General features: G+C 39.7%; 46 protein-coding genes (1 of these 46 running past the window's edge). 24 read left to right on the top strand and 22 right to left on the bottom strand.

Going from position 1 to position 57,671, the window contains the following annotated elements; all coding sequences use genetic code 11:
• The 10 genes from ADIARSV_RS02525 to ADIARSV_RS02480 form a co-directional block, all read right to left on the bottom strand.
• A protein-coding gene (locus ADIARSV_RS02525; RefSeq protein WP_152439746.1) for a M16 family metallopeptidase crosses the window boundary here: on the bottom strand, positions 1-1,441 show its 5' portion. Its footprint begins 1,400 nt before the window's first position; the window shows 1,441 of its 2,841 coding nt (coding positions 1-1,441); it begins with the start codon at positions 1,439-1,441; the stop codon falls past the left edge of the window.
• Between the two features lie 9 nt (positions 1,442-1,450).
• Complete coding sequence (locus ADIARSV_RS02520) at positions 1,451-3,715, bottom strand: Gldg family protein (protein ID WP_040298838.1); 2,265 nt, start codon at positions 3,713-3,715, stop codon at positions 1,451-1,453.
• A gap of 11 nt (positions 3,716-3,726) precedes the next feature.
• A complete protein-coding gene (locus ADIARSV_RS02515; RefSeq protein WP_016193783.1) occupies positions 3,727-4,662 on the bottom strand; it encodes an ABC transporter ATP-binding protein in 936 nt (311 codons plus the stop codon).
• An 11-nt stretch (positions 4,663-4,673) separates the two neighbouring features.
• A complete protein-coding gene (locus ADIARSV_RS02510; protein ID WP_016193782.1) occupies positions 4,674-6,944 on the bottom strand; it encodes a Gldg family protein in 2,271 nt (756 codons plus the stop codon).
• Positions 6,945-7,006: 62 nt separating this feature from the next.
• Entirely contained in the window at positions 7,007-8,566 is a 1,560-nt protein-coding gene (locus tag ADIARSV_RS02505; RefSeq protein WP_016193781.1) for a PKD-like family lipoprotein, read from the bottom strand.
• Between the two features lies 1 nt (position 8,567).
• On the bottom strand, positions 8,568-9,314 hold the full coding sequence (locus ADIARSV_RS02500) for a DUF4843 domain-containing protein (protein ID WP_016193780.1): 747 nt from the start codon (positions 9,312-9,314) through the stop codon (positions 8,568-8,570).
• 15 nt (positions 9,315-9,329) lie between these two features.
• Complete coding sequence (locus ADIARSV_RS02495) at positions 9,330-10,799, bottom strand: RagB/SusD family nutrient uptake outer membrane protein (protein WP_016193779.1); 1,470 nt, start codon at positions 10,797-10,799, stop codon at positions 9,330-9,332.
• A 12-nt stretch (positions 10,800-10,811) separates the two neighbouring features.
• Positions 10,812-14,201, bottom strand: coding sequence for a SusC/RagA family TonB-linked outer membrane protein (locus tag ADIARSV_RS02490; RefSeq protein ID WP_016193778.1), 3,390 nt, complete (start codon positions 14,199-14,201; stop codon positions 10,812-10,814).
• A 160-nt stretch (positions 14,202-14,361) separates the two neighbouring features.
• Positions 14,362-15,534: a FecR family protein gene (locus ADIARSV_RS02485; protein WP_016193777.1), complete on the bottom strand. Its 1,173-nt coding sequence runs from the start codon at positions 15,532-15,534 to the stop codon at positions 14,362-14,364.
• A gap of 215 nt (positions 15,535-15,749) precedes the next feature.
• On the bottom strand, positions 15,750-16,313 hold the full coding sequence (locus ADIARSV_RS02480) for an RNA polymerase sigma factor (RefSeq protein WP_160166633.1): 564 nt from the start codon (positions 16,311-16,313) through the stop codon (positions 15,750-15,752).
• A 799-nt stretch (positions 16,314-17,112) separates the two neighbouring features.
• Here ADIARSV_RS02480 and ADIARSV_RS02475 point away from each other — a divergent pair.
• Entirely contained in the window at positions 17,113-17,676 is a 564-nt protein-coding gene (locus ADIARSV_RS02475; RefSeq protein ID WP_016193773.1) for an RNA polymerase sigma factor, read from the top strand.
• Positions 17,677-17,694: 18 nt separating this feature from the next.
• Here ADIARSV_RS02475 and ADIARSV_RS02470 read toward each other — a convergent pair whose 3' ends face one another.
• The 5 genes from ADIARSV_RS02470 to ADIARSV_RS02450 all read right to left on the bottom strand — a co-directional run bounded on the left by ADIARSV_RS02470 (position 17,695) and on the right by ADIARSV_RS02450 (position 24,142).
• Positions 17,695-17,997 carry a hypothetical protein gene (locus tag ADIARSV_RS02470; RefSeq protein ID WP_016193772.1) on the bottom strand — a complete coding sequence of 101 codons (303 nt, stop codon included), beginning with the start codon at positions 17,995-17,997 and terminating at the stop codon, positions 17,695-17,697.
• Complete coding sequence (locus tag ADIARSV_RS02465; protein ID WP_016193771.1) at positions 17,994-18,530, bottom strand: hypothetical protein; 537 nt, start codon at positions 18,528-18,530, stop codon at positions 17,994-17,996. Before ADIARSV_RS02465 ends, ADIARSV_RS02470 begins: the two co-directional genes overlap by 4 nt.
• On the bottom strand, positions 18,527-19,978 hold the full coding sequence (locus ADIARSV_RS02460) for a hypothetical protein (protein WP_016193770.1): 1,452 nt from the start codon (positions 19,976-19,978) through the stop codon (positions 18,527-18,529). Before ADIARSV_RS02460 ends, ADIARSV_RS02465 begins: the two co-directional genes overlap by 4 nt.
• A 53-nt stretch (positions 19,979-20,031) precedes the next feature.
• Entirely contained in the window at positions 20,032-23,082 is a 3,051-nt protein-coding gene (locus ADIARSV_RS02455) for a TonB-dependent receptor domain-containing protein (RefSeq protein ID WP_040298834.1), read from the bottom strand.
• A gap of 73 nt (positions 23,083-23,155) precedes the next feature.
• The gene (locus ADIARSV_RS02450; RefSeq protein WP_152439744.1) at positions 23,156-24,142 is read right to left on the bottom strand and encodes a FecR family protein; all 987 of its coding nucleotides are present in this window, start codon (positions 24,140-24,142) and stop codon (positions 23,156-23,158) included.
• Positions 24,143-24,421: 279 nt separating this feature from the next.
• Here ADIARSV_RS02450 and ADIARSV_RS02445 point away from each other — a divergent pair, with 279 nt between their 5' ends.
• Positions 24,422-25,813, top strand: coding sequence for a S41 family peptidase (locus tag ADIARSV_RS02445; RefSeq protein ID WP_052016929.1), 1,392 nt, complete (start codon positions 24,422-24,424; stop codon positions 25,811-25,813).
• 118 nt (positions 25,814-25,931) lie between these two features.
• Positions 25,932-27,116, top strand: coding sequence for a hypothetical protein (locus ADIARSV_RS02440; RefSeq protein ID WP_016193766.1), 1,185 nt, complete (start codon positions 25,932-25,934; stop codon positions 27,114-27,116).
• 282 nt (positions 27,117-27,398) lie between these two features.
• Here the strand turns inward: ADIARSV_RS02440 and ADIARSV_RS02435 are convergent, their stop codons facing one another.
• Entirely contained in the window at positions 27,399-28,046 is a 648-nt protein-coding gene (locus tag ADIARSV_RS02435; protein WP_016193765.1) for a helix-turn-helix domain-containing protein, read from the bottom strand.
• A 379-nt stretch (positions 28,047-28,425) separates the two neighbouring features.
• Between ADIARSV_RS02435 and ADIARSV_RS22315 the strand changes: the two genes are divergently transcribed.
• From ADIARSV_RS22315 to ADIARSV_RS20345, 4 genes are all read left to right on the top strand, one after another.
• On the top strand, positions 28,426-28,803 hold the full coding sequence (locus tag ADIARSV_RS22315; protein ID WP_152439743.1) for a hypothetical protein: 378 nt from the start codon (positions 28,426-28,428) through the stop codon (positions 28,801-28,803).
• Positions 28,804-28,880: 77 nt separating this feature from the next.
• Positions 28,881-32,162: a SusC/RagA family TonB-linked outer membrane protein gene (locus ADIARSV_RS02425; protein ID WP_152439742.1), complete on the top strand. Its 3,282-nt coding sequence runs from the start codon at positions 28,881-28,883 to the stop codon at positions 32,160-32,162.
• A 16-nt stretch (positions 32,163-32,178) separates the two neighbouring features.
• On the top strand, positions 32,179-33,552 hold the full coding sequence (locus ADIARSV_RS02420) for a RagB/SusD family nutrient uptake outer membrane protein (protein WP_016193762.1): 1,374 nt from the start codon (positions 32,179-32,181) through the stop codon (positions 33,550-33,552).
• Positions 33,552-35,030 carry a TlpA family protein disulfide reductase gene (locus ADIARSV_RS20345; protein WP_016193761.1) on the top strand — a complete coding sequence of 493 codons (1,479 nt, stop codon included), beginning with the start codon at positions 33,552-33,554 and terminating at the stop codon, positions 35,028-35,030. Before ADIARSV_RS02420 ends, ADIARSV_RS20345 begins: the two co-directional genes overlap by 1 nt.
• A 63-nt stretch (positions 35,031-35,093) precedes the next feature.
• Here ADIARSV_RS20345 and ADIARSV_RS02410 read toward each other — a convergent pair whose 3' ends face one another.
• From ADIARSV_RS02410 to ADIARSV_RS02400, 3 genes are all read right to left on the bottom strand, one after another.
• Complete coding sequence (locus tag ADIARSV_RS02410; RefSeq protein ID WP_152439741.1) at positions 35,094-35,408, bottom strand: hypothetical protein; 315 nt, start codon at positions 35,406-35,408, stop codon at positions 35,094-35,096.
• Positions 35,409-35,484: 76 nt separating this feature from the next.
• A complete protein-coding gene (locus tag ADIARSV_RS02405; protein WP_235048347.1) occupies positions 35,485-35,961 on the bottom strand; it encodes a MauE/DoxX family redox-associated membrane protein in 477 nt (158 codons plus the stop codon).
• A gap of 187 nt (positions 35,962-36,148) precedes the next feature.
• Positions 36,149-36,733 carry a Crp/Fnr family transcriptional regulator gene (locus tag ADIARSV_RS02400; protein ID WP_016193758.1) on the bottom strand — a complete coding sequence of 195 codons (585 nt, stop codon included), beginning with the start codon at positions 36,731-36,733 and terminating at the stop codon, positions 36,149-36,151.
• Positions 36,734-37,321: 588 nt separating this feature from the next.
• On the opposite strand from ADIARSV_RS02400, the gene ADIARSV_RS02395 reads away from it, so the two are divergent.
• Positions 37,322-38,173 (top strand): RteC domain-containing protein, encoded by an 852-nt coding sequence (locus tag ADIARSV_RS02395; RefSeq protein WP_016193756.1) that lies wholly within the window; start codon positions 37,322-37,324, stop codon positions 38,171-38,173.
• Between the two features lie 66 nt (positions 38,174-38,239).
• Here ADIARSV_RS02395 and ADIARSV_RS02390 read toward each other — a convergent pair whose 3' ends face one another.
• Positions 38,240-38,788: a hypothetical protein gene (locus ADIARSV_RS02390; protein ID WP_016193755.1), complete on the bottom strand. Its 549-nt coding sequence runs from the start codon at positions 38,786-38,788 to the stop codon at positions 38,240-38,242.
• Between the two features lie 181 nt (positions 38,789-38,969).
• On the opposite strand from ADIARSV_RS02390, the gene ADIARSV_RS02385 reads away from it, so the two are divergent.
• From ADIARSV_RS02385 to ADIARSV_RS02315, 15 genes are all read left to right on the top strand, one after another.
• A complete protein-coding gene (locus ADIARSV_RS02385) occupies positions 38,970-39,566 on the top strand; it encodes a hypothetical protein (RefSeq protein ID WP_016193754.1) in 597 nt (198 codons plus the stop codon).
• Positions 39,567-39,613: 47 nt separating this feature from the next.
• A complete protein-coding gene (locus ADIARSV_RS02380) occupies positions 39,614-39,961 on the top strand; it encodes a DUF4134 domain-containing protein (protein WP_016193753.1) in 348 nt (115 codons plus the stop codon).
• Between the two features lie 60 nt (positions 39,962-40,021).
• Complete coding sequence (locus ADIARSV_RS02375; RefSeq protein WP_016193752.1) at positions 40,022-40,351, top strand: DUF4133 domain-containing protein; 330 nt, start codon at positions 40,022-40,024, stop codon at positions 40,349-40,351.
• Positions 40,338-42,857 (top strand): TraG family conjugative transposon ATPase, encoded by a 2,520-nt coding sequence (locus ADIARSV_RS02370; protein ID WP_016193751.1) that lies wholly within the window; start codon positions 40,338-40,340, stop codon positions 42,855-42,857. The genes ADIARSV_RS02375 and ADIARSV_RS02370 overlap by 14 nt, the downstream gene beginning before the upstream one ends.
• 23 nt (positions 42,858-42,880) lie before the next feature.
• On the top strand, positions 42,881-43,564 hold the full coding sequence (locus tag ADIARSV_RS02365) for a hypothetical protein (RefSeq protein ID WP_040298830.1): 684 nt from the start codon (positions 42,881-42,883) through the stop codon (positions 43,562-43,564).
• Positions 43,565-43,572: 8 nt separating this feature from the next.
• Entirely contained in the window at positions 43,573-44,235 is a 663-nt protein-coding gene (locus ADIARSV_RS20340; RefSeq protein ID WP_016193749.1) for a hypothetical protein, read from the top strand.
• Positions 44,222-44,872: a hypothetical protein gene (locus ADIARSV_RS02355; protein ID WP_040298853.1), complete on the top strand. Its 651-nt coding sequence runs from the start codon at positions 44,222-44,224 to the stop codon at positions 44,870-44,872. Before ADIARSV_RS20340 ends, ADIARSV_RS02355 begins: the two co-directional genes overlap by 14 nt.
• Before the next feature lie 9 nt (positions 44,873-44,881).
• The gene (gene traJ / locus ADIARSV_RS02350; RefSeq protein ID WP_040298827.1) at positions 44,882-46,075 is read left to right on the top strand and encodes a conjugative transposon protein TraJ; all 1,194 of its coding nucleotides are present in this window, start codon (positions 44,882-44,884) and stop codon (positions 46,073-46,075) included.
• Positions 46,076-46,103: 28 nt separating this feature from the next.
• The gene (gene traK, locus ADIARSV_RS02345; protein ID WP_040298826.1) at positions 46,104-46,721 is read left to right on the top strand and encodes a conjugative transposon protein TraK; all 618 of its coding nucleotides are present in this window, start codon (positions 46,104-46,106) and stop codon (positions 46,719-46,721) included.
• A 3-nt stretch (positions 46,722-46,724) separates the two neighbouring features.
• The gene (locus ADIARSV_RS02340; protein WP_016193744.1) at positions 46,725-46,949 is read left to right on the top strand and encodes a hypothetical protein; all 225 of its coding nucleotides are present in this window, start codon (positions 46,725-46,727) and stop codon (positions 46,947-46,949) included.
• A gap of 15 nt (positions 46,950-46,964) precedes the next feature.
• Complete coding sequence (traM, locus tag ADIARSV_RS02335; protein WP_016193743.1) at positions 46,965-48,242, top strand: conjugative transposon protein TraM; 1,278 nt, start codon at positions 46,965-46,967, stop codon at positions 48,240-48,242.
• Positions 48,243-48,286: 44 nt separating this feature from the next.
• Positions 48,287-49,102, top strand: coding sequence for a conjugative transposon protein TraN (gene traN, locus ADIARSV_RS02330; RefSeq protein WP_040298824.1), 816 nt, complete (start codon positions 48,287-48,289; stop codon positions 49,100-49,102).
• A 19-nt stretch (positions 49,103-49,121) separates the two neighbouring features.
• Complete coding sequence (locus tag ADIARSV_RS02325; RefSeq protein WP_016193741.1) at positions 49,122-50,195, top strand: hypothetical protein; 1,074 nt, start codon at positions 49,122-49,124, stop codon at positions 50,193-50,195.
• A 301-nt stretch (positions 50,196-50,496) separates the two neighbouring features.
• Entirely contained in the window at positions 50,497-50,967 is a 471-nt protein-coding gene (locus ADIARSV_RS02320; protein WP_016193740.1) for a JAB domain-containing protein, read from the top strand.
• Positions 50,968-51,870: 903 nt separating this feature from the next.
• The gene (locus ADIARSV_RS02315) at positions 51,871-52,785 is read left to right on the top strand and encodes a hypothetical protein (RefSeq protein WP_200864699.1); all 915 of its coding nucleotides are present in this window, start codon (positions 51,871-51,873) and stop codon (positions 52,783-52,785) included.
• Positions 52,786-53,484: 699 nt separating this feature from the next.
• On the opposite strand, the gene ADIARSV_RS02310 is transcribed toward ADIARSV_RS02315, so the two are convergent.
• Entirely contained in the window at positions 53,485-54,525 is a 1,041-nt protein-coding gene (locus ADIARSV_RS02310; RefSeq protein ID WP_016193738.1) for an HNH endonuclease domain-containing protein, read from the bottom strand.
• Positions 54,526-54,547: 22 nt separating this feature from the next.
• Positions 54,548-55,669, bottom strand: coding sequence for a S1/P1 nuclease (locus tag ADIARSV_RS02305; RefSeq protein ID WP_016193737.1), 1,122 nt, complete (start codon positions 55,667-55,669; stop codon positions 54,548-54,550).
• 318 nt (positions 55,670-55,987) lie between these two features.
• On the opposite strand from ADIARSV_RS02305, the gene ADIARSV_RS02300 reads away from it, so the two are divergent.
• The coding region (locus ADIARSV_RS02300; RefSeq protein WP_052016927.1) for a tetratricopeptide repeat protein at positions 55,988-57,671 on the top strand (1,684 nt) is incomplete at its 3' end.

Here is a 57,671-nt window from a genome sequence, read left to right as displayed (position 1 = left end):
TTTCTGGAGCCATGACAAGGATATCCCTGTTCGATTCTGTGAAGTACTTGTTTGCAAGTGCATTTACCTCTTCCAGCATGATTCCAGGCAGAACATTCTTATAAAAATTATATTCGTATTCTTTACCCGGACTCGCGTTTCCCTTTAAAAAAAGTGCTAAATATTCGTTTACATAGTTATTGGAATGTGTCTTTTCCCTTTCTTTGAAGGAAGACTCCTGATAAACTAAGACCGTATTTTTCATTCTGTCTAACTCAGTTTGAGTAAAACCAAACTTTTTTATTCGTTCAGTTTCTGTCCAAACAGCCTTAAATCCGCGCTCTAGCTGTCCTGGCTTAACAGAAGCTACAACGGACGCAACTTCAAGGCCTGCCATGAAATCGCCAATGCTGCTTCCTCCCTGTAAAAAAGGGGGATCTGCTTGTTTTCTTATTTCACTTATTCTTGACGACATCAGGTTATTAAAAAGGACCTTTTTAAGTGATTCCCTAAAATCAATAGTTGTCTTAAAATCAGGAGCGTCATGTTTCATTAGTACCTGTATTACAGTTGATGTGTTTTCTTTATCAGTTACCGAAATAAATTGATTGCTTCCATTCAAAGGAATCGAATATTCCTTCCTTTCCGGTGCATCTTTTGGATTTTTTAAGTCGGAGAACTTAGCGATGATTAACTTTTCTATTTCTTCTACATCGATATCGCCAACAACAATTAAGGCTTGCAGATCCGGGCGGTACCATTTAGAATAAAATTGGCGGATAGTTTCAGGTTTGAAGCTCAATAATATGTTTTCCTTCCCAATAGGTAGCCGTTCAGCATACCGGGAATGATTGAACAATACCGGTAAATATTTGCTTTGCATCCGCTCTCCCGCGCCTTTTCCTAAACGCTTTTCTTCCATAATTACCCCTCGCTCTTTATTGATCTCCTCAGTTGCCAACAGGATATTCTGGCTCCAATCCCTCAATATCTGTATTCCATTTTTGACTATTTCAGGGTTATCTGTAGGGATTGGAAGCTGATATACAGTTTCGTCAAAACTAGTGTAGGCATTTAAATCAGCACCGAAACGAACGCCATTCGTCTGCAGATAATTGATTAATTCATTCTTAGGATAGTTCTTCGTTCCATTGAAGGCCATATGTTCTAAAAAATGAGCCAAACCCAATTCTTCTTCATTCTCTAAGATGGACCCGGCTTTCATGGCTAGATAAAAGGTAGCGCGTTTTTGAGGCTCTATATTTTTGCGAATAAAATAACGAAATCCATTTTCAAGGGTTCCTGTCTTAACAGCAGGATCCAAGGGAAGCAATTCCGCCTGATCTGGAGTGATTTTAAGCTGGAGGGATTGGGTAGAAGGCTTGATTTCCTGTGCAACCAAGGTCGACCTGAAAAATAATCCAGCAATTAGGCTATATAATAATACGTTTCTTATGAGCATTTTTTTTATTTATTTTCCTTTTCTAATGATTAATGTAACAGCACCAAAAACACCGATTAGCCCTGGGATAATAGCAAAGAAGATTACCTTTAGCCAATTAATTTCAGCTCTGGACACCACTATTTTTTTATCAATTGCCGGCTCTTTATTTATACTGACTGGATATTCTCCGTTGCTAAACCATTTGAACATCCGGATAACAAAAGATGAGTTTACTGTATTGAGATTAAAGCGGTTCAACTCCACATTACTCATAAAGTCTGCATCCGAGGTGATCAGGATTTTCTGTTCTTTGTTTTTCAATTTTCTGCTTAAAGCCACAGCTACTGGAACATTTTCCTTTTTCTCCATTTTCGGATTAAAGGCAACTTTTTGTGTAGACAGATCAAAATCTCCATTTTTAATCCATGTTTTATTGTTACCGGCTATTAAAAGAGGTCTCATTTTGAAATTGCTTTTTTCACTTAAGCTTAAACCCGTAGCACCTGGAAAAGTAACAACAGCTTTATCATAGAAACTTAGACCTAATTGTTTTGCGCCTTCGGTAAAAGAAGCCTGGATCAGATCGAGATCAAAATTGTCACTTTCCTGTAATAGGGTTCCGTTTATAAACGAAATACCCAGGGGTTGAATGATGGGATTTAGAATTCCCTGTCTTCCCGGCTCACCAGCAATAATCAGGTTTCCTCCGGAGTCTACGTATTTTTGAATTTTCTGAATTTCATCAGGGCTATATTCACTTTTGGGATCTGCTATAATCAGTACAACAAGATCTGTTGGAATATCATTCGTGTTTTGCAGCGACACATCAAGAATTTCAAATCCATTATTGGTTAAAGAACCTCTTGTTCCTAAACCTTTGGTTATCGCTTTATAAGACTTATCATCATTCTTGTCTGTACTCCGTTCATTATTGCCTTTTAAAACGCCAACTAGGCCTGGGCCATCCAGCAGACGTTTTAATGCAGCAATAATCTCTGCTTCTTTTGGATAAACGAACATATCATCATACATTCTTAGCGGTGTTTGCTTTCCATTGTAACTGAGCATTCTGACCAGATGATTCTCCTCGGGAATTAAATTAATCTTTCTTTTTATCTGAGCCGGATCTAATACCTTTTGAAAATTGAAACCATTCGCTTCAGCCTTATTTTTTGCCTTTTCAATCAGTGTCTTAGTGGTATCGTCACGATACATAAGGGTGTCATAATAATAAACGTAATCCATTTTCAACTCAGGAAGAAAGCGTTGAAAATTTTCAAACTGACTAATGTCTGCAATCCGGTTTTTTGGTGCTCCATATAGAGCTCTATAATCAATTACATTTACATAGGTTGTAATGCTGACCGGCTTATTTATTCTTTTTAATACCTCCTGGCTATTTGTTGAAAAGGTTTGGTCTTTAATACGCGTGGTATCGTAATAGCCCATAAATGCCGGTAATGAGCTAACATAACCTATAACTATAATAGCAAAAGCCAAAACGAAATACCGAAGAGATTTTGCTGCCGAACTTCGGTGCTCCCTGCCGTTATTCAACTTCATAACCGTTAATAAAAGGAACAGTACTATGATCAATATAAAATAGATAATATCCCTGCTTGTTATTAATCCGTTGATTATAGTCTCTGTTCTGCCGGAGATGGAAATCCAATACGTGATATCGCGGATAATGTCGTAGCCCTGGCCAACTTCTCCGATGAAATTAAGTGCTGCTAACACAGCAAGTGTACTGATCGCCGCTACTACCTGGTAAGATGTCAGGCTTGACATGAACAGCCCAATAGCAGAATAAGCACACACCAGTAAATACAACCCCAAGATTCCACCCAGTACAAATTTTACATCTAAGTTCTCTACCGATATATAGGCTGCAATCAAATAGCAAAATAAGATTGCGACCAGGAGCAGGGAATAGATCATCATGGCAAAGAATTTCCCAAATACAATTTGGCGCAGTCTGACGGGGGAGGATAGCAATAGCTTTATCGAGCCACTACTGGTTTCCCGGCTCATTAATCCCATCGTCAGCAAAGGGATATACAGATACAGCGAATCTTGCACTGCTTTGAACATTCCTGTATCTCCGGAAAAAAGAACCCTTGTTAAAACATTCAATGGGCGTTCCAACTGCTGGGATGTTTCCTGACTGTACAACATATCAGTGAATGTAAACCCGCTTTGAATGGTGAATATAATAAGAACCAACCAGGCGATTGGCGAATAAAACAACAAACTCAATTCTAACCGAGCTATCCTAAATACTTTTTGCATGTGTTTTTTTATTACAGGGTAGGGGTTTGTTTTTTTGACAACTGTGCGAATATTCCATCCAAGGAACTTTTTTCAAGATATATTTCTGTCAGCGGCCATGCCTTCTCCACACATATTTGTATTATAGATTTCGTGATTTCAGGACCACTATTGAAGTGTATCCTGATTTTTGTATCAGAAAGGAAATCAACCCTGGTCACTCCTTCTATTTGGTTCAGATCTTCAAGTGGTGGTTTAGCTTCAAGTTCAATGATCAGGGTATTTGGTTCAATATAATTGTCGAAAGCATGCATGGTATCTGCAAAAACAATATGACCGTGTTCGATCATAATGATGTCATGGCAGGTTGCCTGCACTTCTGATAAAATGTGTGTAGAAAGGATTACGGAACGGTCTTCAGCAATCTCCTTAATCAACTTTCTAACTTCAATGATCTGATTCGGATCGAGGCCATTTGTCGGTTCATCCAAAACAACTAGTTTGGGATTATGAATAATCGCCTGTGCTAAGCCTACGCGTTGCTGGTACCCTCCGGATAAATTACTCAATACCCTTTTGCTGAAATGACTGATACCACATTTTTCCTTGGCACGTGTTAAGGCTTCTTTGATTTTATCTTTTGGAATGGATCGCATATAAGCACAATGCGTTAAATATTCGTCAACCGTAAGTTCTAAATGCAAAGGAGCTTTCTGAGGCAGGAAACCAATTAGCTTTTTCGCTTCGACCGGGTTTTTCCGGACATTGATGCCATCAATAAATACCTCTCCTTCTGTCTGATTAATTACCCCGCAAAGGATATTCATAGTTGTTGACTTTCCAGCCCCATTTGAACCTAAAAGACCTAAAATTCCTTTTTCAGTGATATCAAAACTTATATTTTTTACAGCCCAGTCTTTAGTATAGCGGTGTGATAGATTCTGAATCTGTGCGATGATCTGCTTCATTGTTGTGTTTTTTATTTTCTTTTTCTTCTGATTAAAGTAATGCTGCCTGTGATTCCAATTGTAATGGGAAAGACCCAGAGCAGAAGTATTTTTAACCAATTAATACCTTGTCTTGAGATAGTTATTTTATTGTCAATTGCATCGGGACGTGTAGTGTTAATGGGGTATTCTCCATTACTGAACCATTTAAACAATTGCACAACAAAATCAAAGTTGGCATTGCGGATATTGAATCTTGAGAGTTCAGCGTTACTCATGAAGTCAGCATCTCCGGCAATCAACACTTTTTGTTCTTTTTTAGGAAACTTTTTAGTGAGTGCAACTGCAACAACAAATGCAGCTTTTTTCTCTGTTTTTGGATCAAAAGCAACTTTTTGTGTTTCTAAATTGAATGAACCGATTTTATTCCAGGAATCAGGTTTATTGGCGAGCAGAATAGGATTTGCTTTATAGCCATTGTTGTTTCCGTAATTGATCGCCACAGCACCCGGCAAAGTGATAATCCACTTTTCAGGAAGTATAAAGCCATTATTAGTAGCTTTTTCTGCTGCATGTGACTGGATTAGATCTAGTTCTAGTTTTTCACTTTTCTGAAGCAATGTCCCATCATTAAACGAAACGTCAAACTGTTTTACAAGTGGATTTAGCAACGACTGCTTACCTGGTTCCCCAGCAATTAGAATATTTCCTCCCGATGCGATATAGGTATCTATTTTTTTTATTTGCTCAGGTGAAAAGGTGCTTTTAGGGTCAGCAATTACCAATACGGATAAGCTGTCAGGGATCTTTTGACAGGTATCAATTGCGATATCAAGTATATCAAAACCATGATTCATCAAGGCAGACCTTGAGCTGATTGATGTGGTTATATTCTGATAGGCTTTATCTCCTGTTTTTACGATGCTTCGTTCATCGTTTCCGGATAAAATACCGATAATAGCAGGCTTGTTAATCAGGCGTTTTAATGCCGCCGTAATTTCAGCCTCATGTGGATAAACATACGTATCTGCAAACATGCGTAAGGGTGTGGTTTTTCCTTTATATTCAACCATTCGCACAAAGCGGTTCTCTTCCGGTATGAGGTTAATTTGTTTCTTAATCTCGGCAGGGCTTAATATAGTTTCAAACTCATAACCATAAGCAGTTGCTGAACGTTTTGCCCGATCCTCAAGTGTTTTTCCTGGATCGTTTAGGTTTATGTTCATGGTTGAATCATAGTAAGTAATATAATTGATTTTTAAATCGGGCAAGTATCTAAGATATTGATCAAATTGCCTAAGCTCGAAGTTTCTGAATTTTGGAGAACCAAGGTGCGCATATTGATTCAGGATATTGACGTAACTTGTAAGGGTAACCGGAGCATCCAGTTTCTTTATAATGTTTTGGCTTTCAGTGGTTAGTGTTCTGTCTTTAAAGCGCGTTGTATCATAGTAGTCAGTGAAAACCGGCACTGAGCTCATGTAACCTGCCAGTAAAACCATGACGACCAATAGGCAATAACGAAGTGCTTTTTCTGCCGTTGTACTGATCTTTCTGCCTGAGTTCAATCGCATGATTGTCAGCATTAAAAATAAACCAATCACTAAAATAAAATAGATTACATCTTTACTACTGATTAGACCATTTATAAAATTATCAGCTCTTCCGTCAATGGATATCCAGTAGGTAACGTCGCGGACATATGCGATGCTTTGCCCAATGTTTCCAACAAATTTCAATCCTGCAAAAACTGCAAGAGTGCTTATTGCAGCTACGACTTGGTAAGATGTCAGGCTAGACATAAATAAACCAATTGCTGAATAGGCACATATCAGTAAGTAGAGCCCCAAAACCCCGCCTAAAACAAATCCAAAATCAATATGGTCAATGGATATCGAACCGGCAAGGATAACGCCTAGAAGTACCGAGGCTAAAAGAAGTCCGTAAGCCATCATTGCTGTAAATTTGCCCAAGATGATCTGAGTAATAGTAATGGGAGATGATAATAATAACTTGATGGAGCCACTACTGAATTCCCGACTCATCAAACCCATTGTCAACAAGGGAATATAGAGGAAAAGTTTTTCCTGAACGGCTGCAAAAAAACCTTTGTTACCACCAAAAATGTCGATGGTTAAGCTTTCTAATGTAGCTCCCAGCTGTTGGTTTGTTTCCCTCGAGTATAACAGATCCGTAAAAGTTACACCGCATTGGATAATATAAATAACAAGGATGAGCCAGGCAATTGGGGAATAAAACAACAAGCTTAATTCAAGTTTGGCTATTTTGATTATTTTCTTCATTAGAATAATATAAAGAGTTGCCTCACTCTTTGTAAAGCAGGCAACTCTTATTGTTTATAAGGTTAAAGTTGAGGAGCTATTGCAGTTATTTTCTTAAAGCCACCGTAGGTTGTGATTTTTGAAATATCAATATTACCTACGCCAGGATTTGTCATCGGTAATAAATACACTTTTCCTTCGGTTCCCGAGAAAGTAGACATAATTAATTGTTTATTATTCGTAGATAAATAGGGTGGATCAAAATCAACGCTTCGGAAAGGATAATCAGCTTGCTGATAAATTTGAAGGGTTGTAATCTCCTCTGCGTTCGCTGCCGTATATCGCAACCCAAAAGAAGGTGTTGATGCTCCATATAACATGGCATAAATTTTCGTTTTGGTAGCATAATACATTACTTTTTGATCATCCAACAAAACAAAGTGGATAGCTTCATTGATATCCGGCGCATTCGATAAATCATAAATTGCTTTTGCATAAGGAGGTATGAGGTTATAATCTTCATCATTCCGGCCCGCGTTAATAATGTAAAGACCTACTTTGCCCGTGCTTTTATCTTTCAGCAGATGCATATAATCACCATCTGTAGTCACTCCAGCCGCCAGATTTACTTGATTTGGAAGGCTACCCGGGTTAAACGGTTCTCCGCTTTTGGATGGTACAGGATACATATTTCTATCTCCAAAAGAGGTTATTGAGGGTTGATAAATAAAGCGGCCATTCACCTCATCATAGAAGCTTAGCATTACGGCAGGATAGTTATTACCTCGGTCAAGAGCAATATGGCCTGGCACTGCATACGGGGAAGCAAATGGAAGTCCAAACTTTGAGGATATGGCCAGCCAAACTCCATGCATCTGGTTATTTCCAACATAAACATCTACCTGTGACACACCGGTAAGGGTTTGCGGCTTAATCGCATCCGGAACAGTAAAAAACATATCCTCATTCTTTGGTCCAGGCGTGTAATCTAACGTTTTGATCGTTACCAGGGAATTACCAGTTATACCCATCATGATCTCACCATTGGCTTTTAAATTTGTATAGCGCATTTGCTTTATGATTCCTGGAATTGTTGCATTGTTTATAGAAGAATATACATTATGCTTTACACTGACCTGATTATAATCAGGGGTTACAAGGGAAGACATGATGTGGCTTATATCTGTATTGATCCCATCAGCGGTTTCGGCAATTACCAAACCTTCTGAAATACTATTTCTAACCGCTAATGGCCATGCCATTATATATTGCAATCCGGTTTTGTTATCAGTAATCGTATAAAGGATCTGATGATAGTCATTCGCTTCAGTTGGTTTTAAGCGAACTTCGTAATCCAGATCGCGGGTTGTCCCAATTACCTCGTACTCTAAGCTTCCTGGTGAAATATTAATTTTCCATTCGTAACTTAAATCGGTTAATTGCAAGCCATCTGCATTTATTTTAGGAGTTATGACCAGATGTTCGAACTGAAAGATGTTGAGATTGCTCTGTCCTGCTGTATCAATAGTCACTCCTGGAATCTTATTTATGTCCAAGGTACTCAAGTCGTCCTTACATGAGGATAGTGCTATAAGTAAGGCTAAAAAAGCATATATGCTATATGTGATTTTATGATATTTCATATTAGTCAAATTTAGAATGTGTATAATAAATGGCTACTATTGGTTCTCCCGCGTTAGGCCCGTCATCATGTCTTAAAATATTATCAGGATGATCTTGGTTCCACTGCATGATGTAGTCTCCGTATTTCGTACCTAAAGCTTCAACACCTGCTGCACCAAGATTTCTATACTCAGTTGCTCCAAACTGCGTCAAACCTGAGATTTGCAAAAACAAGCGGAAGGCAAGTGTGCTCCTTTTGGGAGTGATGAAGGTCCTTAAATAGACATTCCACGTTGGAACAATTATTCGGTTTGTCCAGCTAACAATAAATTCTCTTGATTCCAGATTTCCTTTGTTAAAGTCTTTGGAATCAACAATCTTCAATTTTAATGTGACGATAGAATCGTTTAATAATTCGGAATTCAACAGTTTAACAGACAACGTTCCATTAAATTGACCAGCCTTGACTGTTCCACCAATAATTCCGTAAAGTTCAGGAGGAGCTGTAGTCACCGAATCGTTTACAACTTCAACATTGAAACTGCGATCATAATCGGTACTATCACCTAGTATACTTACAGGAATTATTTGGATGTATTCGCCCGAAGGATTCGTTAAAAACGAATAGGTAATCGAATACAGATTACTTACTTGTGTGAAATTTACTGCACTTAATGCCTTAAATTCTTGTATAGTGTCTTTCTGACAGCCTCCAAAAATGACTGTAATTAAGACCAAAGTAGTTAAGAAAAATTTTATCTTTTTCATATTATTTGCTTTTAATTATTGAACCCTGTTTCCAAACTCCACTTCACTATTTGGATAGGGAATCATGTAGATATTATCTCCTGCAGTTTCTGCAGATAAACCTGGGATATGCTGCCTGCCTATCCTCTTATAAAAGAAGAATAACTGCCCCTCACTCACATATTCTTTTCGGTATTCATTAAATAACTCTTCCTCAACTTTAGCAACATCTGCATCAGCAGGAATATTTTCGACAATTCCGCGGCTTTCCCTAACCTTGTTGATATAATTAATTGCCTGTTCAAGGTTTGTACTCAGGTAACTTTCAGCAGCTATATAATACATTTCCGGAAGTTTCATCAGCGGCATGATGTTGTTAAATGTTGTATTCTGTGCAGGCTGAAGTAATTTAATGGACACCATGCCTCTGGCTTGTGATGACAATAAAGTTGTGTAGCGCACATCAGCCAGGCCGATATTCGGATTGCCTGCTTCATACATTTCCTGGGCTGAACTGTTTGGAATAAATAGGGCATCATAATTCGTGGTCAATTCTGCATTCAGGAACGGATTTACAATGTCTGCAAAGCCGTTCACATCTAAGCTGAAAAGATGCTCCTTTGATAGAATTCGGTCCGTGCTAACATTGTCTCCCGGTGTAATTAGTTTGGCAGGTGAACCAGCGATGACTTCTTCCGCAGCAATCGCCGCTGCTGCAGTCTTTGCACCTCCTTGCCAGGATAAAACACGGGCTTGAAGAGCTTTGACTGCATAATAATTCATTCGAAAGCTGCGATCATTGTAAAATCCATTACGATTCACCTCAGCATAATAATCTGCCGGACGCTGAGGATTGTTATAAATGGGATCTTCTTTTAAAAGATCTAGTGCTTCCTGAATATCCTTTTCCATCAATGCGAACGTTTCTTCATAAGATAGTTGAGGGGTTAAATCTTTTGAAAATTTAAGAATATAAGGAATCGTTAATTTACTTTTAAGTTCCGGCCTTTTAGCGTAGTCGCTGTGGCCGTAAAGTCGAATTAAATCAAAGTGTAAAAAGGCCCTTAATCCAAGTAATTCACCCTTTATAATGGCATGATCAATAGTGTTCAGTACACCTTCACTCTTATCAAGATGCTCTAAAGCTGCATTTGTGCTGGCAATTACATTATATTCTCTATTCCATAGTGCATCGACTTTGTCAACTGCTTCAATGGAGCGATAATTAAATTGCTGTACCTGGTCATAACGAGCTAAACCCGTTAAAGGATTGTATTGCTGTGATAAAAGATCAACCATGTTCCAGGTCATGTCTCTTGAATACAATTCCGGGTTTGTCATTCCAATATAAACGCCCATTAATGCATCTCTGAATCCCGAAGTTTGTTTGAACTGGTCCTCTGCTTTGATCTGGTTGCTTGCAGTAACATCAAGCCATCCTTTTTTACAAGAGGATGTTACCAGGATCAGGAGTAAGCTAACTAGTAAATATTTTAATTCTTTCATGATGTTCATTAGTTAAAATGTAGCTGATAGGGAAAAGGAAACTGTCCTTGAAAAGGGATAAGAAAGCCCTCTTTCGATCTGAATAGTTGAGAACTGCGCTACTTCATTCATATTTGCACTCAAGCGCAAACGTTGAAAATCAAGCTTGGTAAGTACTCTGGGGCCAAAATCATAATAAACATTTATCGCTCCTATATTGATTTCTTTCCTATTCTGAACAAACCGTGTTGTTGCACGGGTTTTCTCATCTACTGATTCCGTAGAGTTGGTGCCGTCAATCGGTCTGGAAAACTGACCTAAACGTTTAAACTGAGACTGATCTCCTGGCTTTTGCCAGCGTCCGGTAAGCACTCTTTTATCCACGTTATAGTTCATGTCAACATTTTCGACCCGGTCTACTAATGTTTGATTGTATAATTGACCACCACCCAGGTAACGACCCGTAGCGCTAATCCCGATACGATTATATTCAGCATTGAAGCCGAATACTCCCTGATAGGAAGGCATTGAATTACCTGCTACAATCATGTCATTTGCATTCCACTCATAGGTTGTATTTCCATCCCGGTCAACGTAGATCTCATTTCCTGTTGCTGGGTCGATACCCAAGGATGGAACTGCCCAAATTGCATTCATGGACATGCCATCTTCATACTTTTTAACCGGATGGTTATTCGATTGATCAGCCGCCAGTTCATCCATGCGGTTATTAAAGGTTTTCATGGCATTTGAAAGCTCTACAATTTTATTTTTGTTGGTTTCCAATCCGAAATTCAGATTAACAAAGTTTCTGCCTTTAGACCAAACAGGGTAGGAGGCAAATAGCTCAATGCCTTTATTCTGAACTCTGCCCAGGTTATCTTTCACGACATCGAAGCCTGTGGAGTTTGGCAGTGTAACATCTGTCAGCAGGTTTTCCGTATAGCCTATGTAATAATCAAAGCGAAGATTTAAATTCTTGATTTTTGCATCCAAGCCCGCATTGTATTCAAATTTTGATTCCCACTGCAAGCCCTCATTTGACATATTAACCAGATGAGAACCTGGATAGCCCTGATAAAGTGACTCCAGATAGTATTCGTAAGTGGCAATAGAGGCATTTGAATTGAAGTTTTGGTTTCCGGTTGAACCTACCGAGCCTCTGATCTTGAATTTATCAAAGACACCTGTGTTCTTCAGGAAGTCTTCATTGTGCAGATTCCACCCAAGTCCCAAACTCCAAAATTTAGCCCATCTTTTATCTGCGCCAAATTGGGATGATGCATTGGTGCGAAGTGTAAGGTCTGAAATAAACCTTTCATCCCACATGTAAGAACCTACAGCAAGAAAACCAATATCCCTGGTAATTCCGTTTATACCTGAAGGTCTGGAATTTAACGCATAAGCACGTCCAAACGTGATATCATCCATTTGGTCGCTTGCAAAGCCTTCAACACGATGAATAAGTTCGCTGTAATCACGTTGGCTCACATTAAACCCGACGTTTGCAAAATAGAAGTTCTTGTTTACCTGTTTTGAATAATTAACATTTAGATCTCCCGATAAATTGGTGCTTTTTCCATTGTTGACCTGATACGATCCTTTACGTATTAAATCATCTCCGGTATATGTGTCAAACATGGTATGGTCTGATGGGAAAAACTCATCAGCATCAGTATTCCTTAAATCTATGCCAACACGGGTGGTTGCTTTCAAACCCGGTAACATGGTCCACTCCAGGTAAAAATTGTTAACAAAATTTAAATAACCCGATGTGTTTTTTGAGTTCACCGTTGAGTTATATAAGGGATTGGTATAACGTTCTCCATTAGGTCCTATTTCTGCATAAAAAGGAATAGACCCGTCTTCGTTAACTGCCCTCCAATACGGGTTCATCTTCACATAGTCACTAAAGGAACCATAAGGGGATTCTGTAGTACTGTTGCTTATTAAGCTGGCAATGTTTCTGAATAAAAAATTATTTAAGCGGTAAGATGTGCTAATGCTACCACTTAAATTCTTACGGGATGAACCTATCATTGCTCCGGTTACGTCCCTGTAAGATACATCACCGATAACCTTCAATGCATCAGCGCCAAGTTCAATAGATAAACCATGTTTTTGTCCGATTCCGTTTTGCAGTGGTTTAGCCATCCAGTACGTGTCTAAGCCTTCAAGGGCCAGTTTCCTCCTGAAGTTATACAGTTGTTGTAATTCTGCATTAGATGAGGGGGGATCGTAGGTAACCGGATTGGCGATATACATACCATCAATTCGCTCGGCCTCTAATTTTTCCATCGAATTGGTCAGGTTGTAACTTGAAAGATCAGGCAATTCGATATCCAAACTGGAATTATAAGTGATCAAGGGTTTGTTAGAGGAAATTTTAGTAGTTTCAATCACGATCACCCCGTTAGCAGCTTTAGATCCATAAAGGGCTTTGGAGGCAGCATCTTTAAGGATCGTTACGCTTTCAATACGGTTTATATCCAGATCCAGTACCCGTTCTATGTTTGTTTCAAACCCATCCAGAATAAATAAAGGTTCGTTTGGATTTTTAAGGAAGTTTCCCTTTAAACTGGAATTCAAAGTTGATTCCTGAGAAGGAAAAGTGGATGTGCCCCGAATTTGAATATTGGGCAATGCATTGGGGTTTGACCCTTGATCAAAATTATCCAATACCATAGAGGGCGAAATATTTTTTAAGGTCTGAAATAAATTGGCATTTCCGTTTCTCTTAAGCTCCTCCCTGGAAATGGTAACGGCAGCACCCGTAAAGCTGCTTGCTTTTCGCTCAAAAATTCCAGTGATAATAATGTCATCCAGGACAGAGGCTTCAGCTCTCAGGATAATAGTAATGTTCATTCGGTTGTTGATACTGATTTCCTGAGTTCTAAAACCAATCATTGAAACAGAAAATACGCCATCGCCTGGAACATCTGCCAGTACGAAAATTCCATTTTCATTTGTTCTTGCAAACTTTAACGGGTTCTTTAAAGAAATCGAAACACCTGGTAAGGTGTTTCCCAGAGAATCGGTTACCTTACCGGTCACTGTTATTAGAGGTGCATTTTTTTTTAGTTGAATTTGAATTGATTGCTTCAAATAAATTAAATTTTCTGAAATTTCAAAGGTAAAGGGCTGACCAGATGAAATTTTCTGCATGGCATTTTCAATCGAAGAATTCACCAATGTTACAGTAACCGGTTTAGCTTTTTTCAGATAGCCTTCTTCATAGATAAAGCTGTAGCCATTTTGTTTTCTGATTTGTTTAAATACGTCTTCTATCGATGCGTTTTTGACTGTAATATTAATCGGCTGTGAAAAGACTTTGGCGCTAACCTGTATGCAGGTAAATAAGATTAAAGTTGTGATTCTTAAAGCCAAAAGAGGTGCCCGCCATTTAGGTATTATTAAATTCATACATTTGAAAAATAAAGGGATTGTTAAATTCTATTTGTTTAAATTACATCCTTATCAAGGTTCAGAAAGTGTTCAGCTTTTCTGGCCTGTACCCCGATATTTGCACTATCGGGGTTTTTGTTGACTTGTAATTTTCTTAATTTTCTATCAGTGTAATATCCTATTCGATAGATACTCTCCTTCCTGCTCCATTGGGTTTTTTTTCAATTTTTAATCGGAGATCACTTGTTTTTTCTATGGCATGCAGCACGACCGAAAGATTTACATCACGTGAGATTATTCCGTTTAATTTTCTTTCAGGAATTCCGGATGGATCAATATCCACATCATACCAACGAGCCAATTGCCTCAGTACGCCTTTCAGGTCGGTGTTGTTAAAATAAATATTCCCGTCCTTCCAGCCTGAGGCTGCTTCTGTATCTGCCTTGTTTAAAGTGATATGATCTGTTCCTGGTACGACAACGCTTTGTTGTCCTGGAATAAGTATGGAAAAGCGATTAGATGGCAGGGTAATCTTTACGCTACCTTCTATTAAGGTTGTTCTGATTACTTCTTCATCTTTGTAGGCATTCACATTAAAATGGGTGCCCAGAACTTGGATGTCCTGACCTTCCGTTGACACAATAAAAGGCTTTGACTTATTTGGCATTACTTCAAAATATACTTCACCATTTATTTTAACTCTTCTCTCATTCGTATTAAAAGCGGTTGGGTATTCGATTGACGAAGCGGCATTTAACCAGGCCCTGCTGCCATCCGGAAGTGTGATTTTATATTGCCCTCCGCGTGGAGTTGATAATGTATTATAAGTCGGGGTAGAGTTGAGTTTATCAATAGTTTGATAAACCAGTTCGCCACTTCCCTTTTTTACAATGGCAGCATTTCCCTGAACGCCAAGCTTTCCGCTTCGTTCCTCATTAAGCTTAATGGTGGATCCGTCTGCCAATGTTAGAGTTGCTACATTGCCTCCTGGAGTTACCACTATGGCCACTTCCTTTTTGATCTTTACAGAAGAGCTTTCTTTATTATAAATTAGTAAAGAAGCCCCAAGTGTAAACAGAATGAGGGCTGCTGCAGAATACTTAACCCAGTTAAGCATTCTGCCTTTACGGATTTTATTGAAAATACGGGTTTCAAGTCTGTCTTTATTATGGGAATCTATCGCCTTAATATTTTCTGTGACTATAAATTTATTCGCATCTTCCTCAATGGCGGTATCCCATTCTTTCAAAAATTCACCCTTTTCCAAATAATTAAATACCTGAATCAATTCTTCGGAACTGCAACTATCGTTAATGAACCTCTCAAAAAGGCTGATGATTTCCTTATTCACAATTGTATCTGTTTTTCAACCTAATACAATTAACAAAGAGATGTCATATACTCAATGTTAAAATAAAGTGTATTTATTGTCAATAATTGGATTTTAAAAATGATAAATCGAGAATAAAGCGGGAATTCCTATCTGAAACGGAGATTATATTTGAAAAAATAGGACCTTTTAAAGAATTATCTATTAATAATGGAACTTTAAATAAAGAAGAAGGCTTATAAAGAGTTTAAAAGAATAATGATGAGCAATTCACGTAAGGAAAAAAATCTTTTGATCGATTTCGTGGCCTTAACGATTTGACTATTTACAGTTCCTTCGCTAATCCCTAATTCCTCAGCTACCTCCTTATAAGAAAACCCATCAATTTTACAGCGGACAAAGACCTCCCTAGACCGGGGCGCGAGTTGATTAATAGCTTCATCGAGTAAACCTCTGCATTCAGAATATTCAGTCTGAAGATCTGTTACGTTTTCAGAAAAAATGGTATGTCTTTTTATTTCTTCAACAATTACAGACTCATGGCTTGCTCGTTTTAAAACATTTAATAAATGTCTTCGGGCAACCGTATATAAAAACGGTTTGAAGGGTTTAGTCGGATCAATCAAAGAACGATATTCCCAAATTTTGACAAAGGTATCTTGAACTACATCATCAGTTAAGTTTGGCGATTTGGCAGTTTTTAAAATAAAAAAATACAATTGATCAACATATGTCTTATAAATTTCACTAAAAGCTGATATGTTGCCACTTTTTAGCAAAACTAATCTCTTTTCTTCCATGTCGTCCAAGTTCACTTCCATGTTAATAACAAATCTAGGAATAAGTCTGCTGGTTTTATGGGTTTATCAAAATTATATGGGCAAAATAAAGCAATTGTGTTAAGGAATTGTCTGAACTTAGATAAATATTATATTTAAGTATGCAGGTATCTCCCTCCAACTAAAGAAAAAGGTTTAAAATTGTTTACTCAGGGCTTACCAGGAGTGGCTGACTTCTTCAGCTTTGAAGATCGTGTTTTTTTCAAATTAATAAATTTTTTCTTGTCGTTCCTGTAAGTCTCTTCCTTGGGGAATCGAGAATTTACCTGCGAATTGTATATACCGGTATTTCAGAATGACCTGGTTATAGCGGCGGAGTTATGATTACTTTTCTGCTCTAACTGCTGGTTTCATGAAATTGTATATTTCTGTAATTGGTTAATAATATTTTAGAAAATGGGGAAGAAATTTCACATAAACATCAACCCGGTTGCTGAATCAGGTGCTGCTTTTCTGAAGCAAGTCAATTTATTTTTAGTGAAAACTTTTTGGTAACAATAAATTGTCTTCCAAAATTTACGACTATTGATTTTAAAATGTATGTATTTTGACAAATTCTCTATGCTTTTGATATCAGGTATTATTATTCAGCTAAAATTTGACCCCAATGAAAGCAAACATATGACTAACTGGAGAATTATATTGGAATGAGACAAAATTGGTGTTCATTTCATGTTAACTATTTGTAATTTAGATCAAAAAGACAGTTTTTTTGGGGTAAAACAGGATAGATTTTTTATATTGGTGTATTATTAATGTCATGGATACAGCTGAAAATGAAAATAGAGCGCAAAGGTTTAGAAGGATATATGAGGTAACCTTTGACAAATTATACCGGATATTTCTTCAGTCGTTGAAGAGTGAAGAATTGACACGGGATATTCTTCAGGAAGCCTATCTCAAACTATGGTACAGAATGGATGAGCTGGATGGGAGACAGGATCATTTTCCATTTCTTTATTTTCATGCCCGCAATCATGCCCGTAAAGAAATTAACCGTAAAATGAAACAGGATCTGGCAGGGCAGACGTTAATGATGAAAGAGGACGATACAGACCTGTCAGCTGAATTCGATAAAAAGGAATTTCAGTCTGTCTTGAAAGAAATCATTGACAAATTGCCAGCAAAGCGCAAGCTGGTTTACCAGATGTTTAAGGAAGAAGGATTAAGTTATAAAACTATTGCTAAGATTTTGAATATTTCCATTAAAACGGTAGATAATCATCTGAACGACGCCAATAAGACAATTAAAAAACAACTGAAATCCAATTATGGATCTACCAGATGGCTGTTTATTTTGCTAAGCCACTTTACAATTATTTGATAATAATTATTTTGTTTGTTATTGAACCTTTCTTTGGAATAACAACTGAGGATTCCTGATGGTTGTGCTGCTATCGGTTGGCGGCGGACCAATACCAAAAGATATAATATTACCCGGTACCCAGGAATAGCTGAAATCCCCTGAATAATCAATGAAACTGACAGAGGAATTTTCGATACTCATCACCTTTTTATATTCATGTCCGGGAGTTGCATCATATGCTTCAATTACATAATAAAAAGAACTGTAATCAGGACTAATAGTAGTGGGATCAGGCAACTGAATATAATTGCTTAACCGGTCTTTACGAACGCCTTTCATTTCTTTTTTAATGCTATATACGTACCAGCGAAGTCCGACAAGGACAGGTTGATATCTATCATATCGGGTAATTGCTGATCAGTTGTAACAAAACGTATTAAAAGACTATCCCGATCAGGTTTTAATTCAGGGTTTAGATCATCAAAGAGTACTGCATAACCTGTATATAAACCGACAAGATTAACAGGATTTAGAACCTTTATATTAATAGCTGTATCCAGTAAGGAAACATGATGCTGATCGGTAATAGAAAGTATCCTTTTTCCCGTCTCAAGGAAAAGATTCAAAGTTTGTCCTTTTATCGTATCCTGCACTACACCGTCCACTTCGATCAAAAGCGATTGGGTAGGTCCAGGAAGCGTAATTTGTATGGATAATTGCCCAAAAGAAGGACTTAATATTTCCCTGCCTTCCTTTTGACAGGAAAATAACAGGGCCGAAAAAATAAAAAATAAAAAATAACAGGCCGGTATGTTTCTGCTCTTATTATGGCTAGACCGGAATGCATATACCCAGGTATCAGTTGAGCTCATAAGTATGGATTTTGCTGCGGTGTATAGGTCGCCCAATTATCATCCCATCTGGCTGTTGCTGTGCTCCCAAAAGCTCCCTTGTATACGGGTGTAGTATCAAAAGTAGCTAGGGATCCTCCTGGATGGGTGACAGTGATGGCCGAAAAGTCGGCACCACTTGCAGCGGGTGAAGCGATAGGAACGATTTGATAACGAAAATCGGGGATTGGCTTCGTTGTACTGCAAATAGTTGTATTAAAAGGATTGGCCAGTCGTATAAATGAATTCACATTACTAGCGGTGCTTGTCGTAACAGAAGTAAAAGGGCTTCCCGAGGTTGCGGCAGTAAAACCATGTATTAAGCTGTTTCCAACGAAACTACTAGTTGTTGTTGCTCCGGAAATGTCAATGCCTACATTTAGTCCGGCCAGGATAGAATTACTGATTCGGTAACCTGAATAGACACGGAACCATCCGGCAAAACTGTTGCTATATAAAGTGGTTTGTGTGTTTTGCCCACCCAGCACGGTAAAGTTAGACAGAACAGGCAGCGTAATCCGGTTGGCATCAACCGGGGTACTAGGCGCAGAAATATTGTCACTTTCTATCCCATTTGAATTAATAGATTCACCTAAACAAGGAACTTTTACCGCCAGGCAAAACTGTAGCGATCCCTGATAACCCTGATCGAAATCAAAATCATCATCATTGTTACCGAATGATATCAGGTATTTTCCATTTACAGCTCCCCCAAACATAGCAAAAGCATCATCTGCTCCATATGAAACCTGAATATGATCCAGTATGGTTCCTGAACCTACTCCGGCTAAGGTAAGACTATTGAGTTCATCTCCATCCTCAACGACATCACCAGCGAATTCAATACGCACGTATTGCAGTGAACCCGAATTGTCGGCCTCGTTGTATCCCCCATAACGAAGCACACTTTCGGGTAAACCAAGATCTAACGTGTACCTCAGTTGCATCCCTTCAACAATCGAAGTAATCGTTACGTTCGTTCGGCCATTTCCCAATAACACCAATCCACCCCAATCGGAGGCTGCACGCTGTCCTGCTACCTGATCGCTGGTAAAGACAATCGGACTGCTTTCCGTTCCGCTAGCTATAATTTTAGCGCCCCGGGTAATGACCAGAAAAGATGGTTTGCTACTAAACAATACCTTTTTCTTTCCTTTAATATAAGTGCCCGGTTCAATAGTCAGGATGGCATTATCAAGAACAAAGGTAGGACCATCTAAAATCCACACCCGGTCATTGGTCAATGTGGTAGAGGTATTTATGATGTTGGGCAGGACTTGGGTGATATCCGGAATATTGCGGTTGTCTTCCAGGGAGGCCGAAGTTGAGCGGTTAAAGTTTCCGGTGCTGGCGCCATTCGTGCGATCTTTTTTACATGCTGAAGCAAATATTAAAATGGATAGAAAGGTTAGAAGGATGTTTTTTTTCATGTGTAAATTATGTTAGGTGTTGTAATTTTGCTGCAAGTAGATGCCTGTTTTTATTAAAGCCGGTAACTTAAATGAATACTACAGGTAGTGCCTGATCTTTTTCTCCCGGTAACCACATCATAGGCACTGTTATAGTTACTTCCTTTAGGATCCGCCTGTCCCTCTGTTAACTGATAGCTCACTCCCGGAGCATCCTGGATAGAGGGTGATCTCTCTGTATAAGCTGATTGGGCCGGGCCATACTGGTTTTTGTAGGTAAACAGGGTTTGATTAAGTAGATTGATGACATTTACTTTCAATTCGGCTCGTTTTTGTTTAAATAATTTGCAACTGAATTGAAGATCCGCCATATCTCTTGGACTTTCGTATTCATTCTCAGACATACTGGAAGCGGCGTATATAATCCGTTTCCCGTAACGATTATAAAAAAGATTGAGCCCGAATTTCTTTCCTGTATACTCCAGGCCTGAGTTGATGATGTAAGGCGACTGGCCATATAAAGGCCGGTCTCTTTTATGATTTGTCCCTGTTGAATCCATTGACTGGTCTAACTGGACTCTGCCTTTTAGCCAGGTGAGGCTACCTGAAAAGTACAGTTGTTTAAAAAAAATATAATTTGAGGCAACAAAGGTCGCCGATTTTCTGAATTCTATTTCCAGGCCGACATCTTCCGCCTCTTTAAGATTCAGATACCGGTAAGCAGGTTTTCCTGTCGAAGCCAGCAGCTGAAGTTCAATTGGATTTTGGAATTTCTTATAGAATAAGGAGGCAGATAGTATTTCACCAGCACCAGGATAGTATTCATATCGGAGATCGTAGTTGTACACGGCTGTCCCTTTAAGATGACTTCCTGAAATACTTCTCATCAGCAGCGGATCAAAATAATCAAAGTAAGATAGTTCTCTTAGGTCTGGCCTTGCAACCGTTTTATACCATGCACCACGAATATTCACCTTACTATTCAAGGCGTATACTAGGTTCATGGAAGGTAGCCAATCCCATTTATTAAGCCGGGTCATGGCATCTGTTTTCATGGCAGGATTGTAGCTGGAGACCTGCTGGTTGTTTAATTCTGACCTCATCCCGGAGTTTAAGCGAAACCCATTTGGAAACTGTAAATCAATCATGCCATACCAGGTGTTCAGCTGTTGAAATCCGCTATATCCTAATCCGGACAGATTACCTGACACATCTTTTCCGCTGCCGGAAATGGGGTACAGGTAAAGCATACTATTAGCAAAATTTGTCTGATTATATACCTCATTATAGGCAAATCCCGAAAAATTAACCAAATTGCCTGAGGCTTGTGGCAAGGTTTTGATTCTATAAAGATTGGCATCAAATACAGCCTTACGGTAGGTACCCAGGTAACCTGCCTTAATTTTCTGTTGCATATTAAAAAGCCGCAACGGGACTTGCAGACTGGCCGACCAGCTATATAACCTTTCTTTCAGATCAGAATAATATAGCGAACCAAGACTGGCCTGACGGTCATTAAAGTAATAATCATAATATTCCTCCGGCTGATTAGGGTTTCCTGTCTTTCTTCGGTCCATTATCTTAAAGGGTTGCTCGCGATCGAGATGGGAAAGGCTGCCCTGCCACTTGAATTCTAATCCATTCAGGCCAAAGGTGTGTTCTCCCGAAAGAGTGGACTGATACAATTGACTAATGATAACTGTATTGGTGTAATTATTAACTTCAGCATTATTCAGTATATCTCTTCCATTAAAGCCATAAAGGAGGTCATTAAATGACCTCTTATAGGTGTTTTTAAAACTTACTTTGTTCTGGCTAGCTACATAAGCCAGGTTCAATGAAGAGCCCCAGGTACTGGTGAAAGAATAATCTGTTCCTTTGTAATCCTGAATGGTGGGATAATACTGGTCGTGCTGATCTGCGTCCTGCTCATTCCGGTAGTTGACAGAAGCGATCAGGCCCATCCGCTTTGTTCCCAAAGGAATAGTCCTGCCAAACTGGAGCTGGTAGTTTCTTATAGGTTCAGCAATGTAACGGTGCATCATCCAATTATTGGGGATTGTAGAAAGAAATGAGGCTGCTTGTTGTCGCTGCTTTATGTTTTGGGGATTATCTAATTGAGGCTGGAGTATATCGTATTCACTGAAGCTCATCCCATACGGTTTTTCAACCCGGGTGTCTCCGAAACCTAAATAATTCTTAGCGCTTCTACCCAGACTGATAAAGGACTTACCTGTCGTACGGCTGTTCATACCCGTTTCTATGCCAAGGCTAGTGAAATTCTCACCTGGTATATCCTTAGTCATAATTTGTACCAGACCCCCAGTAAATTCGCTTGTTTGATCAGCTTGCCCTGTTTTGATGACGATAATATAATCGATCAGAAAACTTGGAATCAGGTCAAAGGAAAAATTTCTTTGATTAGGCTCACTGCTGGGCAAAGTTGCCCCATTTAACTCAAAGTTATTATAGCGATCACCCAGGCCCCTGATGATTGCAAATTTGTTATTAAGGAGCTGCAATCCACTTATTCTCTTTAATAAAAGCGCCGCATCATGATATGGAGATCCCTGAGTTTGGGCTGCGGATATTCCATTGCTCATGGCTGTTCGTAATTTCTGATTTTTATAGAATCCCTCAATTGAACCATTTAAAACAGTTGAATGAATGGATACTTCATCTAAGGTTGAAGAACGGTTTCCTGAATTAAGATCCTTCACTTTTTCTTTAGTTTTACCCAGTAGTTCTTGTTTAATGGATGCAATTTCAGGGTGTTCTATTTGTACCGTTACCTCATGCTGCTGAAGCTGGAAAGCAATAGGGTAATTATCTTTAAGATAGTCCAATATCTCATTTAATGTAATATTGGCTAATTTTAGTTGCTCTATCCTAAACTTTTTCGCTGCTTTTCTATCATAAAAAAAGCGGTAATCAGTACGTTTCTGGAGGGTTTCAAGAACAGTAAAAAGAGAGGTGTTTTTTAAGTTGATACTGAATTTTTCCGATTGCTGCTGCACTATTTGCGCGCTTAAAAAATAAGGAGAGAGTAGTAATCCGGCGGAAATTAGGGGAAGATGGAGTCGTATAGAAAGTAAATAAGTATACTTTTTTTTAATAAGGAGCATAGATAATGATAGGGTTAAACTGTATGTTCGCATGAGCTACTGAAGTGGCATTTCAGTGGAGCTGAAACTCGGTTTAATCATAAACCAGGTAAGTATTATTGCCTTTTTTGTGATATTTTAAACCATGGATAAATAGAATTCTTTTTAACGTTTCTTCTGCATTCTTCCGCTCATAGGATCCCGTTATGGTTTTATCCATCAGCATGCGTTTGCTCGAACAAATAATTTTAATGTTAAAAGCAATCTCCATCCTGTCCATCACATCCTTTAGCGGAACGTCTACGAATGTAATTTTGCCAGTGGTAAACAGGGCTTCTTTTTTTGTTACATCTATGGGACTGATAAAAGAATGCTTTTTGCTTTGATCAAAAAGTAACATCTGGCCAGCAGTAAGTTTGCTATTTGTGTTTCCGGCCTGTATTTCTACATTCCCGCGGACCAGGATAATTCGCATGGTATTTTCCCTTTGATAAGCCTCTACATTAAATGCGGTTCCCCGAACAGTCGTCGTAAGATTGCCAGTATGAACTCTAAAGGGCTTGGCGCTGTCATGAGCAACATCAAAAAAAGCTTCCCCGGAAAGTTGAACTTCTCTTGATGTATCAGCATAATTCGTTTTATTATACGTTATTGTCGTTCCGGGATTTAGCCATACAAAAGTCCCGTCACTTAATGTCATTTTTCTCATTACGCTGCTGTTGTTGTAAAAAGCTTTAAGCAAAAATTGCTTTTGCGCATTGTTTGGGGCCCTAGCGCCAAGCCAGATTAGACTTCCGATACCGGAAATTAGTAAAACACTTGCCGCCAGTTTTAAAATTGGGGTTATTCTCGTGATGACTTGTTTGGAAGGCGCTTTTTTCGGGATAAGCCTTCGAATCTTTTGATAAAATTCCTCTTTATATTCGGGATCTATAGGAAAAATAGAAGGATCAGATTCCTGGTCATTGATATATTCATCAAAAAGGGTCATATCCTCTCCCTTAAAATACTGGTATACCTGCTGCTTTTCAGTTAAACTGGCTTTTCCTTCAAAATACTTTTTTAACAGATCCTTATTCATTTTCTGAAATCGCTTTTTGACCTCTTGTTTAATATGCTCCTGTATAGGGTTAATCAATATTCACGTCAAACTCCCTATTGCAATATGAATTTTATTTTTTTACTGATAACCTCAAAAGCTTTAGCAAAACCGGTTAATAAAGTTTCAAGAAAAATTGGGCCATTAAAAGTTTGTTTTTTATACCTAAAATGCCCCTGCCAGTACTTAAATCATAAAAATATAAGGGTCAATAGGGAATCCTGCCTGTTTAAGGATTTATAATAGGAGGGACAAAACAGGATGAAGCCGAGCTGGAGAATTAAATTATATTTCGCATATACATTAACAGGTATACTATTTACATTCAGTGCGTGTAAGAAAGAATCCGAAAACTCAGGAATACTTACCGAAGAACAGCAGTGGATACTGGATAGTATGAAGGTGTATTATTACTATGCAAATCAGATACCAACCAGTCCGGATGTCAATGTTAACGGGAATACTTTTTTTAAATCACTTTTGTATGCATCGGACCGCTTTTCCTATATGGAAAATCCGAATGAAGTGAAATCAGAATATTCTTCCTTCGCATGGTATGGCTTCGAGTACGCATTATTACTGACGGATGTCAGGGGTTGGGTTGGTGTAGTCACACTTGTGGCTCCTGGTGGCCCTTCGGATAAACAGGGACTTAAGAGGGGAGATGTTTTCACAACTGTAAACGGAATACAAATCAATGCTTCTACGGAAAGTTCGGTAAAACTTGTCCTTAAACAGGGTAAGGGAGTGCAGCTTCAGACTGTCAAGCTTGAAAATAGTCTTTTCAAAGAAGGAGCTGTGGTTACTATCGCTTTTTCAAGGTTCAATGAAATGCCGGTTTATATGACCCGTGTATTCAACAATGGCTCAAAAAAAGTAGGCTACATCTTTTACAATAAATTTGACGGAGGACAGGATTATGCCGTTTTAGATTCGCTGGCCAAGCTTAAAGAAGAAGGGGTTTCGGAATTGATTATTGATCTGCGCTATAATCCGGGCGGGGATGTTTCCTCTGCGGCAAAAATTGCCGCTTTGTTGGCACCGGTATCAGCAGAACAGGTTTTTGCTATATATCAGGCCAATGCCAATGGAGGAAGATTGGTAAAGAGTTTTCTTAATGTGATTAATGAAAATATATACCTACCACAGTCTTTTGATGTTATATCAAGCAGAAGGCTAAAATTGGAACGGGTGATTTTCCTTACAACTGCAGCCACGGCTTCTGCATCCGAATTACTGATCAATGTCTTAAAGCCTTATATTTCTGTTACGCAAATAGGGGAGACAACAATTGGAAAGGATATGGCCAGTTTTGCAATAACGGATCAGCGGATTCCCGCAATATTTAGCAATGTGTTACATCCGCTTATCTTTAAGCTCTATAATGCAAAAGGAAAAGGAGATTATTCCGGTGGCATTATACCGGATAACATGGTAGAAGAACTAGCTAATCTCCCTCTAACGCCTTTAGGGGATTCCAAGGACCCTTTGATTAGTAAAGCATTAATGCTGATAGGGAATTCTTTTGTTGCTCAGTCAGCGAACAGAAGCCAACAGGTCATGAGAACAATACCCGGTTTTAGCTCGGCTGAACAGCGAAGTATTGGAGCAAAAGATATGGAGGTAAGCAAACTCTTGCCGATAGTTCATTAAGAATTTTTTAAAACATGATAAGCGCATAAGGGCTGTTTGAGCCTTATTGCGGGTGATCATTTAAGGATTGATCAGATGTGGAAGTCATCTGTTCCATTATTCAGTTAGACATCTTTTTATGAAACAAACAATAAATAATCTACATCAATTTATTCATTTGATTACCGAACAGGCATTGCTTGAGCTGCCTGCAGGAAAGCAGGGTAGCATAACAATCGCTTTTATTTCAGAATGCCAGGTGCTTAAATCCAAGCTTAGCCAGATCTATTTTGATTACGACCAGGCAGCCGCAAATGCATTCATAAAAAGCATTCAGATTGAACTGACTCAACTAGCTGATCACCTGTATGGATTTAATGCGGCTGAATGGATCCTCGATAGCCAAAGTGTATCAAAAGAAGTGTTTAAAAAGCTTACTCATGAAATTATTTCCCTGCTTCTGTTCTTGAAAGCAAATTTTTCGGAAAGTTTTAATACTCAACTTCAGGCACCTGCAGGATTAAAGCATCATATGCAAACGGACATTGCTGAAAAAAGAGAAATTATATTGAAATTTCTAAAGGCAGGGCAAATTGACGATGATCTGATTGACATCATTACCCATTATCTTTTCTCTATTGAAGGCGATCCGGAGTACATTCTCAGTAGTTGGCGTGATTTTGATTATCTTGAAAATTTCCTAAACTCGCTGCTAGTAATTCAAGGCTTAAAGTCCAGTGAATCTGTCTTCCTGAAGTTGGTCAGGCAGGTATATTTCATGAATTTTAATGCTATTCAGTTTTATGATTATTCAAGGAACTGGCTTGATGTAATGATTCAGCGCCACGATACATTCGTAGAACAAAGGCGTGAGCTGCTCCTAATATTAAGGGACGTCAAGCAATTTGTGGAACTACCTGAATTGGCATTTAATCCTGATCTTCCCTCTTTGAAACAAATGGTCTGTACATACATTGAAGAAGAAATGGAGTATTTACAAAAGACGGAAACTTTGCACGAAGGACCTTATCACAATAAAGGACGAAATGCATATCCCTTTTACTTTCATGTAAAATTTACAACAGCACAACTGATGTTTTTCACCCGACTGCTGGTGGAATCAGGTTTTATTATCACAAAACGGAAAGCTGACCTGCATGAATTTATATCTAATCATATAGGTACATTAAGAAAGGATAATTTGTCAGGGCACAGCATAAAAAACAAACAATATACGCCCTCGAAAGAAGTGGTCCACAAGGTAAAGGATTTTCTTTTAATGTTGATCAGTCTCATCCATGAAAAATATAATTTTCGGGATTGATTTGAGACTTAATTGGGTGCCAAAAGCAGGCTTTTGAATGAACAACTTTATCTATAACGTCATTGTATGCTTTATTACTGAATGAACTTTGGTGAACTAAGTTCCATTCCGATCTCTGATTTTTATGATATGTCAATTATTGATAATTTGTATTATCTGTTGTATACAATCTTTTTATGATCATTAATTTAAAATTGATGCATGTCACAGTTTGCTTTTGCTGTTTAACTTGTTTCAGAGAGTAATATCCTCAATCTCATCTTAATGGTATTAATGTTTAAATTATGAATTTATTCTTAACACCTTTTTTCCAATTTCTGTAGTGACGTATCTTTGCACAGGACTATTTCGGCTTTTTTTATCGGTCGGTTCAATCCAGCCATAATCAAGGAGTTTGCCAGCCACTCGTTTAAAGGTATTGGTGGAGTCATCCATTTTTAACAGCTTTTCAATAATTTCATTTCGGCTCCTTGCTTGATGGCAGTAGATCAGGATATCAATATATCGTTGGATTTCTTTAGGTGTTAACTTGTGAGAAGTGGTAATGTTTTCGGTAAACTTTACTTGTTCTATTACTTGTTCTATTCGTGTTTGTTGCATTCTTTCCATAAGCGTAGAAATGTTGTTATCTGAAGTAAATAACTCTGTGTTCAACCAGTCTTCAACTTTAATATTAAATTCAAGAAGTAGTCGTTTAAATGTCAATAGCGTCAAATTTTTGCCTTTTTCATACTCTCCATATTGAGTTGAAGACATTTCAATTGTATTAGCAAAAGACTCAATGCTTGAAAAACCAGCATTTAGTCTTAACGTTCGCAGATACCTGCCTATCTGCTCCAAAAAGTATTCATTATCATTGTTTAGGTCTTTATTTTTTTTATCTTTTGCTTGAAATACCATGAATAAATTTGATGAAAAACGAATTTTCATGCATCCTATTAAAATAGGATAAATAATTTGTTGATATTTTGATTTTTAATAATTATATTTGAGTATATTATGAAGCAAATAAGATAGTTGTAGATGAAAACAGTGTCAAAAATTTGCAAATAATTACTTATTCTATTTTTATAGAATATTGGCGTTAATTAAAGAGTCTCGTATGTTAAATTCTGACAATTACATTGGACGAGACAATAGGATTAATGCCCATGATGATATAATGCGTACTTTTGTACGTTCTATAGCATTGTGGGCCCTATTGTATATCGTTCCAACGGCCGTCAGAAGCCTAACATAGCGGTATCTTGGGGCCTGCTATAGTAACGTGCCCTAAATATAGCTGAGACTCGTATAAATCTATACGAGGATGAAAAGACAAAACAAAATCTCTAATTACAATTGGGTTACTTTCTCAAGAAAGAGAAGGAATGGTTTTGCTGTATTTAGTCTTTTCCTTTTCATGTTTTCTTTTTTTTGTAAATGGATGTGTCGTGGTAGATCTTGCAGGGCAAAAAAGAATCTAGGTAAAGAGGGTATTTCTAATCGTGATCAAGCTCAAGACGAGCTAGCTCCTTACATGATAGCCTATTTGCTACCTTTCCTTTATTCTCTTTTTACTGGCAGGTGTTTTCCTAAGTTAGGATTGCAGCTTCGGGTATGGGCTGACATGCCGCATTCTTGTTATTTTAACACCAGCAGCGAATCTAAAATTCTTTTTGCTAAAAAGCCTAAAAATCCTGTTTAGCTTTTCTGAACCTAAATCAAACAGATAGTCATCTTCTTATTCATTAAGTACCTAATGACCTTATAATATATCAAAGCATGAAAGTGAAAATCAGCTTAAGGGAATACTTATGCCCTGAATTTAAGCAACATAATTTAAAAATTCTTTTGTGGGTTGCCATAATAATACTTGCACTTTACCATTCTGTTTTACTGGCTCAGCCAACCACAGGTTATCCCATTACGGGAACTGTAGCCTCATCCTCTGATGGCAAGCCACTGTCTGGAGCTACAGTGAAACTTGAAGGTGGTAACAATGTCGTGTACGCTGACAAGGAGGGATGGTTCATGGTCAATTCCAAACAAGTTAAAGGCGCCATTGTGATTTCTTATGTCGGTTTTAAGCCCGTTAAGCTGGATTACAGTTCTTCTAATTCGGGACCTTTTGCCATTCTATTGGAAGAAGATACGGAAACGCTGAAGGAAGTGACCATCTCTACCGGGTACCAGACCTTGCCAAGGGAACGTGCTACAGGGAGCTTTGTACAGATTAATAATACGCTGTTTAACCGAAGAGTTTCCTCATCTGTTCTAGATAGGCTGGACGGAGTTGCCAGTGGAGTGCTGTTTAATACAGATAAAAGCCCTGGTAATGAGACTTTCAATGTCCGGGGAAGAAGTACATTATTGACTAATAGTGAATCAAAAGGCGCGGCAGACCCTTTAATTGTGCTGGACAATTTTCCTTACGATGGAGATATCAATAATATTAACCCCAATGATATTGAAAGTGTAACTATTTTGAAGGACGCAGCGGCGGCATCCATCTGGGGAGCGCGATCTGCTAATGGGGTAGTGGTAATTACATCAAAAAAGGGGGGGGTAAACCGTCCCATGGATGTCAGCTTCAATTCAAATGTGACAATAGGAGAGGTTCCTGATTTATTTTACAGCAGGTTTTTTCTGGGCTCATCCGATTATATCGATGGCGAAACAATACTCTATGATAAAGGATATTTTAGTTATGATCTAAGTGATACATCTTACTTTCCGCCCGTCTCTCCTGTTGTGGAGATTCTCTCAGACACTCGGCTGTCTGCAGCGGACAGGGAGTCTAAACTGAATGTTTTGCGCCAGCAGGATCTTAGAAAGGATTATACCCGGTATATGTATCAAACCAGTATTGCTCAGCAGTATTCACTTTCCCTGCGAGGAGGAAGCAAGGATTTATCCTACACGTTGTCTGCCGGTTATGACAAGAACCGAAGTAACCTGGTTCGCAATGAGGGTGACAGGCTTACCATTAATTCGTTGAATACCTATTCCCTGTCAAAAAGATTAGAAATCACTGCTGGCGTTTTGTACACCCAATCAGATTCAAAGATCAACAATAACGTCTCTATGGGCTATAATACAGTTGGTGGTAATTACAATACCCTGTATCCGTATGCATCTTTGGCAGATGAACAGGGAACCCCCCTTTCTACTGTGAAGCTTTATAGAAAAAGCTATGTAGAAGACATGGCTGCTAAGGGTTTGATGGATTGGGAATATCGTCCATTAGAGGAGCTGCGCCTTGCGGACAATACCTCCGGAGCCCGAGATATTCTGCTCAGAACAGGTCTTAAATATATTTTAGGAGGAGGCTTGAATATGGAGCTGCTTTATCAGAATGAGCGGCAGGTAAACAGTTCAAGAAATTACCAGGATCCCCAGTCGTTTGAGGTTCGCAATTATATAAATAAGTTCGCCGGGATCGACGATATTTCAGGGAACATAACTTATAATTTTCCAGTTGGGGCTATTTTAAACCTCGGTCGTAATGAGATGGCATCGAATAATCTTAGAGCCCAATTGAACTATAACAGTATTTTAAGGCTGAAACATGTGTTGACAGGATTAGCCGGCTTTGAGTTAAGGGAGAATAAAATGACTGGAGAAGACCGGGTTTACTATGGTTATGACGATGAATACGGAACTTCGATAACCAATCTGGATTATGCGAATTCTTATCCAACAAACCCTTCTGGTTCGGGGACACTTCCTGCACTAAACAGCCTTGTTCCGGGCACGCTTAACCGGTATATTTCTTACTATGCAAACGGCGCTTATACCTATGATAACCGGTATACGGCGACATTGAGTGCCCGCCGGGATGGGGCCAATATTTTTGGTGTACGGACCAATGATAAGATCACGCCACTTTGGTCTGCCGGGCTTGGTTGGAATCTGAGTAGTGAGAAATTTTACCGGTTTGATTTGATTCCATATCTGAAATTCAGGGCTACATATGGTTTCAATGGGAATGTGTATAATGCTTCGGCTTACCTGACCGCCCGATATTTTAGCACAAATGTATTAGGCCTTCCTTATTCCATTGTCACCAGGCCACCAAATCCTAACCTGAGGTGGGAAAAGGTGAAGAACATCAATTTGGGTGTTGATTTTGCAACGGCTCATAACCGCATTTCCGGTACACTGGAAATTTACAGGAAAGAGGGACTTGATCTGATCAGCGATTTTCCACTAGCCCCTTCTTTGGGTTTTGCTTCTTTCAGGGGGAATAACGCCAGTACGCGTACAGATGGTCTGGATCTCACTTTGAACAGCCGCAACCTGGATGGAGGCTTTAAATGGAGTACCACCTTGCTGCTGAGTTACTCCAGGGATAACGTAATCAGTTATGATCTGTCTTATAAGAATTCAGTTCTTACAGCCTCCTATCTGATTCCTGTTGTTGGGAAATCTTTATACGGTCTATACAGTTACAAGTGGAAGGGCCTTGATCCTGCAAACGGAGATCCCTTGGGCGAAATAAATGGGTCGGTCAGCACAAATTGGCAGTCTATTATAAATGATACGCCTGTTGATAGCCTGGTTTACAGTGGATCAGCTAAACCTTCCGTTTACGGTTCTATGATGAACTCTTTTTCACTTAAAGGGTTTACCCTTTCCGCTAACATTTTATTCAAGTTTGATTATTTCCTTAGACGGCAGAGCACTACCTTAAATTATGCGGACGTCATTTCCATGCCCAGGGCAGATTATGACCGACGGTGGCAGAAGCCCGGTGATGAATTATTAACAGATGTTCCTTCCCTTATTTATCCTTCCAATGCCAACAGGAGTGACTTCTACAGGTTTTCGGAAACTACTATTGAAAAAGGAGATCACATCCGCCTTCAGGATGTTCAGTTTTCTTACTCACTGAATCGCTATCAATGGAAGCAATTGCCATTTTCAAGTCTTTCTCTGTACCTCTATGCTAATAATCTGGGCGTCCTTTGGAAGGCCAACCGTGTTGGGATTGATCCGGATTTTCCATCGTCCGATTATACTGCCCCCCGTACGGTTTCTATAGGAATCAAAGCAAATTTCTAACCCTTAATTTTTGAAAATGAAAACGAAAATACATATTGCACTGCTTCTTGTTTTAACGATATGCAGCTGTGACAAAACAGATGACTGGTTAGATGCCAAACAAAATAAAAACGATTTGGTACCAACTAAATTAGCGGACTTCCAGTCTTTGCTGGACAACCCACTCATGTATCTGGATTACCCTTCTATAGGATTGATTGGTGCAGATAACTTTCAGGTTACGGATGCAAATTGGCTTTTAGGTACGGTTACTGAACGTAATGCCTACATCTGGAAGAAGGACGTGTTTGAAGGGTCTTCTAACGCCGAATGGTTGAATTCCTATCAAAAAATAAGTTATGCCAATATAGTACTGGACGGACTAGATAAAATTACTGTTGAGCCCGGTGATCTTGTCCGTCTTAACGAAATCAAAGGCAGTGCCTTGTTTTTTCGTTCATTTGCGTTTTACGGATTGGTTCAAACTTTTAGTAAGCCTTATCTTCCTTCAACCGCCGCAAGTGACCCCGGAATTCCTATATTGTTAAGTTCGGATGTAAATGTCAACATATCCCGATCGCAGGTGAAGACGGTTTATGAGCAGATTATTCAGGATCTTTCCACAGCTGAAAATTTGTTGCCATTATTGCCTTCACACTTGACGCACCCATCAGGTGTGGCTGCGCAGGCGCTGCTCGCCAGGGTTCATCTGGCAATGGGGAACTATGAACAGGCCCTTATATATTCATCTAAAGTATTGCAATCCTTTAATACCCTTGTTGATTTTAATTCGCTGACAGAATCTGTTTCTAGGCAATTTGCAACGGTTGCTGCCAATCCCCCAGGCATGCTGTTTTATGCCGAGAGCCTTGGATATGGAATCCTCAGGAGTGATTCGCGCAATACTGTGAATCCCAATTTGTATCAGCAGTATCTTCCCGGTGATCTCAGGAAAGGGATTTTCTACAGGGATTATGGCACAGGGAGAGTGACATTCAAAGGATCGCTGACCGGCAGTACCCGGCAGTTTGCGGGTTTAGCCTCCAATGAGGTTTATTTAATTAATGCCGAGGCCAATATCCGGCTTAACCATATCGCCGAAGGACTTGATATTTTAAACAAGCTACTTAAAAACAGATTTAAGCCAGAGCTCTTTCAGCCCTATTCTACTACTGATGCTGAGGAGGCTTTGAAGATTGTATTGACTGAGCGTCGAAAAGAACTTCCTTATACCGGGCAATTAAGGTGGGAAGATCTCAGGCGGTTGAATAGTGACCCCAGGTTTGCAAAGTCGATCAGTCATACCGTGAACGGCGTAGAATATATACTGCCGCCGGAAGACCTGAGGTATGTATTTCCGATTCCGGATGATGAATTACGATATAATACAATGGAACAAAATTTACGTTAATGAAAAAAAAGAACTATTTATATACGCTTCCTTTAGCAGTTTTTCTGCTATTGTTTCCTTTTGTAATAACTGCCCGGTCTCTAGAAGCGAAGTTGAGACCTGCATACCTCAGGGTAGTGATGCCCGATGCTAAGCCTTCAGATACGCTAAGGGTGCTGATTTATTCAAATGTGCTGAGTAACATAACGGATGCGAATAAACAACATGAGGAGCAGTTCGCTACCCTTAAAAATGGGGAATTTGATTTTTTGATTGATCCCTTCAACAAACCAGCCTATTTTTCTTTATGCAAGAAAGAAGGCATAGGGGCTGGTACCCGTTACCTGGACATGCTTACCTTATACCTAATAGAACCCGGTGACAGTGTAACCGTTCATATTCTAAAAGATACCACATATATCCCCTCCGATCATATGGTCAATAGTAATACGCTGGGACGTTTGCCGGAAATGGAAGTATTCGGAACTAAATACATCAAACAGTATACACATATCTTTGAAGGTAGGGGCTCAGCTAAATTCGCGTTTCGTGAGGAGCTCGACAGGATCGTGCAGAATGAAAGACTAACAACCGATCAGAAAAAAGTGCTGGGACTAGATCTCATAAGCAGCTTAAAAATCATGTTGACTTTTAATGCATCTGAATTGCTGAAGGCAGACCTGATCGGGCAGATTGAAATATTGAAACTCAGGACAGGCATAATTGAAAAGGATTTTCAGGAAACGGCAATACCTGCCTCCAGAGACTCCATTCGTCCTGAAATTATTGCAATATCGAAGTATTACCCGCTGTTTCTGATAGAGCGTTATATGTCACTTAATGTATTGAATAAGGAAGATAAATCTGAAATCTATTCGCAGATTCTGACGGACTATACTGACGGAAATGCACGTGACAAACTAATTACACTTTATCTTCTCCGCAATGCTTCATCAGTGAGTCCGGAAATAATGGAAGATGCAATAATGAGGGTGCAAACCCCTTATCTTGCCCGGGAAGTACAGGAGTTATACGGGGCTTTATCAAAGGGAAGCGTTGCATATAACTTTTCTCTTCAGGATATGGAAGGGAAGACAGTGAAGTTAAGCGATTTTAAAGGAAAGGTAGTGATGATGGATTTCTGGTTTTCAGGTTGCGGGGCATGTAAGAAATATTTTACGAATATGCTATCCTCAGTTGAAGAACACTTTAAAGATAGAAGGGATGTGGTCTTTATATCGGTTTCTATTGATCGCAGCAAAGCTGTCTGGTTAAAAAGCCTTGACAGTAAAATGTATACCTCTGACCATGCTATTAATCTCTATACAGGAGGGAGAGGTACAAAGGATCCTGTTATTGCTCATTACAAGGTAAGCAGCTGTCCCTGGACATTGTTAATCGATAAAAATGGAAAGATATTCTCTAACCGGTATTCTGATCTTCGGACAGGTGGAATAGAAAGATTAAAGAATGTCATTGAATCGGCCGTTGCCATGTAGATTATATAAAATAAGAGACTGCATCTGTTCATGGATGCAGTCTCTTAACATTGGTGATTGACGCTATTCAAAGACGCCCGGTGTTAAACTTGAAGAAGTTTTTTCAAGTTTGTATTGTCCGCCCATTAACACAGGAGCAGTGCTTGATTCAATAGTACAAATACTGGAAGGATTGGTATTACAATCGTATGAATCAGCAGCTAATGCTGCTTGCTGAACAACATAACGATTCGGTTCCTCAGATATAAACCTGTAGCTCTGGATTGCCCGTTTATGCTCCATCTTCATAGCCATTGCTGTGCTTACGCCTAACATTGCTGTTAATGCAAATAAAGAAATTCGTACTCTTTTTAAGAGCTTACTGTGATCTCTGTTCATAACTTTAATTTTTAGATAAATCACCTACTCTCTTTCAGGTTTTCGGTTTCCCCTGATTCGTTGCGCATAGAATATTTTATAAGCCTTTGGCATCAGATTTTGCATCGAATAAATGAATATTTTTTCTTTGTTTTCTTTCCATGTATATTCCGGTTAAGGCTATTAGCATAAAAAAAGAATTCAGTATCAAATGCTGAGGCCAGCTCAGTTTTTCAAATGCTGTTGCGCAGCCGCAAGGAATACGCTCGTAAAAATTGAATGTTACTAAGGCAACATAGATCGTAAAAGTTGCCATCAGTAGAAAAGAACCATAAAAACCAATAAGCCTTGTCTTTGGCCATAAAACCAGCACAGTTAGCAGAAGTTCTGAGGCAGGTATTCCCAAGGTCAGATACGGAGTCCATACATTGTTAAAAGGTTGATTGTTAATTTCGTTATGAAATTTTTCCAGGTTAACCGCTTTACTCATCCCGGTGTAGACAAACAGCAGAGCTAAAAGAAAAGCACATATCTCTAATATCCATTGACGTTTTTGCATACTTATAGTATTCATCTTTTCATGATTTGTAATCTGCCAGCGATTAGAAATCTCTTATTTCGTTAATCTACCGTTTGATATCCTTGTTATAAAGATAGGGGAGGCCTGCAAAAATTAAGCTGGCAAATGGCGTTTATTTCGCTGTTTGTTGGCACATTGCAGGGTGACAAATGGCACGATGAAATTGCTGTATATGGTTGCCTTAGAAATCTTTTCGTCTGGGAATCTTACTTCTGATGCGGATGAAATGCCTTCTGGAAAGATTAAGATAAGAAGCGATGGCTTCAAGGTTGGTGGAGTTGATCGCCAGGGCATCGTTCTTTTCCATATAATGTACTTTGTCCTCAGGATAGAGCCGCAACAGATGTTCTCTTTGTTTTCCTTCTAGTATGCTTTGATACAAAATATTGGCCAGTAAAGATGTCATTTCGGGGTATTCTGAAATGTGTTTTAAGACTTTTTCCAGGTCTAGTACATACAGGGTGGTGTCCAGTAGAAAATGCATCTGCTCAATAAAAATGCTTCTTCCTTTTAAGTTTTGCACCGTCAGGAGGCTGTCCCTGCCTGCAATCCAAATGGAAATGCGTTTTCCCCGATAGTTGTCACAACCTCTGACCATTCCCTTTTCAATATAATAGATTTCATGTTTTTTTACTTCCCTGGGATTCACTAAAAGATCTCCCCGCTCAAACTGGTATTCGCTCAATTCGGAAATCAGAATGTCACTTAGCTCAGCACTTAGGGTTCCGAAGCGACTCAGCTTTTTTAGAAAATTGGAAAATTTCATCGCATATCATTTATTCCGGCAAAAGAAGTGACAATATGCGATTCTAAAAAGTGTCCAAGGTTGCAAAATGAGGTAAGATATTGTCTCCAATTCACGGTCAGGAAAGGTATTCGTCCATTATTTTAGGTGTCCTTAGAGGAGGCAAAATAAATCGATAATAGATAAAATGAGCAGGTAAATGATGTCCATTATAGACTTGTTCGTGTTTCGTTTCAGTGGAATTTTTACTCAGTAACATTTAATTTTACTGTATAAAAGACACCCTGAAACGGCTGAAATATGCAAACTGGATGTATTTAATGATAGGCTACTGATCCCGAAAAGCAACCTTGGACACTTTTAATTTCTCGTTTTTATTTAGAGTTTAGATTCCTGTTACGGATTCATTATCAGTGTTATACAATGGGCATAATTGCAATTTGTCTATTTGGCGGTAGAAATGATGCTATTTCGTTTACACTGCATAAGCATAGGTGTACCCGAATTAAAGTTAGCCGAAGATCTGATACTGAATTTGTTTTTCATTGGCTTATTTCCGGCTTGACAAGAAAGCAGGGAGCAATGTTCACAAATTAAAGATTTACATCTATGAAAACTTACGCTGAACAACTTTACAAAAACCTGGTGCGCAGGATCGAATTAGCAGATGATGCAGGGCTTCAATATGATCCTGTAAAAAGGAGGGAATGTGTTACCATGATAAGGGAATCCCTGACCGAACTCACTAATAAGCTGATCGACTATCGTTTTGATGACCAGCAGGAAGAAATCTATTTTTTCAAGGAGATCAAGCCCCGGTTTGTCAGTCTGTTACTTTACTATTCTTATATAGACCTGATTGAATTAAAGAAACCTCAGGGAAGCACTCATGATATACGCATTCATTATGAAAAAGAACTGGCTTCTATCAAACGTTTCTATGACTGCCATAGTGCATTATATCATTACTACAGGGGTAACTTTTCTTTTCTGGACGAAAAACTTTTTGTTCGTGGAAGCTTTGATCTACCACATTCTTTCAGCACCTCTAAGATAGACCGTGATGAACGCCTTTCAACAGAAGCGGATTATACGGTTTCACGCATTCTGGCCAACGGCATGCTGACCGGGTACCTGGAAAAATCAATTCGGCTGCTTGAAAATCAGCCAAATGACTTGCTGGTTTCATCAAAGAGTAAAAGGACACTTCGCTGGACGGCCAAGGCGATAGACCTGGTGGAGCTGATCTATGGGCTGCAACTAACAGGAGTCTTCAATTACGGCAAAGTCGATATCAAGGAAATTGCCGATACCTTCGAAAAACTCTTTGATGTGAAATTGGGTAATTATTCGCTGCTGTTCTCGCAGAGCATACGTTACCGAAAAAGCGGCAGCATAAGACTTCTGAAAGAGATGATGGAAAACGTTAGGGAAAAGCTGGATGAACTGGATGCTAAATAATTCCTTTTCGTGAGAAAGTCTAGAGGCTGTTAAACGGAGTGCTTTGCAGCACTCCGTTTAACAGCCTCATTTACCTAGAAATTCCATACCAGGATTTTTTTCTATTCTCCATCCGTCTTCATATAGTGATAAATACGCTTTATGAGTGTTGACGGGCTCTAGTTTTTTATTGATCAATATTGAAAAGGGAGTCAAATTCTTGTAGGTTGTGGTATACTCGGCAACTGCATTTTTATTATCATTCACCATTTTTAATCCTGTTACAGCGGTCAGTTCTACATCTGCAATTTTCACTTTTTGAATCTGTATCTTTTTATCTTTAGCAGATGTGGGAAGGAAGTATGGTTCTGCCTTATGCGTAAATTCAACAATCGGTTTTGTTCCCATTTCGCCCAGTTTTACAGTACGGTTAACCTTAACATATCCTTCTTTTTCAAGGCCTGCATCCAGTACATTTCTGCCGTATTTGGGGTCTCCAGCATAAAGGTCATAATCAAGAACTTTGGGGTATTTTAGCTCCAGGCGTATCAGTTCCAGCGCCTGCTCACGGGTTAATTCTTTCGAGGAACAACCGGCAATAAGCAAACAGATCAGGGGAATCAAAAGCTTTTTCATATTTGAAGATTGATATTGAAACTAAATTGATATTGCTGTTAAACAGAATTACAAAGAAAGGGTTTTGATCAGCTTATCGCAACCGTTGTCAAACTACAAATCATACTTAGCCTAAGGGGCCCCTAAGTAATCTCCTTGTCATCAGCCTGCAAATTTGCTCTTGTAAACTAAATACAAGACAATGATGGCACAATTCACCTGGCAACATTTTATCCTGTTTATCCTTTCGGCAGGATTGCTTTATTATCTGATCATTTTAATTCTTTTCTTTCGTAAGGATATACAGCTACGATTCATTCGGAAAATGGACGATCAACATATTGACCCTGGTGGCCGTTCTGCAGAGCGCTCTGTAATGGGCGCTGCCATGGAGCAAAAAGGTCAGCTTACTTCAACAGCTGAAGAACTTTATTTTGCTCCAGCGGATGAAGATAGGGAAGTTGATCAGCTGGAGGATGCTGAACAAGATGATGAACTTAGCAATGGTTTAGCGTCTGAATTGACAACCACAAGCCAGAAGCCGCTTCCCGCGACAGATGATTTGTTACTGGGCAATATTGCTGATTTACTTCAGGATCTGAAAACGTTGTTCAGCATGTCCGGTGAGGCCGTCAGGGAGGAATTCATATCCCTGTTCATGCTGCTCAGTTCTAAATATCAAAATGTGGCAAAAAGTCATCTGATTGAAGTGGTGAACCTGTTTATCCTGGATCAATCAAAAGCAAATCTATCCTTTACGCTTACCAGGGAGGATCTGGAACAATGCTGGTCTTCCTAACCACGCGCTTTTTAATTCAAAATATCTTCATGTTTAAACCCATAACGATGAAAAAGCTAAATCAATTTTTTTATGCAGGCCATGCTTCAAAAGTTAAATCCCTTTTAGCTGCTGCCTTTATATTTTTTGTAGAAAGCACTGCTTCCGCGCAGGATGGAGGTGATGGAAATGCTGGTATACAGGAAGCCACGACCAAAGTCAAGAGTTATTTTGATACCGGCACCAGTCTGATGTATGCTGTGGGTGCTGTTGTCGGCCTGATCGGAGCAGTAAAAGTGTACCAAAAATGGAGCGGAGGAGAGCCCGATACCAGTCAGGTAGCGGCCGCCTGGTTTGGCAGCTGTATCTTTTTGGTGGTGGTAGCTACCGTATTGAAAAGCTTCTTTGGCATATAGTCCCGGATCCTTCCCATGCGGAAGGATCCAATTTCGATCATTCTTTATTATTTTATTGTTATGAGTTCCGTTTATCAGATCAACAAAGGCATCAATAAAGCCATGGAATTCCAGGGACTGAAAGGGCAGTATATCGCATATCTGGCCGTAGGATTGGTGACTCTTCTTATCCTTTTTGCCCTGCTGTATATTGCTGGGGTCAATATGTATCTCTGTCTTTTTCTGGTGCTGGGATCCGGCGCCACTTTATTTATGACCGTTTTTCATCTCAGTCATACTTACGGGCAGTATGGTCTGATGAAGAAAAGGGCAAAAGGAAGGATCCCTGCTTTCCTGAAGTTCCGTTCCCGTCAAACATTTTTTAAACTCAGTAACCATGCAGAGCAGTAACGTTTTTTATTCAGCAGGCTCAGGCCGGAAAGGTATCCCCATCGAAAAGATGCTCCCTATTTCCAAATTAGAACATGATGCTATACTCAGTATGCAGGGAGACATTACTTTTGCTTATCAGGCTATATTACCCGAAATCTTTTCACTTTCAGATAAAGAATATGAAGAGTTTCACCAGATACTAATTAAGGCGATCAAGGTATTGCCTAAACATTCGATATTTCACAAACAGGATTTTTTCAGCGAGCGTTCATTTCAGCCAAAAGATCAGGGAAGGAAGTCTTTTCTTAATCAGTCAAGTGACCGCTTTTTTTTAGGGCGGAAATATCTGGATCACAGCTGTACGATCATGCTGACTAAACAACCTGCAGGAAGGCGGCTTTCAAGTTCTTCATTTTCCAATATACTGCGCTCCTCTATTGTACCCAGGCAGGGGATAGATCAAATCCTGTTAGATGATTTTTCAGACAAGGCCGGGCAATTTTGCCGCATTCTGACTGACAGCGGATTTGTTCAGCTGCGAAGACTCGGTAATGATGAGCTTAGCGGATCAAAAGAGAAAGCAGGGATATTGGAAAAATATTGTTTCCTGCAAGGGCAGGATGGTCTGCCTGTACTTCAGGATATTCATCTCAACCAAGAAATTCGGGTGGGGGACAAGAATTGCCTGCTTTACACATTGGCAGATGCAGAAGATCTTCCCGGATTTTGCGGATCAAGGGTCAATTACGATAAATACAGTACAGATAAGACTCGTTTTAGCACCGGATTTGCTTCTTCAATAGGGCTGTTACTGCCTTGCAATCATATCATGAACCAGTATATTTTTATTCAGGATGCGGCAAAAACAATGAAAACGCTGGAAAGTAAAAGATTGCGCCTGCAATCACTGTCGGCCTATTCCCGTGAAAATTCGATTGCAAGAGACGCCACACATGACTTTCTGAATGAAGCGATCTCTGGTCAGCGGCTTCCTGTTAAAGCCCATGTAAACCTGCTCGTGTGGACCGAAGATAAGGCCAGCTTGCCGGAATTGAAAACGCTCGTTAGCTCTGCGCTGGTACAGATGGATGCCAGTCCTAAACTGGAAACAGATGGGGCCGCGCAGATCTTCTGGTCCGGATTGCCCGGTAATGAAGCAGACTTTCCGATGAACGATACCTTCGATACTTTTTTGGAGCAGGCCACCTGTTTTCTTAACCTGGAATCTGGCTACCGTTCTTCCAAAAGTCCTTCAGCCTTTCGGCTGGGCGAGCGGCTTAACGGTAGACCGGTACAGGTAGATATCTCCGATGAACCCGTTAAACTAGGCCTAATCAGCAACCGCAATAAGTTTATCCTGGGACCTTCAGGTAGCGGGAAATCCTTTTTTACCAATCATATGGTGCGCAGTTACTACGAAATGGGTACTCATATTGTGCTGGTAGATGTTGGTCACAGTTACAAAGGACTTTGTGATCTTGTAGGTGGTTATTACTTTACTTATGAAGAAAAGAAGCCAATCTGCTTTAATCCCTTTTTCCTTTCGGAAGGAGATGTGCTGGATACAGAAAAGAAGGAAAGTATTAAAACATTGCTGCTGGCTCTATGGAAAAAAGATGATGAACTGTATAGCCGTTCGGAATACGTAGCCGTTTCGGATGCTGTAACGCTGTTTTTTGAGTTTCTGGCTTTAAATCCAGATGTATTTCCCTGCTTCAACTCCTTTTACGCCTTCGTTCGGGATGGCTATTCGGCCAGGCTGCTCGAGCGGCAAGTGAAGGAGAAAGAATTCGATTTGGCTAATTTCCTTTATGTACTAAACCCCTATTTTCAGGGAGGCGAGTTTGACTACCTGTTGAATTCCAGAGAGAACCTAAACCTGCTGAAAGAGCGTTTCATTGTCTTCGAGCTGGACAATGTGAAAGATCATCCAGTGCTCTTTCCGGTAGTGACCCTGATCATTATGGAAGTGTTTATTTCCAAAATGAGGAAGCTGAAAGGGGTACGCAAGATGATTCTAATCGAAGAAGCTTGGAAAGCGATAGCTAAAGAGGGTATGGCTCAGTATATTAAATATCTCTTTAAAACGGTGCGTAAGTTTTTCGGTGAGGCCATCGTTGTGACCCAGGAAGTAGAAGATATCATCAGCTCCCCGATAGTAAAACAGGCTATTATCAACAATAGTGATTGTAAGATACTGCTGGACCAGAGCAAATACCAAAACAAGTTTGAGCAAATCCAGGAGCTACTGGGGCTGACCGAAAAGGAAAAAGCACAAATTCTTTCCATTAACAAAGCCAACGACCCTAGGCTGAATTACCGGGAAGTATTCATCAGCCTGGGAGGACAGAAAAGTAAGGTATTCCGAACTGAAGTATCCACCGAAGAATATTTTGCCTATACCACCGAAGAAACGGAAAAAATAAAGGTCATGCGGTATGCCCTGGAACAGGGCAGTATGGAAAAGGGCATTGCCAGGCTTGCTGCTGAAATAAGGAAAGAAAAAGCAGGGCTTGCCGGATAACGAACTTATTAATTGAAACGAATATGAGACACTACAGAATTATCATGCCCATCAGTCTGATGCTCCTTCTGGTTTCTTTTCCCTCACAGGAGAGTAATGCCCAGATCGCTGTGCTGGAGGTGATCAAAGCCGGCGTTAAAAAAGTGATCAAGGCGGTTGATCTAAAGATCCAGCGGATGCAAAATGAAACAATCTGGCTGCAAAATGCCCAGAAAGTGCTGGAAAATCAGCTTTCAAAACTGAAACTACAAGAAATTGCCGGATGGTCTGAACGGCAAAAGGAATTGTATGGGAACTATTTCCAGGAACTCTGGAAAGTCAAAGCGGCCATTTCCTACTATCAGCGCATCAAAGAAATGACCTCCTTACAACTGGCACTTGTAAATGAATACAACAGGGCATGGAACCTCATTCGACAGGATGAACATTTTACCCTCAAAGAGTTGAATTATATGGAAGAAGTGTATTCCGGAATTCTGGATGCCAGTTTAAAAAATATGGATCAGATCATGTTGGTACTGAACGCCTTTAATACCAGTATGAATGATGCCCAGCGACTGAAGATTATCAATGCGGCTGCAGACGAAATTCAAACCAACTACACGGATTTGAAGCAGTTCAATAATCAAAATGTCATGTTGAGCTTACAGCGTTCAAAATCAACGGCCGAGATCAATTCAGTAAAAAGGCTTTATGGCATAAACTAGTTAAAACGATGAATAAGAAAATGTTTGTACTACTGCTTCTGTTTTCTGGGATTTCTCTGCATGGCTCAGCCCAAACCTGGGATGAATTTTTTAAACAAAAGAAAACACAAAAAAAATACCTGCTTGCCCAGATTGCCGCCTTAAATGTCTATACCGGCTATTTAAAAAAGGGATATGAAATAGCGGAAAGCGGATTGGGGTTGTTCGGGGCAATTACCGGAGATGAACAGGTATTACACAAAACGTTTTTTGCCTCTTTAAAAACGGTTAATCCGATGGTAGCCAATAGTATTTCTGCTGTAGAACTGCTAGGTTGGCAGGCGGGAATCATGCGGAATATGAATTCAGTAAGGAAGGTTACGAACCTGAAGCCTGCTGAACGGGAATATACCGAAAAGGTCAGGACTGATTTGCTCAGGGCATGTGATCAGGAACTGGAAGACTATCTGCTGCTCATCAGTACATCTAAGCTGGACTTGAGTGACGGCGAACGATTGGACCGTTTGCAGAAGACATACCTGTCTATTGCAGATAAATTTCGTTTCAGTAAAAGTTTTGCCAACGAAGTAGCACTCCTTTCCCAGCAAAGACAACACGGGCAAAGTGAGCTGCAAGGTACAGCTGCGCTTTATGGAATACCACTAAACACGAATGATTATGAGACCCAATAAAAACGTCCTTTTATTCCTTTTAGCATTACCCTGTTTTTGGGCTTCTCCCGTACGCTCACAATCTACCGAAGCCCAGCAGCTTCTGCTGAATTTTGAAAAGTTGACTCAGTTTAAAAATATACTTTCCGAAATGAAGTCCGGATATGCCATTTTAAGTAAGGGCTACAACGCCGTTCGCGACGTTTCTCAGGGAAACTTCAGTATGCATGAGGTGTTTCTGGATGGATTGCTGGCAGTAAATCCACAGGTGAAGAAATACAGGAGGGTAGCTGATATCATCTCGTATCAGGGCCGGATAGTATCCGAATATAAAAAGGCTTTTAAAGTCTTCCGTCTTTCGGGGAATTTTAGCAGCACCGAGTTGGACTATTTGTCCCGGGTGTACGACAAGCTGTTTGATCAGAGCATGAAAGGCCTGGATGAACTAGCTCTTATCCTGACAGCAGGAACGCTTCGGATGTCAGATGATGAGCGGCTGGAAGCCATTGACCGGATATTTAAGGACACCGAAGATAAATTGCAGTTTTTACGCCACTTCAATAACCAGGCAAAGATCATTTCTTTACAACGGGCCAAAGAAAAAGGGGATACCCGGACGCTACAGGACCTGTACCAAACAGAAATCACGAACTATTAATCAACAGGTATGAAAAAGTCATTTAAAATAATTCTTCTGTTTTCCCTATTCGGGCTTCTATTACCCCAGTTCGTAAAAGCAGAGGGCCTATCAGGCGAGATCCGGAGCATGCAGAGCGTGTTGGATCAGGTCTATACAGAGATGATTCCGCTTTGTTCCAGGCTGATCAGCGTCGGGCGCGGGATTGCCGGTTTTGCTGCGCTCTGGTATATCGCCTCGCGTGTATGGCGCAGCATGGCAACAGCTGAGGCCATTGATTTTTATCCCTTATTGCGTCCATTTGCTTTGGGATTGGCCATCCTGCTTTTTCCTTCTGTCCTGGCACTGATGAACGCTGTCCTTCAACCCACCGTGACGGCAACGGCGGCGATGGTCAAGGATTCCGATAAAGCGATCGCGGTATTATTAAAAAAGAAGGAAGAGGCCATTATGAAATCCGATGTCTGGGAAATGTATGCCGGTCAGGATGGAGAAGGTGACCGGGAAAAGTGGTATAAATACAGCCATCCGGATGATCAGGATGGAGAAGGAATGCTGGAGAGTATTGGAAATGATGTCAAGTTCGCCATGGCCAAAGCCTCTTATAGCTTCCGCAACTCCATCAAACAATGGATGTCCGAAGTGCTCCAGCTGGTCTATGCAGCGGCTGCGCTCTGTATTAATACCATCCGCACCTTTTATCTGATTGTGCTGGCAATTATGGGACCGCTTGTCCTTGGCTTCGCGGTCTTTGATGGCTTTCAGCATACGCTGACGGTCTGGATCGCCCGCTACGTCAACGTGTTTCTTTGGCTTCCGGTGGCCAATATATTCGGTAGCATTGCCGGGAAAATACAGGAAAATATGATCAAACTGGATTTATCGCAGATTGGTCAGTCCGGGGATACTTTTTTTAGTGCCACGGACACCGGATACCTGATCTTCCTCATTATTGGAACTGCAGGCTACTTCACCGTACCTAATGTAGCTGGGTACATCGTCCATGCCGGGGGAGGGAATGCCCTGTTGCAGAAAGTTAGCGCAATCATGGCTTATGGTGGAAATAAAACCATCTCTGCAGGACATTCGGTCATGAACGGAGCGGGTCAGATTATGAACAGCTTCAAGGGCCAGAATGGTCACTCAAGTCCTCCAGGAGCAGGCCAGTCAGGAGGAGGTTCAGGAAAATCCGGTTATATGCAGGATAAACTCAGAGGTAATTAAACAAGTCAATTCAACTAAGTCAGGTTTTATGTTTTCACATCTCAAAAATATCGACTCTGCTTTTAAGCACATCAAAGCTTTCAGCATCGTACTGTTGTTAGTCTGTATGACACTAAGTTTGTATGCTGTATTTAAGAGTTACCAAATGGTAGCTTCTGCTCAGCAACGCATCTATATCCTGGCCAACGGTAAAGCCATCGAAGCCTTTTCTGCCGATCGGAAAGACAATATACCGGTAGAGGCCAGGGATCATATCAGTATGTTTCATCAATGGTTTTTCTCATTGGATCCGGATGAAAAAGTGATCCTTTCCAACCTGACTAAAGCCTTGTATCTGGCTGATGGATCAGCAAAAGCCCAATACGATAATCTGAGGGAGAGCGGTTATTATGCAAGCCTTATTTCCGGGAACATCAGTCAGGAAATAACAGTGGACAGTATCCGCCTGGATATGGATCAATACCCGTTTTTTTTCACCTGTTATGCCACGCAGAAACTGATCCGTTCCAGCTCCCTGCTTTACCGTTCCTTAGTGACTCAGGGCTATTTGCGGCATATCTCCCGAAGCGACCATAATCCGCATGGCTTCCTGATTGAGCGCTGGTCAACTTTGGAAAATAAAGATTTACCAGACAGAAAAAGATAAAGGATGAAATTATTTAACCGGACTCAACAAACAAAGTATGCCATAGAACACGAGCGGCTTGCCGGTACTATTGCCAGCTTTATAATCAGGATTCAACAGCGGATAGCCTCATTTCTGAATGAGGGGATACTCCGGATACCTCCGTCGCTGCGTCTTATTCTATTACTGGCGACAGGTCTTGCTTTCGCTGCCTGTTGCCTTTATCTCCTGATCAAGGGATTCAAATAATTTAATCATATAAAAATGGAAACAACACATTCAGAACAATTTCTGCGGCAGCGTAAATTTTACCTCATGCTGCCCCTGCTGATTCTTCCTTTTCTCACGCTGGCTTTCTGGGCGTTAGGCGGGGGTAAGAACCCCGAAATCATGGGAAGCCAACAGTCCGTTAGTGGATTTAACCACGAACTGCCGCCTGCTCAGCTGGGAGACAAACAGCTCGATAAAATGTCCTTGTATGAACAGGCCAAAAAGGATTCGATGAAATCCAAGGTATCGGGAGGAGGAGTGCTCGGTCAGCTTAGCGCATTTTCTGAAACCAATGATGCCCTGGACAGCGAAATGCCCAGGGAGAAGGCGAGCCCGGCGTTAGCCACTCAGCCTGATGCACAGGAAAGCCGGATCCGGCTGAAGCTTCAACAGATCAATCAGGAAATTAGCAAAAGCCCTGAAACCGTTTCTTCTGATCAGGGAGTAAAGAAGGTTGCCGCTGCTGATCCTGACTTTACCCGCAACGTTGACCGGCTTGAATCACTCATGCAGAATATGGGCAAAGAGGATGGGCAGGATCCTGAAATGAAGCAGATCAATGACGTCATGGAAAAGATCCTGGATATTCAGCACCCTGAGCGGGTTCAGCAGCGGATCAGAGATAAGTCAGTCAAAAACGGCACCCAGGCTTTTCCTGTACAGGCTTTTTCTGAACAACCGGAAATTACATTGCTGGAAGCAAAAGAGGTACAGCCGGATAGTGCAGGGATTTATTCGGCCTCCTCTTTGGGCGTTTATTCCGGTTTTTATGGGTTGGAAGATGTAGCGTCAGCAGGTGTTGGTGCCGGATTGGCGGTAGAAGCCATGATTGCCGAAGATCAAAAGCTGACAACAGGGGCCAGCGTAAAAATTCAGTTGCTTACCGATATGTATGTGAAGGGAATACAGGTTCCTTCGGGTGGATTTCTTTACGGAATCTGCAGTCTCACTGGCGACAGGCTTATGATCAGCATTAGCAGCCTGCTTACCGGGACGACTATTCTGCCGGTTTCTCTTTCGGTATACGACCTGGACGGATTGCCCGGAATAGGGGTACCTGGCGTAATGGGTATGGATGCTGCAAAACAAGGAACAGAGCAGGCGATGCAAGGCCTGGAGTTGAGTGCTCTGGACCCTTCGCTCACCGCTCAGGTTGCAAATGCAGGTATTCAAACAGCGAAAGGGCTTTTTCGAAAAAAAATGAAGCAGGTCAAAGTGGATATCCGGGCCGGTTACCACGTATTGCTGGTGAATAATAACCAGCAACGATAACCTTAATGAAATAGGTATAATTTAAATCATTAAACAGTTTACTTATGAACCGATTCATCATCTTTTTTTCTGCCATGATTCTGGTCATGGAGTCTATGCAATCATGGGCACAGCGCATCCTGCCATTAGCCCTTACAACCGGAAGGACAACCACGCTCGTTTTTCCATACCCCATTAAAAGTGCAGACCGTGGATCTGCAGATGTTCTGGCGCAGATTGTACCGGAAGCATCGAATGTGCTGCGTGTTAAAGCGGCCAGGCAAAGCTTTAAACCAACAAACCTAACGGTTATTACCCGTGGTGGAGAACTTTATGAATTTGAGCTCAGCTATCAGGCTGAACCAACTCAAACGGTTTTCCTGCTTTCATCCGGGCAGGCGAAAACTCCCATGGTTACCTTAAAAGGGCCGCCATTAAATGATGCAGATCTAAGCAGTCTATCAAAAAAAGTGATCGGTGCAGATAAAAATATCAGCATAAAGGATAAATCAGGGCTAGTTACAGCGGTGCTTAATGGCATTTTTATATTCGAAAATACGCTTTTTTTTCGTTTAGAACTGAGCAACAGATCGCCTCTTAATTATGAGCCAGCCTCTGTCCGATTTTCCCTCTCGGACATTAGAAGAGGGAAGCGCACCGCAATCCAGCAGCGGGAACTTTCGCCGCTTTATATCTACCCAAATGACGGTAAAGTTGTTCAACCTGGAAGTAGTTGCGCATTTGTATTTGCTTTACCCCAATTTACGCTTGCAGAACAGAAAAAGCTAAATATTAGTTTGTTGGAAAAGGGCGGGGAACGTAACCTGTACATAAGCCTGCGCAATAAAGATATTCTGAAAGCCAGTACCTTTTCCCAATAACCGCATTGATCTGTAAAATATGAGAATACTTTCTGTAGATCTGCTGGATATGTATGTGCATCTGAACCGCCAGATTTCGCGGGGAAACAAATGGGCTGTTTATAACCAACTTCCGGTCTTCACCCTTCCCAGGGAAATTATGTGTTTCCCTTATTATGGACAGGCTCACAGGTATATTCAGCAGAATCAACGATTGTCCGTTTCCCTGCGCATGCTCAAACTGGCACCCCTGTTTCATACCGTTACGGCCGTACTGCTGCAGAAAAATACACCTCCTTTTATCGATACGCATCATTATTTACCCTTACCAAATCATCAAGTCATGAACACAAAAAATTTAGATTACCTGCAGGACAGCCTGAAATATCTGGGCTTTGACACCAAACTGAATGCAGACCTGGAAAAGAATATTAAAAAGCAGCAACCGGCCTTTCAATTGGATATCAGCCTTCCTCATTTTAAGGACCAGGCTGATTATAAACTGCATTTCAGAAAATCGGATCAATCGGATATGTACTTCCTGAACAAAATGGACGCCTCACTAAAAACAGGGAACCCGGACAAGGACAAATCGCAAACTTTTTACCTGGGCGGTGGAAATGGAGTAAGTGCCAAAGAGGCTTACAACATGCTCCATGGCCGTTCCGTAGAGAAGGAACTGGTGAATAAGGACGGTGATAAATATAAAGCCTGGCTGCAGCTGGACTTTGATAATAAGGATGACCGCAATAACCACAAGGTAAAACAGTTCCATCAGGGTTATGGCTTTGATCTGGAAAAGACGCTCAGCCGTTATGCCATTAAGGAACTCAGCGATCCGGAGAAGAAAGAAACCCTAATGAAATCGCTCCAACGAGGCAATCAGCAACAAATTACTGCAACGGTTAACGGTAAAGAATCCCGTCACTTTATTGAAGCAAGCCCCCAATTTAAGACTATCAATGTCTTTAACGAAAAAATGTCAGTTGTAAAAAGAGAAACAATAGGAAAGGAGGTCAGCCAGGAGGCCGAAAAAAAGCAGGGACAGAAGAATGATATCTCAGGTGATGATCCGGAGAAGAAGCAAGGCAAAAAGAGCAAAGTATCTTTGTAAGCTGCTGTAGAGTAGAGTGTAATAATAAAGAGCTGGTGAAATATCCGGCTCTTTTTGTATCCGGTATTTTGAGTAGCCGTTTGACACCCCCATGGGATCAGGAATGAATTAATTATTAATTATCTGCACCAAGTTCGGCACCGTCAGGACACGGTTCGCTTTGCCAAGGTAGTGTGCAATAAAATGGGTATCCGCAAGGGCGGAGCCTCCACATTTTAGTGCACCTCCACCTTGCCTTAGTCCCTCCTGAAGCCGGCCAGAGCGCCATAATTAATTTTTTAATCATTTAAAATCAAACGTTATGGAAAAGCTCAAAAATCAGCTCTCATTGTTCCAGGTATCAGAAATTGCTATCAGTTATACACCTAAATTCAAGGCATCTGAAAGACCAGCGATAGGCAGTTCAAAAGACGCCTACACTATATTTGTACAGAACTGGGATGCCGGAAAAATGGAATATATTGAAGAATTTAAAGTGCTATTTTTAAATCGCGCCAACAAAGTACTGGGTATTTTCAATGTATCCACTGGAGGTGTAGCCGGAACAGTAGCAGATCCTAAAGTAATCTTCGGAGCCGCGCTGAAAGCCAATGCAAGTTCGGTTATACTGGCGCATAATCATCCTTCAGGTAGTTTTAGACCAAGCCAGGCGGATCTGAATCTAACAAGAAAGCTGATACAGGCTGCAGGATTCTTAGATATGTCCGTACTTGATCATTTGATTATTACCAGTGAAGGATTTATATCATTTGCTGATGAAGGGCTGCTGTAAGGCCCTTTTTTTATGTTTTTCACTTTTTTGGGTTAGTATACTAATCACAATACTGACTTCCATATTTTAAAGATAAAATTTAGTAAAATTTCACTATAGAAAAACAGAGATGGTTTGGTAAGGGGAATGAGGAAAAATGCTGCATGAATAGAACCTGATCTTTATGGGGAATGACGACAGGTATGTAACTGAAGATGTTAAACCTAAAACTAATAAGTATGCACCCAGATTTATATCAGTTGTTTGGAGAAATCAAAAGCGCTGCATGAAGATTTTACAAGATCTTATATCCATATGAGGAAATATACAAATTATAACGGTAGAGATTAAAAAAGTTTAAATAGACTAAGATTTCGATAATTAGCCTATAAAAACGGCTAATTATTTTAGTGAATTTTGTCTTACAAACCATTAATACTAAGAAAAGTGTCTAATAAGTCCATGCCAGCTAAAAATAAATTTTGTGATTATCATCGCTTATAAGGCATTCAACTGGGATTGTGAATAACTTTCCTACTGTGTGTATAAATGTAACACACATTCCACATGTTTATATGTAAATTTGTTTTTTAATTATATAAAAACGCAAAAAAATAAGATGAAGTCCGAATTGTGTTCTAGCACAATACAGATTTTATCTTTAGAGACTTGCAATCTCAACTCAGGTTACAATACCTGAAAGTACTGTTATTCCTTAAATTAACGTGTGTATTTGGAACTGCAAAGTAATCGTTAATTTTTTAATTAAACAAGGGAAATATGATTTAATTTAACGCCTTTATTGGGGTGTTTATTAAGCTTTGTTGAGTGAAAGCCACAGTCAAATAAATTGTCGGGATGTATACCGTTAGCATCAGAATTTTAGGTATTTATCTACTCTTATGGAGTAAAACAATTTATTTAATGATAGAAAAAAAAACATTTAAAGAACAGTTTGGTATACCGATGGAACAATCGGTTGAGTTTATTGATATCCCACTTATTAGTGATTTAAAAGCATTTATTGATCCTTTTTTAATTGCCAACAATCGAAATGATAAGCGTGTGGATGAAATTTATAATCAGTTAAAAGCCTTTTTTGTAAAGTTAAATCATGATTTTATTGTCCCTGATCAAAGGCATGAGGGACTTGAATTTCTTGATCATCTGCATGAGCCAAACCAATATCATTTAGGGTATTCAGGTAAAAATACAGGGGCAGGTATTTCGGCTACCAGAGCAGAGACAATTTTTGATGCTTTGAGAAATAACAGGTTTGCAAGGGCTGATGAACTAACTATAACCAATGAAGCGCACAATGTGCTTTTACTTGTGACCGGTATAGGCCAGGATATAATGTCTGATACAATTGCAAACGTTTGTAAGAACGTTTTTGCGGAGTTCACAAAGGAACAATGTCTTATACATGGCATTCCTACATCAGCATTCAATAACCAATATTTCGACTTTAAAAGTGGTTCATGGGAAAAGGCAACATTTGAATTACCAAGTTATAAAGGTAAATCAATAATACTTTTGCCTGCTAAACTGATCTCTTCTCCTAGAAGCTATGCAAATCATTATAACTACTTTATTGCAAGTAATTATATTTCTAAAGATATTCTAAGTGGAAAGATTTTGAATCCCCTCAACAAGACTTTAGTTAGATTACTCAATGACGGGACACAAGTAGCAATTGTGAAGAATATTTATAAAGAGTATCACAAACCGAAAGCTGACTTGACCGACTTTGTGAAGACTTATAGCAACTCACTAAATGAGTTCTTCGATCATGCAAAAGACCACTATCGAGGTATTGAGTTTATACACTTAAATTAAATTAAACTGATTCAAGAGCCTGTATCATAGATAATGAACACAGGCTCTTTTCTTTAAATATAAATATGTAAGGTAGAAAAGTATAATTGTCTTGGTACGACTTGCTTGAAACCTTAAGATCAGCTCTTGCATTCTTAGGCTGGGACTTTGCTATAGCTTAAGACTTTTCGATTAGCATTATGATTGCCGTTTTTAGCCGCAACAGTATTGGAATTCTCTTGTATGCCTTTCATACATTAGCTGGTATTATACATCAGCAACTGCAATTAGAGATTAGATAATGCTGGTTATTTCAATATCTATTCATCCAGAACGCTTGCACTCGTCATCCCGAAATACCAGCATCAAAAAGACATAGACCAAAGTCAACCGATACCTTTTTTTAAAATGGAATCTTTAACTAGAATCTATTTCCCCATTATTTAAATGTTTTATGCAGACAAGTTTGTACAACGAGTATAAAGAATCTGCATCTGCTTGATAAGGTGCAATGAATCATATGTGGAATAAATAGAAATTCGGCAATAGAACTTATTTAGTCAACAGTACATTTCAGGCAAAGAATTGCAGTAAACTAAGCGGTACCTGTCATCATAAATTATGGTATAAATCCAAATCTCTCTTTCTTTATTTTTATGTCCAATGATGGGTTAAGTATAGGTAAGTAAATAGTAAATAGTTTGAGTCTTAGTAACTTAATTAATATGACTTTAAAAACTCAAAGCCGTTATTACTCGCAATGGTAACCATCGGTTGAAACTGCTCCCGGAATTTTTGATAATTGAGATGCTCCTTTTCTAATGAAGGGAATATGGTCAGGTAGTCTTGGAGGAACTTATTTTTTGGTGCTTTCAGCTGAATAATTTCTACGGCGTTTTGCTGCAATAGATAAAATGGCTCAAAGTATTTGTCAAGAACAGGAAGCTTATCACTTTTAGAACTATTAAAAGAAGGGTCAGCAGGTATCAGATTCCAAATCAGGTCATGAGAAACAAAGGCATATGGAATGAAATGCTCGACAGCATACTGACCAACAACTAATCTTTTGTTTGTATAAATGCAATCGACACCATCCATTTCACTTATGACAATATTCCAAAATTTACGCTGTTCGTTCAAATTCTTACGAATAGGAGATTTTATCAGTTTATTGGGGATATCAGGGACGCTTGGATTTTTTGTTTGCAGATAGATAGCCAGGTTCCAATAACAAAAGTCTTTCAGCATTCTTGCATTTGTTTTCAGATAGTCTACCCAAACTGGGTTGATCTCGATATGGTTTTTGAACAAAGCATACAGGCAATTATTGGTGTAAGCTTGCGAGTACTGGAGGGATAGATTTGCATTGTCTGCCTTGAACCATGGACTTAGAAACCGGTGGGGAACCTCAGAATTAAAATAACGTAGTTCTTTGATAGTGCTTCTGTTTTTTGTATTGGAGAGCCTTTTAATGATACTTCCTGAGTCAGCATCTATGGTTAGATCCTCTTCATTTTTTATTTTTTCGATTGCCTGCTGCAGCTTATCCTGTTTACCAAAGCTAACATGAAAATAATTGACCGTATACCAGGAATGTGAGATCATTTCGGCAAAAAGATGATTCTTATCAATGGAAGTCTCTCCTAATTCCACGCGTTCCAAAATGGACAAAAACCAATAAAATTTATAAGTAGCCGATGTGTTATTGAAACAAGCCGCTAATAAATTAACGGGTAAATTTTCCTGATAGGGTAAGTTCACAAGTACTGAATTAATCTAAAGTTTATTTAATAATTTTTATTTGTGCTGATTCTGTCACAATAATTTCTGGTTTACCCCTGTAATCAATCACCTTTCCTATGATTTGGATTGTCTTCCCCTTTAATGTAACTTCAGGCTGTCCGAATTGAACTCTGTCTTCGCTTTGAATCATAACTGTTAAATCCTGATTAGGGTTATCTCCTCCTATATTTAGCAAGGTCATCTGATTGCTTTGAATAAACCGGCCACTATATACCTTACCAACTGTCAATATGGTCTGCCCATAATGAAGGGCAAGGTCCTTAGAAGGCACAGTTATTGTTTCGGTGTTTATCGGAATACCTTTCTTAAAAGCTGGTGTGAAGGATTTAAATAGCGTATTTAAGGTGCCCGCTAAGCGTATTCCACCCATCTCAATACGTTTTTGAACAAGCTTTATGTTTTCCTGATAATAGCGATCATCTGGCTTGTTGTTTTTTTCAGCATCTTTATATAGGCTGGCTGTTATAAGATAACTTTCAAACATCCATTTCATTGGCGAATCACTCTGCCATTGGCTAATTTCACTGGGAGAAGTCTTATCATAGGTAATTGCCATCTGGGTAAAGTTCATTCCTTGTTTATTGATCAGACCGCTGTCCCATAATTTATGCAGATTGGTACCCTTACCGTCAAATTGCAATTGTATGGAGTTTCCACCCTTGTCTTCTGACCGGCTAATATGCATGGGCTGGTGCATATCACCAACAAAATGGATGATAAATTTCAATGCATCCGTCTTTTGCTCAGGAGTGGAGGTATTGCTTGTAAGTTCTGCTTCGAACTTTATCAAGGCCCCATAGATGTTATTAGCTCCCTGTTCTTTAACTGTTTTACTAAACTGTTCGTAGCTTAAACCAAGTGGAACATTTAAATAATGCCATGCAGCTGTATTTTTGTAATCAGTATCGTTACGTAACTGGTCGGCCCAAGGAGCCACCTCCGTCATGTTTTCGTCTCCCAGTAAAACTTTAATAGCGTCTTTTGCTTTGGGAGTCAAATGGTTTTCCGCAATTTTTGCAATAGTTTTGTGTCCAGCAGCGCCCCATGAGATTAAAGTGATCGCTATAATAAACATAAAAGCAACGGCAAAATATTTTTTCATAATGGTGATTTTAAATTAAACAATGATCTCTTTATCCGTAAAAGCAGTGACACACCATCCTTTTTACTAAAATATAAAGAGATTCTTCATGGATCTTATAAGCGATAAATCTGGACAAAATAATTGGTATCCTTTCTATCTTTCTTACATCCATGCTTTGATAAATAAGAATTGACGCTGGATTTTCTCCATGATCGGAGGATACCGGATTTTGAACACTGACAGGCTTAGGCTTGTTTATCCATATTGATATAATTTGTAACTTTGTAACTTGATAAATGCGATCATTTACCTGAACTAAAACGTTACGCTTCCATTATGACTATAATACACCCGCTTGAAAGTCTTCTTTACGATCTTTTTCCTGACACCTTTGGTGATGACCAAAAGTTGAAAGATGCGGCTCAACGCTATTATTCAGTAGGACCGTACAACCCCAAAGTGACAATTTTAAACGGCAATCTTGTAGTTGAAATTGATGATGATACCATAATTCAGCAAAAAGGCCGGTATGATAAACTAACTGCCCTTTGTGAACGTGGACATTTTACCCAGGCTAAGCGAGACGTGACTGAACTGATTAAGGACTCTCCTCAAATATCTGAATATCATCGGATTTTGGGTCAGATCTTATCTGAAGAAGGTGACCAGGAAGGTGCAATAGATGCCTTGATCGATGCGCTTCGATGGAATCCGAAAAATGAATGGGGCCTGTTAATGATGGGTAATATTTTTGCCAAGTACAAAAAAGATCTTGAAACAGCACTTAAATATTATGAAGAAGTGCTGAGAATTAAACCTGACGATCATATTACGCTAAATAATATCGGTGCAAACCTTTTGCAAAACGGACAGGCCAAAGAAGCGGCTAATTATTTCGAACGAGCCATCAAAATAAACGGCGATTATCCAAATACTCAGTACGCCTTAGCATTAACTGCAGATATGCAGGGAAACTACAAAATCGCTTTCGAACGCTCTCTGATTGCTATAGAAAAGAATAATAAGAGAGATGGGCTTTATAGTAATAGCCTGCACCTTGCTATTGATGCCGGAACTCAACTGACAAAAGATATTGATGCGAAAGAAATCGTAGATAAGTATGCAAAGGAACTATATGGAAAATATGGAAAACCCATTGAAATCATTGAGGACAATGACATTCCGACGGCAGCCAAATTAGAAATTGCAGAAAACCATAAGCGCAATTATCATCTGGTAAAATTCAAATCTACCTATCCTGCAGTCGAACACCTGATGATGCATGAACTGATCCACTTGGAATTAGCTGAAGATGCAAGGGCTGAAGATGTCAATATGCTATACATTACAAAGCAGCATCATAAAAATAGTTTTTTCTTTGCCCTGGAAAAAGAAGCTATTCGTTTGAAAAAACAAGGAATTTCAGAAACAAATATTGCTTCGTTTTTAACCGCATTATTTGAAGGTATTAACCGGCAGAATTTTAACGCGCCGATTGATCTTTTTATCGAAGATATCATTTATAACCGGTATCCAAATTTGCGGCCTTTCCAATTTCTTTCCTTGCTGGCATTGATTCAGGAAGGTATTGAAGCGACAACTAAGTCCGAGATTGTCAAAAATATGCATCCAGGCATTTTGTCCAAGTCTAAGATTTTCAATCTTATTAATGCGCTTCACTTTAAAAACCTGTATAAGGTGGACTTAATAGCTGACCATAAGCCCACAAAGTTGGAGGAAGACCAGGCTAAAAAGATGTATGAAGAATATTTGGAATACCGTAAAGATAAAGCTCCAGGAGAAGAATATGAAATTGTCCAACACTGGGGAAATGACCTTCATCTGGATAAATATTTTGAATTGATTCCAGAAGCAGAACATCGATCCAGGACGATAGAAAACGTGCTGGAAGATATTGAAAATGATCCATTCCAAATAAATGAGACGGATCCTGCAGAAGAACGGAAGATGAAACAATTTATCCAGTCTCATTCAACCGGTGAAGTAAATATGGCAGTAT

The organism is Arcticibacter svalbardensis MN12-7, assembly GCF_000403135.1.
Classification (GTDB): domain Bacteria; phylum Bacteroidota; class Bacteroidia; order Sphingobacteriales; family Sphingobacteriaceae; genus Arcticibacter; species Arcticibacter svalbardensis.
This window is presented reverse-complemented; position numbering and strand designations above follow the sequence as displayed.

Excerpts from the sequence above, each read along its gene's own strand:
- ADIARSV_RS02520 (WP_040298838.1), bottom strand. The coding sequence starts at position 3,715 with ATGCAAAAAGTATTTAGGATAGCTCGGTTAGAATTGAGTTTGTTGTTT.
- ADIARSV_RS02515 (WP_016193783.1), bottom strand. The coding sequence starts at position 4,662 with ATGAAGCAGATCATCGCACAGATTCAGAATCTATCACACCGCTATACT.
- ADIARSV_RS02510 (WP_016193782.1), bottom strand. The coding sequence starts at position 6,944 with ATGAAGAAAATAATCAAAATAGCCAAACTTGAATTAAGCTTGTTGTTT.
- ADIARSV_RS02505 (WP_016193781.1), bottom strand. The coding sequence starts at position 8,566 with ATGAAATATCATAAAATCACATATAGCATATATGCTTTTTTAGCCTTA.
- ADIARSV_RS02500 (WP_016193780.1), bottom strand. The coding sequence starts at position 9,314 with ATGAAAAAGATAAAATTTTTCTTAACTACTTTGGTCTTAATTACAGTC.
- ADIARSV_RS02495 (WP_016193779.1), bottom strand. The coding sequence starts at position 10,799 with ATGAAAGAATTAAAATATTTACTAGTTAGCTTACTCCTGATCCTGGTA.
- ADIARSV_RS02490 (WP_016193778.1), bottom strand. The coding sequence starts at position 14,201 with ATGAATTTAATAATACCTAAATGGCGGGCACCTCTTTTGGCTTTAAGA.
- ADIARSV_RS02480 (WP_160166633.1), bottom strand. The coding sequence starts at position 16,313 with ATGGAAGAAAAGAGATTAGTTTTGCTAAAAAGTGGCAACATATCAGCT.
- ADIARSV_RS02475 (WP_016193773.1), top strand. The coding sequence starts at position 17,113 with ATGGATACAGCTGAAAATGAAAATAGAGCGCAAAGGTTTAGAAGGATA.
- ADIARSV_RS02470 (WP_016193772.1), bottom strand. The coding sequence starts at position 17,997 with ATGAAAGGCGTTCGTAAAGACCGGTTAAGCAATTATATTCAGTTGCCT.
- ADIARSV_RS02465 (WP_016193771.1), bottom strand. The coding sequence starts at position 18,530 with ATGAGCTCAACTGATACCTGGGTATATGCATTCCGGTCTAGCCATAAT.
- ADIARSV_RS02460 (WP_016193770.1), bottom strand. The coding sequence starts at position 19,978 with ATGAAAAAAAACATCCTTCTAACCTTTCTATCCATTTTAATATTTGCT.
- ADIARSV_RS02455 (WP_040298834.1), bottom strand. The coding sequence starts at position 23,082 with ATGCTCCTTATTAAAAAAAAGTATACTTATTTACTTTCTATACGACTC.
- ADIARSV_RS02450 (WP_152439744.1), bottom strand. The coding sequence starts at position 24,142 with ATGAATAAGGATCTGTTAAAAAAGTATTTTGAAGGAAAAGCCAGTTTA.
- ADIARSV_RS02445 (WP_052016929.1), top strand. The coding sequence starts at position 24,422 with ATGAAGCCGAGCTGGAGAATTAAATTATATTTCGCATATACATTAACA.
- ADIARSV_RS02440 (WP_016193766.1), top strand. The coding sequence starts at position 25,932 with ATGAAACAAACAATAAATAATCTACATCAATTTATTCATTTGATTACC.
- ADIARSV_RS02435 (WP_016193765.1), bottom strand. The coding sequence starts at position 28,046 with ATGAAAATTCGTTTTTCATCAAATTTATTCATGGTATTTCAAGCAAAA.
- ADIARSV_RS22315 (WP_152439743.1), top strand. The coding sequence starts at position 28,426 with ATGAAAAGACAAAACAAAATCTCTAATTACAATTGGGTTACTTTCTCA.
- ADIARSV_RS02425 (WP_152439742.1), top strand. The coding sequence starts at position 28,881 with ATGAAAGTGAAAATCAGCTTAAGGGAATACTTATGCCCTGAATTTAAG.
- ADIARSV_RS02420 (WP_016193762.1), top strand. The coding sequence starts at position 32,179 with ATGAAAACGAAAATACATATTGCACTGCTTCTTGTTTTAACGATATGC.
- ADIARSV_RS20345 (WP_016193761.1), top strand. The coding sequence starts at position 33,552 with ATGAAAAAAAAGAACTATTTATATACGCTTCCTTTAGCAGTTTTTCTG.
- ADIARSV_RS02410 (WP_152439741.1), bottom strand. The coding sequence starts at position 35,408 with ATGAACAGAGATCACAGTAAGCTCTTAAAAAGAGTACGAATTTCTTTA.
- ADIARSV_RS02405 (WP_235048347.1), bottom strand. The coding sequence starts at position 35,961 with ATGAATACTATAAGTATGCAAAAACGTCAATGGATATTAGAGATATGT.
- ADIARSV_RS02400 (WP_016193758.1), bottom strand. The coding sequence starts at position 36,733 with ATGAAATTTTCCAATTTTCTAAAAAAGCTGAGTCGCTTCGGAACCCTA.
- ADIARSV_RS02395 (WP_016193756.1), top strand. The coding sequence starts at position 37,322 with ATGAAAACTTACGCTGAACAACTTTACAAAAACCTGGTGCGCAGGATC.
- ADIARSV_RS02390 (WP_016193755.1), bottom strand. The coding sequence starts at position 38,788 with ATGAAAAAGCTTTTGATTCCCCTGATCTGTTTGCTTATTGCCGGTTGT.
- ADIARSV_RS02385 (WP_016193754.1), top strand. The coding sequence starts at position 38,970 with ATGATGGCACAATTCACCTGGCAACATTTTATCCTGTTTATCCTTTCG.
- ADIARSV_RS02380 (WP_016193753.1), top strand. The coding sequence starts at position 39,614 with ATGAAAAAGCTAAATCAATTTTTTTATGCAGGCCATGCTTCAAAAGTT.
- ADIARSV_RS02375 (WP_016193752.1), top strand. The coding sequence starts at position 40,022 with ATGAGTTCCGTTTATCAGATCAACAAAGGCATCAATAAAGCCATGGAA.
- ADIARSV_RS02370 (WP_016193751.1), top strand. The coding sequence starts at position 40,338 with ATGCAGAGCAGTAACGTTTTTTATTCAGCAGGCTCAGGCCGGAAAGGT.
- ADIARSV_RS02365 (WP_040298830.1), top strand. The coding sequence starts at position 42,881 with ATGAGACACTACAGAATTATCATGCCCATCAGTCTGATGCTCCTTCTG.
- ADIARSV_RS20340 (WP_016193749.1), top strand. The coding sequence starts at position 43,573 with ATGAATAAGAAAATGTTTGTACTACTGCTTCTGTTTTCTGGGATTTCT.
- ADIARSV_RS02355 (WP_040298853.1), top strand. The coding sequence starts at position 44,222 with ATGAGACCCAATAAAAACGTCCTTTTATTCCTTTTAGCATTACCCTGT.
- traJ (WP_040298827.1), top strand. The coding sequence starts at position 44,882 with ATGAAAAAGTCATTTAAAATAATTCTTCTGTTTTCCCTATTCGGGCTT.
- traK (WP_040298826.1), top strand. The coding sequence starts at position 46,104 with ATGTTTTCACATCTCAAAAATATCGACTCTGCTTTTAAGCACATCAAA.
- ADIARSV_RS02340 (WP_016193744.1), top strand. The coding sequence starts at position 46,725 with ATGAAATTATTTAACCGGACTCAACAAACAAAGTATGCCATAGAACAC.
- traM (WP_016193743.1), top strand. The coding sequence starts at position 46,965 with ATGGAAACAACACATTCAGAACAATTTCTGCGGCAGCGTAAATTTTAC.
- traN (WP_040298824.1), top strand. The coding sequence starts at position 48,287 with ATGAACCGATTCATCATCTTTTTTTCTGCCATGATTCTGGTCATGGAG.
- ADIARSV_RS02325 (WP_016193741.1), top strand. The coding sequence starts at position 49,122 with ATGAGAATACTTTCTGTAGATCTGCTGGATATGTATGTGCATCTGAAC.
- ADIARSV_RS02320 (WP_016193740.1), top strand. The coding sequence starts at position 50,497 with ATGGAAAAGCTCAAAAATCAGCTCTCATTGTTCCAGGTATCAGAAATT.
- ADIARSV_RS02315 (WP_200864699.1), top strand. The coding sequence starts at position 51,871 with ATGATAGAAAAAAAAACATTTAAAGAACAGTTTGGTATACCGATGGAA.
- ADIARSV_RS02305 (WP_016193737.1), bottom strand. The coding sequence starts at position 55,669 with ATGAAAAAATATTTTGCCGTTGCTTTTATGTTTATTATAGCGATCACT.